Annotated in this window: 55 protein-coding genes and 1 pseudogene (2 of these 56 running past the window's edge); 38 read left to right on the forward strand and 18 right to left on the reverse strand. The window is 66.0% G+C overall.

Annotation, left to right across the window (positions count from 1 at the left end):
• The 4 genes from ACQCSX_RS02600 to ACQCSX_RS02615 all read left to right on the forward strand — a co-directional run.
• Positions 1-626, forward strand: the 3' portion of a protein-coding gene (locus ACQCSX_RS02600) for a M20 metallopeptidase family protein (RefSeq protein WP_427017525.1). The gene continues 568 nt to the left of window position 1, outside the view; the window shows 626 of its 1,194 coding nt (coding positions 569-1,194); its start codon lies beyond the left edge, outside the window; the stop codon is at positions 624-626.
• Positions 627-635: 9 nt separating this feature from the next.
• The gene (locus ACQCSX_RS02605; protein ID WP_427017526.1) at positions 636-1,553 is read left to right on the forward strand and encodes an amidase; all 918 of its coding nucleotides are present in this window, start codon (positions 636-638) and stop codon (positions 1,551-1,553) included.
• A gap of 87 nt (positions 1,554-1,640) precedes the next feature.
• The gene (locus tag ACQCSX_RS02610) at positions 1,641-2,180 is read left to right on the forward strand and encodes an amidase family protein (protein WP_427018953.1); all 540 of its coding nucleotides are present in this window, start codon (positions 1,641-1,643) and stop codon (positions 2,178-2,180) included.
• Between the two features lie 160 nt (positions 2,181-2,340).
• Positions 2,341-2,610, forward strand: a complete 270-nt coding sequence (locus ACQCSX_RS02615; RefSeq protein ID WP_427017527.1) for a hypothetical protein — start codon at positions 2,341-2,343, stop codon at positions 2,608-2,610.
• A 186-nt stretch (positions 2,611-2,796) separates the two neighbouring features.
• Here ACQCSX_RS02615 and ACQCSX_RS02620 read toward each other — a convergent pair whose 3' ends face one another.
• Genes ACQCSX_RS02620 through ACQCSX_RS02630 form a run of 3 tightly spaced genes read right to left on the reverse strand, consistent with a single transcriptional unit; the run spans position 2,797 to position 6,140 of the window.
• Complete coding sequence (locus ACQCSX_RS02620) at positions 2,797-4,221, reverse strand: dihydroorotase (protein ID WP_427017528.1); 1,425 nt, start codon at positions 4,219-4,221, stop codon at positions 2,797-2,799.
• On the reverse strand, positions 4,221-5,144 hold the full coding sequence (locus ACQCSX_RS02625; RefSeq protein WP_427017529.1) for an acetamidase/formamidase family protein: 924 nt from the start codon (positions 5,142-5,144) through the stop codon (positions 4,221-4,223). The genes ACQCSX_RS02620 and ACQCSX_RS02625 overlap by 1 nt, the downstream gene beginning before the upstream one ends.
• A gap of 18 nt (positions 5,145-5,162) precedes the next feature.
• Entirely contained in the window at positions 5,163-6,140 is a 978-nt protein-coding gene (locus tag ACQCSX_RS02630; protein ID WP_427017530.1) for a branched-chain amino acid transaminase, read from the reverse strand.
• Between the two features lie 578 nt (positions 6,141-6,718).
• On the opposite strand from ACQCSX_RS02630, the gene ACQCSX_RS02635 reads away from it, so the two are divergent.
• The 15 genes from ACQCSX_RS02635 to ACQCSX_RS02705 all read left to right on the forward strand — a co-directional run bounded on the left by ACQCSX_RS02635 (position 6,719) and on the right by ACQCSX_RS02705 (position 19,821).
• Complete coding sequence (locus ACQCSX_RS02635; protein ID WP_427017531.1) at positions 6,719-7,459, forward strand: ABC transporter permease; 741 nt, start codon at positions 6,719-6,721, stop codon at positions 7,457-7,459.
• Positions 7,456-8,337, forward strand: coding sequence for an ABC transporter ATP-binding protein (locus ACQCSX_RS02640; RefSeq protein ID WP_427017532.1), 882 nt, complete (start codon positions 7,456-7,458; stop codon positions 8,335-8,337). The genes ACQCSX_RS02635 and ACQCSX_RS02640 overlap by 4 nt, the downstream gene beginning before the upstream one ends.
• 2 nt (positions 8,338-8,339) lie before the next feature.
• The gene (locus tag ACQCSX_RS02645; RefSeq protein ID WP_427017533.1) at positions 8,340-9,182 is read left to right on the forward strand and encodes an ATP-binding cassette domain-containing protein; all 843 of its coding nucleotides are present in this window, start codon (positions 8,340-8,342) and stop codon (positions 9,180-9,182) included.
• Positions 9,179-10,240 (forward strand): ABC transporter permease, encoded by a 1,062-nt coding sequence (locus ACQCSX_RS02650; RefSeq protein WP_427017534.1) that lies wholly within the window; start codon positions 9,179-9,181, stop codon positions 10,238-10,240. Before ACQCSX_RS02645 ends, ACQCSX_RS02650 begins: the two co-directional genes overlap by 4 nt.
• Before the next feature lie 42 nt (positions 10,241-10,282).
• Complete coding sequence (locus ACQCSX_RS02655) at positions 10,283-11,107, forward strand: hypothetical protein (RefSeq protein ID WP_427017535.1); 825 nt, start codon at positions 10,283-10,285, stop codon at positions 11,105-11,107.
• 10 nt (positions 11,108-11,117) lie between these two features.
• The gene (locus ACQCSX_RS02660; protein WP_427017536.1) at positions 11,118-11,933 is read left to right on the forward strand and encodes an MBL fold metallo-hydrolase; all 816 of its coding nucleotides are present in this window, start codon (positions 11,118-11,120) and stop codon (positions 11,931-11,933) included.
• A 195-nt stretch (positions 11,934-12,128) separates the two neighbouring features.
• Positions 12,129-13,613 (forward strand): ABC transporter substrate-binding protein, encoded by a 1,485-nt coding sequence (locus tag ACQCSX_RS02665; protein ID WP_427017537.1) that lies wholly within the window; start codon positions 12,129-12,131, stop codon positions 13,611-13,613.
• A 75-nt stretch (positions 13,614-13,688) separates the two neighbouring features.
• Positions 13,689-14,363, forward strand: coding sequence for a cysteine hydrolase family protein (locus tag ACQCSX_RS02670; protein ID WP_427017538.1), 675 nt, complete (start codon positions 13,689-13,691; stop codon positions 14,361-14,363).
• A 46-nt stretch (positions 14,364-14,409) separates the two neighbouring features.
• A complete protein-coding gene (locus ACQCSX_RS02675; protein WP_427017539.1) occupies positions 14,410-15,165 on the forward strand; it encodes a hypothetical protein in 756 nt (251 codons plus the stop codon).
• Positions 15,166-15,212: 47 nt separating this feature from the next.
• Positions 15,213-15,974, forward strand: a complete 762-nt coding sequence (locus ACQCSX_RS02680) for an MBL fold metallo-hydrolase (RefSeq protein WP_427017540.1) — start codon at positions 15,213-15,215, stop codon at positions 15,972-15,974.
• 214 nt (positions 15,975-16,188) lie between these two features.
• Positions 16,189-17,037, forward strand: coding sequence for a polysaccharide deacetylase family protein (locus ACQCSX_RS02685; protein ID WP_427017541.1), 849 nt, complete (start codon positions 16,189-16,191; stop codon positions 17,035-17,037).
• Between the two features lie 53 nt (positions 17,038-17,090).
• Positions 17,091-17,468: a cupin domain-containing protein gene (locus ACQCSX_RS02690; RefSeq protein WP_427018954.1), complete on the forward strand. Its 378-nt coding sequence runs from the start codon at positions 17,091-17,093 to the stop codon at positions 17,466-17,468.
• 99 nt (positions 17,469-17,567) lie between these two features.
• Entirely contained in the window at positions 17,568-18,311 is a 744-nt protein-coding gene (locus ACQCSX_RS02695; RefSeq protein WP_427017542.1) for an aldolase/citrate lyase family protein, read from the forward strand.
• 188 nt (positions 18,312-18,499) lie between these two features.
• A complete protein-coding gene (locus tag ACQCSX_RS02700; RefSeq protein ID WP_427017543.1) occupies positions 18,500-19,099 on the forward strand; it encodes a helix-turn-helix domain-containing protein in 600 nt (199 codons plus the stop codon).
• 41 nt (positions 19,100-19,140) lie between these two features.
• Positions 19,141-19,821: a maleate cis-trans isomerase family protein gene (locus ACQCSX_RS02705; protein WP_427017544.1), complete on the forward strand. Its 681-nt coding sequence runs from the start codon at positions 19,141-19,143 to the stop codon at positions 19,819-19,821.
• Between the two features lie 162 nt (positions 19,822-19,983).
• Here the strand turns inward: ACQCSX_RS02705 and ACQCSX_RS02710 are convergent, their stop codons facing one another.
• Positions 19,984-20,886 (reverse strand): polysaccharide deacetylase family protein, encoded by a 903-nt coding sequence (locus tag ACQCSX_RS02710; RefSeq protein WP_427017545.1) that lies wholly within the window; start codon positions 20,884-20,886, stop codon positions 19,984-19,986.
• A gap of 85 nt (positions 20,887-20,971) precedes the next feature.
• Here ACQCSX_RS02710 and ACQCSX_RS02715 point away from each other — a divergent pair, with 85 nt between their 5' ends.
• Genes ACQCSX_RS02715 through ACQCSX_RS02725 form a run of 3 tightly spaced genes read left to right on the forward strand, consistent with a single transcriptional unit; the run spans position 20,972 to position 23,935 of the window.
• Positions 20,972-22,345 carry an amidohydrolase family protein gene (locus ACQCSX_RS02715; RefSeq protein ID WP_427017546.1) on the forward strand — a complete coding sequence of 458 codons (1,374 nt, stop codon included), beginning with the start codon at positions 20,972-20,974 and terminating at the stop codon, positions 22,343-22,345.
• A complete protein-coding gene (locus ACQCSX_RS02720) occupies positions 22,342-22,530 on the forward strand; it encodes a hypothetical protein (RefSeq protein ID WP_427017547.1) in 189 nt (62 codons plus the stop codon). The genes ACQCSX_RS02715 and ACQCSX_RS02720 overlap by 4 nt, the downstream gene beginning before the upstream one ends.
• Positions 22,523-23,935, forward strand: a complete 1,413-nt coding sequence (locus ACQCSX_RS02725; RefSeq protein ID WP_427017548.1) for an amidase — start codon at positions 22,523-22,525, stop codon at positions 23,933-23,935. Before ACQCSX_RS02720 ends, ACQCSX_RS02725 begins: the two co-directional genes overlap by 8 nt.
• A gap of 83 nt (positions 23,936-24,018) precedes the next feature.
• Here ACQCSX_RS02725 and ACQCSX_RS02730 read toward each other — a convergent pair whose 3' ends face one another.
• A complete protein-coding gene (locus ACQCSX_RS02730) occupies positions 24,019-25,311 on the reverse strand; it encodes an alkaline phosphatase family protein (RefSeq protein ID WP_427017549.1) in 1,293 nt (430 codons plus the stop codon).
• A 117-nt stretch (positions 25,312-25,428) separates the two neighbouring features.
• On the opposite strand from ACQCSX_RS02730, the pseudogene ACQCSX_RS02735 reads away from it, so the two are divergent.
• Positions 25,429-26,266, forward strand: a pseudogene (locus tag ACQCSX_RS02735) (IS5 family transposase); the annotation flags it as partial.
• Here the strand turns inward: ACQCSX_RS02735 and ACQCSX_RS02740 are convergent.
• A complete protein-coding gene (locus ACQCSX_RS02740) occupies positions 26,213-27,088 on the reverse strand; it encodes an alkaline phosphatase family protein (RefSeq protein WP_427017550.1) in 876 nt (291 codons plus the stop codon). The pseudogene ACQCSX_RS02735 and the gene ACQCSX_RS02740 overlap by 54 nt on opposite strands.
• Positions 27,089-27,286: 198 nt before the next feature.
• Between ACQCSX_RS02740 and ACQCSX_RS02745 the strand changes: the two genes are divergently transcribed.
• The gene (locus ACQCSX_RS02745; RefSeq protein WP_427017551.1) at positions 27,287-28,036 is read left to right on the forward strand and encodes an HAD family hydrolase; all 750 of its coding nucleotides are present in this window, start codon (positions 27,287-27,289) and stop codon (positions 28,034-28,036) included.
• A 14-nt stretch (positions 28,037-28,050) separates the two neighbouring features.
• On the opposite strand, the gene ACQCSX_RS02750 is transcribed toward ACQCSX_RS02745, so the two are convergent.
• Positions 28,051-28,755, reverse strand: a complete 705-nt coding sequence (locus ACQCSX_RS02750; RefSeq protein ID WP_427017552.1) for a GntR family transcriptional regulator — start codon at positions 28,753-28,755, stop codon at positions 28,051-28,053.
• Between the two features lie 616 nt (positions 28,756-29,371).
• On the opposite strand from ACQCSX_RS02750, the gene ACQCSX_RS02755 reads away from it, so the two are divergent.
• The 6 genes from ACQCSX_RS02755 to ACQCSX_RS02780 all read left to right on the forward strand — a co-directional run bounded on the left by ACQCSX_RS02755 (position 29,372) and on the right by ACQCSX_RS02780 (position 35,360).
• On the forward strand, positions 29,372-30,721 hold the full coding sequence (locus tag ACQCSX_RS02755) for an MFS transporter (protein WP_427017553.1): 1,350 nt from the start codon (positions 29,372-29,374) through the stop codon (positions 30,719-30,721).
• A 77-nt stretch (positions 30,722-30,798) separates the two neighbouring features.
• A complete protein-coding gene (locus ACQCSX_RS02760; RefSeq protein WP_427017554.1) occupies positions 30,799-31,476 on the forward strand; it encodes a GntR family transcriptional regulator in 678 nt (225 codons plus the stop codon).
• A gap of 11 nt (positions 31,477-31,487) precedes the next feature.
• Positions 31,488-32,276, forward strand: coding sequence for an aspartate/glutamate racemase family protein (locus ACQCSX_RS02765; RefSeq protein ID WP_427017555.1), 789 nt, complete (start codon positions 31,488-31,490; stop codon positions 32,274-32,276).
• 7 nt (positions 32,277-32,283) lie between these two features.
• On the forward strand, positions 32,284-33,711 hold the full coding sequence (locus ACQCSX_RS02770) for an amidohydrolase family protein (RefSeq protein WP_427017556.1): 1,428 nt from the start codon (positions 32,284-32,286) through the stop codon (positions 33,709-33,711).
• Between the two features lie 8 nt (positions 33,712-33,719).
• Entirely contained in the window at positions 33,720-34,451 is a 732-nt protein-coding gene (locus ACQCSX_RS02775; RefSeq protein WP_427017557.1) for a maleate cis-trans isomerase family protein, read from the forward strand.
• Between the two features lie 42 nt (positions 34,452-34,493).
• Positions 34,494-35,360 carry a fumarylacetoacetate hydrolase family protein gene (locus ACQCSX_RS02780; RefSeq protein ID WP_427017558.1) on the forward strand — a complete coding sequence of 289 codons (867 nt, stop codon included), beginning with the start codon at positions 34,494-34,496 and terminating at the stop codon, positions 35,358-35,360.
• Positions 35,361-35,438: 78 nt separating this feature from the next.
• Here the strand turns inward: ACQCSX_RS02780 and ACQCSX_RS02785 are convergent, their stop codons facing one another.
• The 8 genes from ACQCSX_RS02785 to nboR form a co-directional block, all read right to left on the reverse strand.
• Complete coding sequence (locus tag ACQCSX_RS02785; protein WP_427017559.1) at positions 35,439-36,158, reverse strand: SRPBCC family protein; 720 nt, start codon at positions 36,156-36,158, stop codon at positions 35,439-35,441.
• 21 nt (positions 36,159-36,179) lie between these two features.
• The gene (locus tag ACQCSX_RS02790; protein ID WP_427017560.1) at positions 36,180-37,034 is read right to left on the reverse strand and encodes an FAD binding domain-containing protein; all 855 of its coding nucleotides are present in this window, start codon (positions 37,032-37,034) and stop codon (positions 36,180-36,182) included.
• Positions 37,031-39,400 carry a xanthine dehydrogenase family protein molybdopterin-binding subunit gene (locus ACQCSX_RS02795; RefSeq protein WP_427017561.1) on the reverse strand — a complete coding sequence of 790 codons (2,370 nt, stop codon included), beginning with the start codon at positions 39,398-39,400 and terminating at the stop codon, positions 37,031-37,033. Before ACQCSX_RS02795 ends, ACQCSX_RS02790 begins: the two co-directional genes overlap by 4 nt.
• On the reverse strand, positions 39,397-39,927 hold the full coding sequence (locus ACQCSX_RS02800; protein ID WP_427017562.1) for a (2Fe-2S)-binding protein: 531 nt from the start codon (positions 39,925-39,927) through the stop codon (positions 39,397-39,399). The genes ACQCSX_RS02795 and ACQCSX_RS02800 overlap by 4 nt, the downstream gene beginning before the upstream one ends.
• 146 nt (positions 39,928-40,073) lie before the next feature.
• Complete coding sequence (locus ACQCSX_RS02805) at positions 40,074-41,240, reverse strand: XdhC family protein (RefSeq protein WP_427017563.1); 1,167 nt, start codon at positions 41,238-41,240, stop codon at positions 40,074-40,076.
• Positions 41,233-42,372 (reverse strand): vWA domain-containing protein, encoded by a 1,140-nt coding sequence (locus ACQCSX_RS02810; protein WP_427017564.1) that lies wholly within the window; start codon positions 42,370-42,372, stop codon positions 41,233-41,235. Before ACQCSX_RS02810 ends, ACQCSX_RS02805 begins: the two co-directional genes overlap by 8 nt.
• A gap of 3 nt (positions 42,373-42,375) precedes the next feature.
• Complete coding sequence (locus ACQCSX_RS02815; protein WP_427017565.1) at positions 42,376-43,260, reverse strand: AAA family ATPase; 885 nt, start codon at positions 43,258-43,260, stop codon at positions 42,376-42,378.
• Positions 43,261-43,314: 54 nt separating this feature from the next.
• The gene (nboR, locus tag ACQCSX_RS02820; protein ID WP_427017566.1) at positions 43,315-43,938 is read right to left on the reverse strand and encodes a nicotine blue oxidoreductase; all 624 of its coding nucleotides are present in this window, start codon (positions 43,936-43,938) and stop codon (positions 43,315-43,317) included.
• 602 nt (positions 43,939-44,540) lie between these two features.
• On the opposite strand from nboR, the gene ACQCSX_RS02825 reads away from it, so the two are divergent.
• The 4 genes from ACQCSX_RS02825 to ACQCSX_RS02840 all read left to right on the forward strand — a co-directional run bounded on the left by ACQCSX_RS02825 (position 44,541) and on the right by ACQCSX_RS02840 (position 49,591).
• Positions 44,541-44,789, forward strand: a complete 249-nt coding sequence (locus tag ACQCSX_RS02825; RefSeq protein WP_427017567.1) for a YegP family protein — start codon at positions 44,541-44,543, stop codon at positions 44,787-44,789.
• 178 nt (positions 44,790-44,967) lie between these two features.
• Complete coding sequence (locus ACQCSX_RS02830; protein WP_427017568.1) at positions 44,968-45,174, forward strand: hypothetical protein; 207 nt, start codon at positions 44,968-44,970, stop codon at positions 45,172-45,174.
• 291 nt (positions 45,175-45,465) lie between these two features.
• Positions 45,466-47,049 (forward strand): MDR family MFS transporter, encoded by a 1,584-nt coding sequence (locus tag ACQCSX_RS02835; RefSeq protein WP_427017569.1) that lies wholly within the window; start codon positions 45,466-45,468, stop codon positions 47,047-47,049.
• The gene (locus ACQCSX_RS02840; RefSeq protein WP_427017570.1) at positions 47,042-49,591 is read left to right on the forward strand and encodes a PEP/pyruvate-binding domain-containing protein; all 2,550 of its coding nucleotides are present in this window, start codon (positions 47,042-47,044) and stop codon (positions 49,589-49,591) included. The genes ACQCSX_RS02835 and ACQCSX_RS02840 overlap by 8 nt, the downstream gene beginning before the upstream one ends.
• Here the strand turns inward: ACQCSX_RS02840 and ACQCSX_RS02845 are convergent.
• The 3 genes from ACQCSX_RS02845 to ACQCSX_RS02855 all read right to left on the reverse strand — a co-directional run bounded on the left by ACQCSX_RS02845 (position 49,569) and on the right by ACQCSX_RS02855 (position 51,377).
• Positions 49,569-49,832, reverse strand: coding sequence for a GlsB/YeaQ/YmgE family stress response membrane protein (locus tag ACQCSX_RS02845; protein WP_427017571.1), 264 nt, complete (start codon positions 49,830-49,832; stop codon positions 49,569-49,571). The genes ACQCSX_RS02840 and ACQCSX_RS02845 overlap by 23 nt on opposite strands.
• Positions 49,833-49,979: 147 nt before the next feature.
• Entirely contained in the window at positions 49,980-50,123 is a 144-nt protein-coding gene (locus ACQCSX_RS02850; protein WP_427017572.1) for a hypothetical protein, read from the reverse strand.
• Positions 50,124-50,153: 30 nt separating this feature from the next.
• The gene (locus ACQCSX_RS02855) at positions 50,154-51,377 is read right to left on the reverse strand and encodes a glutamate--cysteine ligase (protein WP_427017573.1); all 1,224 of its coding nucleotides are present in this window, start codon (positions 51,375-51,377) and stop codon (positions 50,154-50,156) included.
• Between the two features lie 252 nt (positions 51,378-51,629).
• Between ACQCSX_RS02855 and ACQCSX_RS02860 the strand changes: the two genes are divergently transcribed.
• From ACQCSX_RS02860 to ACQCSX_RS02875, 4 genes are all read left to right on the forward strand, one after another.
• Complete coding sequence (locus ACQCSX_RS02860) at positions 51,630-52,364, forward strand: ANTAR domain-containing protein (protein WP_427017574.1); 735 nt, start codon at positions 51,630-51,632, stop codon at positions 52,362-52,364.
• A 171-nt stretch (positions 52,365-52,535) separates the two neighbouring features.
• Positions 52,536-53,564 (forward strand): LacI family DNA-binding transcriptional regulator, encoded by a 1,029-nt coding sequence (locus ACQCSX_RS02865; RefSeq protein ID WP_427017575.1) that lies wholly within the window; start codon positions 52,536-52,538, stop codon positions 53,562-53,564.
• Positions 53,565-53,578: 14 nt separating this feature from the next.
• Positions 53,579-54,304, forward strand: coding sequence for an HAD family hydrolase (locus ACQCSX_RS02870; protein WP_427017576.1), 726 nt, complete (start codon positions 53,579-53,581; stop codon positions 54,302-54,304).
• Between the two features lie 29 nt (positions 54,305-54,333).
• Positions 54,334-56,376, forward strand: the 5' portion of a protein-coding gene (locus ACQCSX_RS02875) for a glycoside hydrolase family 65 protein (RefSeq protein ID WP_427017577.1). It continues 351 nt past the right edge of the window; only the first 2,043 of its 2,394 coding nucleotides appear in the window; its start codon is at positions 54,334-54,336; its stop codon lies beyond the right edge, outside the window.

The raw sequence follows: 56,376 nt of genomic DNA on the forward strand, positions 1-56,376 counted from the left end.
GGGTCATCGCCGAGGCCGGCCACGGTTCTCAGCCGCACACGGCCAAGGATCCGGTGCCCGCGCTGGCCGAGATCGTTGGCGCCCTGCAGACCCTGGCCAGCCGCCGGTTCAGCGTGTTTGACCCCATCGTGCTCACGGTCACGCAGCTGGAGGCCGGCGAGGCCATCAATGTCATCCCGGAATCCGCCCGGCTCGGTGCCACCGTCCGGGCACTCTCGCAGGAATCGGTGGACAAGCTGGCCAAAGAGACCGCTTTGCTCGCCTCCGGCATCGCCTCCGCCCACGGGTGCGCGGCGGAGGTCACCTTCAACGTGCTCTATCCGGTGACGGTCAACGACGACGCCGAGACTCTCCGTTCCCTGGCCGTCTTGCGGGAGCAGTTCGGCCAGGAGCGGGTCAAGGAATCTCCCGCCCCGGCCATGGGGTCGGAGGATTTCTCCTATGTGCTCAACGAGGTGCCGGGCACGTTCCTGATGCTCGGTGCGACACCGCCAGGGGTGGATCCTGACACGGCCGCGTTCAACCACTCGCCGAAGGTCGTGTTCGACGATGCCGTGCTCGGGGACCAGGCCGCCGCCTTGGTCCAGCTCGCCTTCAACAAACTCGCCATTCGGCCGGTGGGCTAGGTGGGGACCATGGAGAGATCGTCCATTGGCGTGGTCGACACCGCGGACGCCATACGTTCCGGAGCCCTGAGCAGTGTCGCCCTGGTCCAGGAGTGCCTCAGCCGCGCGGACGCCCTGGACCCGCTGCTGGGCACCTACGTCACCCGCTTTGACGCGCAAGCCCTGGCTGGCGCCCACGCGGTGGATGACGCCGTGGCCCGCGGTGAAGAAATTGGACCGCTGGCCGGTGTGCCGGTGGGGGTGAAGGACTTCATCGCTACACGGGAAGGGCCAACAACGGGCCAAAGCCGTGTCCATGACCGGTCCTGGCATTCATGCCGGGACGCCACGGTCATTGCCCGTTTGCGCGCTGCCGGTGCCATCATCATGGGCAAGACGACCATGACCGAGCACGCCATGGGCCGGCCCGATCCAACCCAGCCCTACCCCATTCCGCGCAATCCGTGGGACCTGGACCGATGGACGGGCGGGTCCAGCACCGGGACGGGCAACGGCATCGCCGCTGGGCTGTTCCCGGCCGGGCTGGGGACAGACACCCCCGGCAGTGTCCGGATCCCCGCCGCCATGTGCGGGGTCACCGGGCTGAAGACAACGCATGGGCTGGTGCCCATGGACGGATGCCTGCCGGCGGCGCCCGCGCTGGATGTGATCGGACCGATGGCGCGCAGCGCCCGTGACTGCGCGATGCTGCTTGAGGTGATGGCCCCCGAGTCCGGTTCGGCATCCTGGCGGCAGGATCTGCACGGCATCCGGCTCGGCGTGCCGTGGTCGCTGGTGGAGGATCCGGCATGGGGGGTGGATCCCTGCACCCTGGAAGCCTTTCGTACCGCCACCGAGGTTCTCGAGGCCAGCGGCGCCACAGTGCAGGACATTGCCTGGCCGGAATTCAATGCGATGTTTGCCGCCACCGTGGTCATCATGCTGTAGGAAGCCTATACGGCGCACCTGGACGGGCTCCGCACGCGGTGGAACGACTATGGCAGCTCCTTCCGCCGGCTCGGGGGACTGGGCGCCCTGCTTCCCGACGGAGCCTATGAAGCAGCCCTGAAATCGGGGGCAAAGGCCGCCCGGTCCATGCTGGCGCGGATGTCGGGGCTGGACGCCCTGGCCACGCCTACCTGGCCCTGCGGAGCGGCGGCCTACCAGAGCGGAGGCGGCATGCCGGCGGAGCAGCTGAACCTCACGGGTGTCTGGAACGCCACGGGGTTCCCGGCTGTGGCGCTGCCCATGGGCTTTGATGGCAACGCAATGCCTCTGTCCCTGCAGCTGGTTGGACGCCCGAACGCCGATGGCCGCCTGCTGGAATTGGCGGACGTATTCCAGCAGGCCACGGACTGGCACCTGCTCAAGCCTCTCGTCGACCCCGAGGCGAGACCGGCCCCCGTACCCGACCTGGACGGGGAGCCGGATGCGGAATCCGCACTCGAAGCTCCCTTCGGTAGCACCAGGGACAACCTTTCACGGTTGGGCCTGCACGCTACGGATGCCGATCTGGCTGTCATGACCCGGACGATCGGAGGGTTGAAAGCGGCTGTGGACCAGCTCACCGGATAACCACGGATCTTCGGTGGGCATTTTCAGATCGAACCGCCGATGAGCCACCCATGGACCCGAAGCATCCCGCCCTCTGGTGGTTCCCATCCGCGGTGCCGGGCATATGGAACGGGAGAAGTTAAGGAAGACTGGAGGTTCCCGATCACGAAGGCGGAACCCCATGATTAATCTCCAGCAGGATGCCGACGGCAATATCCGCATGAGCAGGCATTTTCCGGCCAACACGCCGATTTCGATCACTTTCACGGATGGGTCGCAGGAAGTGCTCCTGGGCCATCGAATGAATGAGATCTATGACGCGGCCCTGGCCGTGTACCGTGAGCGGAACCACCTGGACGCCAAGGGCTACACCCGTAATCCAGTGAAAACCGGCCACCAAAGGAACGCCATCGAATTCGTGCCGGTCCATCCCGGGATGGCCAAGGAGTAGGAACCTCCAGACCCACCGGGCGGGCCGCTGGTGCAAAACGCGGTTCAGTGTTTCGCACACCAACAGAAACACCCCGGTCTCCGGACCGGGGTGTTTCTGTTGGTGTGCAGTTCCTGCTCTGTTGGACGGTTTAGCCTTCCCCCGCGATGAGGTTCGGGCCGGATCCTGTTGAGTGGCACACGATTGTCAGCATGCCGGCCGGTTGCGAACGTCGCTGGAAACGCGCTGCTTGAGCAACGTGCCCCCCGGGCCCGCTTTCAATTCGCCGTCCTCCACCATGACTTGCCCACGCAGCACAGTCATGCTCGGCCAGGCTGCCACCTGGTAACCGTCCCAGGGCGTGTAGTCGGCCTCGTGCAGGTCCGAAGCATGGATCGTGCGCTTCACGGTGGTGTCGAGGACAGCCAGATCGGCATCGCTGCCGACGGCGATGACGCCCTTCTGTGGGTAGAGTCCGAGGATCTTTGCAGCATTGGCCGAGGTGATGTCGACAAACCGGGTGAGTTCCAGGCCTCGCTTCGCCACCCCTTCGGTGTAGGCAACGGCCATGCGCATCTCGACGCCGGCATGGCCGCCAGTGGTATCAAGAATGGTCTTGCCACGGGTCTTGACCTCAAGGTCGGTGCAGACGCCGTCGGTAGCCAGCGTGCTCAGGGAACCATCGAGCAGCGACTCCCACATGGAATCGCGGTCGGTTTCCGACTTGAGTGAGGGATAGGTGTGGTAAATGGCGCCGTTCTTCTGTTTGTAGTCCTCGGCGGTGAAGTATGCGTAGTGCGGCAGGATCTCACCGTAGACCGCCTGGCCCCGGCCTCGAGCCTCGCGGATGGCATCGACACCTTCACGCGCGCTCACATGCATGAGGTAGATGGGGGCGCCCACGTGTTCGGCGAGCGTGATCACCCGCTGGAACGACAACTTCTCGGAGAGGTTGTTGTGGGCGTGGTGCATGTATTCGAGCCCGATTTTGCCTTCGTGCTGGAGCCTCTTGTAGGCATACATGACGATGTCGTCGTCCTCCGCGTGGACTGCAAGCATTGCGCCGGCCTGGGCAGTCTGTTGCATGAGCCCCCACATGTTGCCGAGGTCCGTCTTTTGCTTGGGACGTGTCGGGGTGGTGTTGGTCATCCACACCTTGTAGCTGCCGTGGCCGGCCGCTACCGCATCGGGAATCTGCTCGAGCACTTCGAACGGAATTTCCGGCTCCTTGAACGTGCCGTGCAGGGCATAGTCGGTGTAGGTTGACCCCGCCCACTCCGCCGACTTCCGGGCAAATGAATCGGACAGGTCGTCACCGGGCTGCCAATGGGCGAAGTCCACCAGAGTGGTGGTTCCGCCATAGATGGCGCCTTCGCTGACCCGGTCCGGACCAAAGCACATGATTCCGCTTTCGGCCGCCGTCGGCAGCACCGAGTTGGTGTGCACGTGGGGGTCCACCCCGCCGGGAACCACCAACTGGCCACGCAAGTCGATCTGGCGAACGGCCTGGTCTGGAACGCCGTGGCCCGTCTCGCGGAGCGAGACAACCTTTCCCTTGGCAATGCCGATGTCCAGGGTCTTGGCGCCGGAGGGGGTTACGACCAGACCGTTGGTCAGAAGGAGGTCAAGCATCAGTGGGCCTCGCCTTTCAGGGTGTTTGCGGAATCGATGGAGAACGGAGGGGAGTTGAAGTAGCGGGCGGCGAGGGAGACCTTCACCGAGGCGCGGGCGTTCACAAGTTGGGAAACGGAGACGTCGGCGGCTGCGCTCATCAGCATTGCCGTTTTCTCCCGTGTCCATTGCCGGTCGCGTTGAAGCAGCTCGAGCATGTCGTCCAGGGCCAGCCGAGCTGCCTCGTCCAGATCGTCGCCGTCGCCGATCGTGATCACGGAACCGCCGGACAACACCACTGGGCGCTTCAGCGCGACTCCGGGGAGGACCCGGCAGGAGAGCACAACACTGCCCTCAACCTCGACGGCGGTCAATGAGCACTCGCCGTCGCCTTGGACCGCATGCAGGTCGCCGGCATACAGCAGGGCCCGTTCTGCATGGACGGGCAGGATGAGCGCCGATCCGGCCGTGACATCCTTGCAGTCCATGTTCCCGCCGTGGGCACCAACAGTGCTCGAATTGGGGCTTTCGCCGGCCGGGGCGACACCGATCTTGCCGATCATCGGCCGGATGGGAATGCGGATGTCCTTGTCGAACTGGACATTGCCGTCGACGATGGTGACGACGCGGCCAGCGCGTCCCAACCCACCGGTGAAGCCTCCCCGTCCCGGGAGGGTAACCATGGCGCCCCGGTCGGCGATCCGGATTTCATGGACGTCGATGCGCAGCGCATCCCCTCGTTTGGCGCCGCGGATTGCGACAGGTCCCGTGACCGGGATCGAGAGTTTCTCGTACTCACCCGTCCGCTCGAACAGGCCACCGGTCAGCAGGCTCCTTGCGCCAAGCGAGAATCGCTCGCCTTGGGCCACTGCCATCACCGGTTCGGCGTTCGGGTCGAATGCTCCGGAGGCCGCTTCGAAGCCAATATGGGGCATCTTGTACATGGTGCTCCTTGGGGTCGGCTAGGCGGTGGGGTAGATGGGAAGGGCCCATTGCTGGTCCTGTGCGGCCCGGCCGATCACGGCCTGCTGGTACAGGTATTGCAGCTGGCGGGTGATTTCGCCGGCGCCGCCGTCGCCTATCGGCGCGCGGTCAACCGAGGCAACGTGGTTGACTTCCGCAGCGCTGCCGCACACGAAGACTTCATCGGCCGAGTAAAGTTCCGTGCGGTCGATCGGACGGATATCGACGTCAATGCCAAGAACAGTGCGTGCCAGGTGGATGACGCTGTCCCGGGTGATTCCCTCCAGGATGCTGTCGGTTGCCGGCGGCGTGCACAGCCGTCCCTGGCGGAGCATGAAGACGTTGTAGCCGGCTCCTTCGGCAACGTGTCCGGCCTCGGTGAGCAGAAGAGCGGCGTCGTATCCATTGCGCCGAGCCTCCAACACGGCAAGGCGGCCGTTCTGGTAGTTGGCGATCGACTTTACGCGTGGCGGCATCGACCGGTCGGACAGTCTTGCCCAACTGCTGATCTGGACATGCAGGCCCGTGGCGCCGAAGTAGTTGCCCATGGGGATGGCCGCCATGAACACGCTCACGGGACCGGTGTCCTCCGGCTTTCCGTCACTGGAATCGACGAACACCTGGACACGCATGTGAAGGTTCCCGCGCAGGTTGTTGGCCCGTACGAGACCCAACAATTGTTCCGACAGGACGTCGATGTCGCGTGGTCCATCGATTTCGACGACGCGCATTGAGTCAACCAGCCGGCGCATGTGGTCGCCCACCCGGAAGGCGTACAGCTGGCCGTCGTCCTCGCTCCAATAGGCCCGGAATCCTTCGAATACACCGACGCCATACTTCAAGGATGTGCTCAGCACATGCAGGCGGGCATCGGCATACTCCACCAGTTCGCCATCCCGCAGGAGGTAGCGGACGCTTGGCTCGGCCGTGGTGTTCCCGCGGTCCTTCACTGTGGTGGATTCTTGCAGATTAGTCATTGCTGTCTCCCAGGTCGTCGCTCGTTCGCCGGTGGTGATTGCAGTGCCTGGCAGAGTGCCAAGAAGACCTCGATCTTCACTTTACTGCTGGCTATGTCACCATAATGAAGAATGTTGGATGGTCTGTCAACGCTTCGGCTGCCACTCGGAGTGGCGGAGGGCTGGGCCTGGGCACTCCGAGTGGCCGGACGGCGGGGGAGCGGCATTGCGCGCCGTCGTGGAGTGCCATGCGGCGTCGGGTGCCAACCATTGACACTGGCGAAGCCACTTCAATAAAGTGATGATACTTCGATATGTGATTCACGACATAGATGTCGACTACTGGGAGCCTACATGCGACAGACACACCGGACTACCAGCAAATTCAGTGATGATGCGCCGTGGACTCCACCGGCCCACCGGAACGGTAGCGCCACATGAGCAACTGGACAACAACCAAGCCCCGGACTCCTCGCACGGCCCTGGGTGCCATCGAGCCGGGCACGGCCAGGCGTGGAGTGGCCCGAGCACGCCAGCGGTCTGCGCTGGTGCTCACTGCCCTTGCCGCCACCATCGTTGCCGGCCTCCCGCTTGCCGCAATGCTTCTGCCCTTCCCGCACAACCCCCTCCAACCGGATGTAAATTCCATTGCTCTGGCACCGGGCGCCGTCCACTGGTTTGGCACCGACAACAATGGCATGGATGTGTTTTCGAGGACGATTGAAGCGGCGCGGCTGGACCTGCCCATTTCCTTGGCGGCGACGGCCATCGCGCTGGCTATCGGCGTTCCCCTGGGGCTCTTCGCCACAACCGGCAGGGCTGGTGAGGCGATCATGAGGGTCATCGACGCTTTTGCCGCACTGCCCATCATCGTGCTCGCCGTTGTATCGATCCAGCTCATGGGAGGGGGCGCAACAAACGTCATTATCGCCATTGCGTTGGTTGGCGCCCCCCGGTTTGTTCGCCTGTCCCGGGCGGCTGCCATCTCCTTGCGGTCTTCCCGTTATGTCGAGGCGGCGGTTGCCATTGGCTGTTCACCGGCCCGGGTGGCCTTCAACCATATCTTCAGAAACGCCTACGGTGTCGTCCTGGTGCAGGCGACGCTGACTACGGCCGGTGCCTTGAGCACGATCGCCGCCTTGAACTTTCTGGGCGTCGGCGTCAGGCCGCCCCAGCCAACGTGGGGCGCGATGATCGAGGACGGATTCAGCATGCTTATCCGGGGCCAGTGGTGGGCCGCGGCCTTTCCCGCCCTGACCATCCTGGTGGTCATCGGATCGCTCAACATCATTGCTGGTGCCATTGAGAACAAGATTGAACGAGTGGAGCGGGCCCGATGAATAGATCACTGCAAGTCAGGGAACTCGTGACCGAGTTCAACACCTCCGGGGGAGTGGTCCGCGCCCTGGACGGCATTTCATTCGACGTACGGGACAACGAAGCCGTGGGAATAGTTGGCGAGTCGGGTTCGGGCAAATCGACTGTCGTGCGATCCATCACCAAGCTCCTGATGCCGCCGGGCCGGGTCACGGCAGGGACGGCGACGTTCGCCGGCCACAGCCTGCTGGATTTGGCCGAACGGGAGATCCGCCGCATCCGAGGCAAGGACATCGGATTCATTGCCCAGAATCCGTTCAGTGCGCTAAACCCTGTGACGCGCATCGAAAAGCAGTTCGCCAATATTGCCAAGGCGCACGGGGAAAAGCCGGACGCTTCGACTCGTGACCGTGCCCTGCAGCTCCTGGATTCGACCGGCGTCAACGATCCCGAGCGGGTGATGCGCGGCTACGCGCATGAACTCAGCGGCGGCATGGCGCAACGAGTGGTCATCGCCATGGCCCTCTACCTTAATCCCCAGCTGGTGATAGCCGACGAACCGACGACGGCGCTGGACCTGACCGTCCAGCGCCAGGTGCTTGACACCCTTCGCCGGCTCACCGTTGAAAGTGGCCGATCGATGCTCATCGTGACCCATGACCTTGGCGTCGTCGCGAAATACTGCGACCGGGTGATCGTCATGTTTCGCGGAAACATCGTCGAACAGGGCGACGTCAGTGACGTCTTCGTCCGCCCGCAACACCCCTACACAATTTCACTCCTCAATTCCGTGATCCGGCCGAAGAACGAGGCCTCGAATGTGCGTCCCGGCACAAGTGCATCCGGCAGTTCGGCACCTGGCCTACCGTCTGCCCAATTAACTGAAGCCCGGAGGTTTTGAGAATGCCGATCCTCGAACTTGTCGATCTCATCAAGACATTCGACACTCCGCATGGACTGATGCGTGCTGTCGATGGCATCAGCCTGGCGGTTGACGCCGGCGAAACCATTGGCATCATCGGCGAGAGCGGTTCCGGAAAATCAACGCTCGGCCGCCTGATCCTGAGATTGCATGAGCCGGACTCCGGGTCCATCATCATCGAGGGCCAGGATGTGCTGGCACTTAGTCCGGGGCAGCTGCGCAAGCAGCGCCGCCATTGGCAGATCGTCTTCCAGGAACCGTTCGCGTCCCTCAACCCCCGGCTGACAGTGCGCCAGATCGTCGAGGAACCGCTCATTGTGGCCAGGGCCGGGAGCCGGGCCGAGCGTCTTGCCCTCGTGGCCAAGACGCTGGAAGAGGTCGGCCTTTCGGCGGACTTCCTGGGCCGCCGCCCGGCGAATCTGAGCGGTGGCCAGCAACAGCGCGTGGGGATTGCCCGCGCCCTCGTGACAAACCCCAGCCTGGTGGTGCTGGATGAACCAACCTCATCCCTGGACCTGACGATTAGGGCATCAATCTTGCGCATGTTGGCAAATCTGCGGGAGTCGAGGGAGCTGACGTATGTCTTTATCTCGCATGACATCGAAACGGTGCGCCACTTCTGCTCCCGCGTGGCGGTCATGCATCGCGGCCGGTTCGTCGAGGTGGGTCCGACACGTGATGTCTTGACCTCCCCCCAGCATCCCTATACGAGGGCGCTCATTTCGGCGGCCCTGCCGGTGGTGCCCTATGCCGCCGTCGTTGGCGACAACATTCCACCGGAAGGCCTTCACGCCGTCCTTGAGACCCAGGGGCAGAATTCATGATTCGCTACATCAGTTCCAGGCTTGGCATCGCAGTCCTGCTGTTGCTGGGTCTCATCTCCCTCAGTTTCGGGTTGGTCTCCCTGCTGCCCGGCGATCCGGCTGTTGCCCTGCTGGGTGAATATGCAACGCCTGAAGACATCGCGCGGATCCACGCGCAATTGGGGCTGGACCTCCCATTCGGGGAACGCTATCTCAACTACATGGCCAGAACGTTGGGCGGTGACCTTGGCAACTCGTTCTTTACCGGAAGTTCGGTGTCGGGCGAGATCCTCTCCCGCCTTCCCAATACGCTGATCTATTTGGTCCCTGGACTGGCCCTGGCGCTCCTCATTGGAATGGCCGGCGGGACATTTGCCGCGTACAGGTATGGGCGCTTTGCCGACAAGTCATTTACCTTCTGGATTTCCATCCTCATGGCCATGCCTGAATTTGTCCTGGCCCTGCTGTTGCTGTTCGTTTTCTATCAGCAGTTGCGCATTGCGCCAGCACCTCTGGGCATGCTCTCCAGCACCCAGATTGCACCGCCATCGGTGACCGGATCGATTCCCCTGGACGCGGTGCTTGCCGGCCAGTGGGGGACTGTCTTCTCAATCCTCAACCGCGCCGTTCTCCCCATAGTCACCATGGGCCTGTTCTTCGCGGCGCCCTTCGGCAAGACGGTGCGCTCCGGTTTGGTGCAGGTGCTCCAGTCGCCACAGATCGAGTTTGCCAGAGCCTGCGGCCTGCGGCCCGGGCAGGTGTTCCGCTATGCGCTCAGCGATATCCGCGGCTCCATGATGACCTATCTGGTGCTGCTTTTCGCCGCGTCATTGAGTGGAGCAGCGATCATCGAGAGCGTCTTTTCCTGGCCGGGAATTGGCAGCTGGGCGCTCGACGGCGTACTCAAAGGCGACGTGCCCGTCATCCAGGGATTCGTTCTCATCATGGGCGCCGCAAGCCTGTTCGGCTATGTGCTCCTGGATGCGCTCATGACCCTTCTCGACCCGCGCACACGCCAGAATGCCGTGTCCAAGGTGCGCCGGCAGACCGCGCGGAAAACAGCCCTAATTCCTTCCTGACGGCTATTGACAGCCGCCCACCGACTTCAATAGATTGAAGATATGTTCACTACATTGTATGAAGACAAAGTTGTTGCACTGGGCGGAACCTATGCCCTCGACGGCCGGGTGAGCTGGGTGCCCGCCGGAGCAATCGGCTACCAGCCGTCGAATTGCTACCTACTGCTTGAGGGCTCGGAAAGGCTTCTTGTCGATTCGGGCCTCGCGGTCCACAGCCAGGAGATCATGGATGATCTCGTCGAACTCCTTGAGGAGGACGGCCGGCTCTCCATGTTCTTCACGCGGAGCGAAATGGACTGCGTGTCGAATCTGGAGCCGATTGCGGGGAAGTTCGACATCGAACGCCTCTTCACCGGCGGTGCCATCAACCCCTTCGATGCCTTTGACGATCTCAGCCGGCTGGCCCTGCGCGGCCGCCGCCACCAGATCGACCAGAAGGGCGAGGGCGGGGACTCGATGTCACGCACTCCCGAGATTGAAGTGGCGCCGGGGCGCCTGCTGACCGTCGAGTCGCCGTTGCTGCGGCTCCTGCCAACCTTTTGGGGATGGGATGCTAGCACCGGAACGATCTTCACCTCCGACACCTTCACCCACGGCACCATGGACAATCCTGACGGCCCCCGCGTGATCGACTCCCTTGCCACAGACACCACCACGGCCGAACAGGTTGCACAGCACCTCTACGCAAAGTACGAGTGGATCCCTCGCGCCACCACTGAGCCCCTTCGGGAATGGCTTGCGGACAAGTTCGAGACGCTCGCCCCCGAAACCATCGCGCCGTCCCGCGGCTGCGTCATCCAGGGGCGTGCGGTTGTGCGCCGGCACCTGGATTACATGCTTTCCGCACTCGCACAGCAACAGGCTTAGGAGCATTGCCATGGAAGAACTAGTTGAAACTATGAGCCGCGACCTTCCGCGCGCAATTGCCGACGGCGTCACGTGGATGAGTTCGTGCCTGCCGTTCCATCTCCAGGACCGCGTCATCCACGGCCACACCTCGACGTACCTCGCACAAGGTGGTGACGCCTCGATCCTGATTGACACAGGCAACCCGTCCAGCTGGAACATCATTTCGGAAACCCTTGATGGCCTGCTCGGGGACCAGCCGTTGACCTACGTTTTCCCCACGCACCCGGAACTGCCGCACACCGGCAACCTTCCGCGCCTGGTTGAAAAGTATCCCGACATCAAGATTGTCGGCGACATTCGGGACTACCACCTGTTTTATCCGCAAATCGTGCCGAACCTCCATGCACGGGTTCCGGGCGACCGGATCGATCTCGGCGGTGGATATGAATTCGTGGTCGTCGAAGCGATGATCCGCGATCTGCCAAACACCCAATGGGGTTTTGTGCCGAGCGCCGGGGTGCTCTTCACCGCTGACGGCTTTTGCTACATGCACCGTCCCGAGCTCGACGACGAAGACCCGGTGCACCTTCCGGGTGAATGTGGGCTGACGACCGACGAGCTTTCGGCACCCATCGCCGTGGAAAACGCGGCCTTCTTCACGGGCAGCGCCCTGTATTGGGCCCGGTTCGCCGACGATGCCGACCAGGTCTACGACCGGGTGGGAGCCCTGATTGATGATCTCGGGGTCACGGTCGTTGCCCCGACGCACGGAAACGTGATCACGAACATTCCGGCTGTTGAACCCATCATCCGAACGGGCCACAAGCACGCCTACCGCTACTGACGGATACCCCGTCTGCAGTGCACCACTCACAGCACATCCCTCTCCCTCCTTAGAGAATTTGGAACCAGGCATATGAAGCATTCGCGTTGGCTCGCCGGCTGTATGTCAGCCGCTGTTGTTGTATCGCTCGCCGGCTGTGGAGCGGGGTCGCCGTCCGCGGCGCCGTTGACTCAGGCTGCCAAGCAGCCTGAGTCGGTGGTCGTCGCTGTCGGTGCACTGCCCGACAGCCTCACCGCCTCTCCTTGGGGTGGCAGCGCATCCCATGTGGTCCTCAGTGGCCTCGGTTCCCAGCTGCTCCAGTACAAGGCGGGCGCAACGGACGACGAGTCCTGTGCGGCACCGTCCACCGACGTCACCGGCCGCCTGGCCGAGAGCGCCACACCCAATGCGGATGGCACCGGCGTCATCGTCAAGCTCCGAAAGCTCACCAGCCAGTTCGGCAATACACTTTCGGCCGAGGATGTGAAGTGGAGCCTGGAAACCGGCATGGTGCGCCAGCCCGTGATGAAGGGCACGCTCAAGAGCAGTGGATTCAACGTGGACAATGTCGCCACGGTCATTGATGACCACACGGTGCAGCTCAATACCACCACCATGACATCGTTCACCGTTGAGTCGCTGCAGAACAATCTGTTCGCCATCTACGACAGCAAGGAAGCGAAGCTCCACGCCACGACGGATGACCCCATTGCCAACAATTGGCTCTCCAAGAACCTGGCCGACTACAGCGGGTGGAAGCTCGAGGAATTTACGCCGGGCACGTCGTTGACATTGACAGCCGATCCGGCCTGGGAAGGGGCCCGCGGCGCTGTGAAGCGCGTTGTTGTCAAAGCCGTCCCGAACACCTCAACACGCAGCCAGTTGGTGGAGACAGGAGAGGCGCAGGTCGCCAACGCGTTCGAATACGAACAGTATGGATCCCTCGCCAGTGCCAGTGGAGTCAACGTTCTCAAGTGCACCAGCCAGACCCGGGACACGATGATGTTCAATACCAAGACGGGCCCGCTGGCCGATGAGAAGGTGCGCCAGGCAATTTCGATGGCCATCGACCGCGGCGCTCTGGCCAAGGGCGCCTATGCAGGCTTTGCCGACCCCGCCGTCGCAACCTTCCCCAATGCCACGGCGTCGCCCACCTACAGGTTTGACCCGGAAGCCGCGAAGAAGCTTCTGGCACAGACCCAGTACCCCGATGGATTCCCGCTCACGCTGAGCTACAGCGTCAGCCGTCCGGGTCCGGTGGCCAAACAGTCGGCAGTCCTCATCCAATCCATGCTGGGCAAGATCGGCATCAAGGTTGAACTGATGAACGTGGCCAGCCCGACGGACTTTTCCTCGGCGCTGATTGGCGGCCGCTTCCAGGCGGTGTTGTACTCGGAGCCGATCGTCATTGCCGACCCGGCCTTTTACACCTACGCGTTCTATGGAACCGGGGCCCCGAGCAACAGCACCGGTTGGTCCAATCCCGACTTCGACGCAGCCCGCACCCAGTTGGCCGCCACTCCGCGCACCAATGCTGACGAAAGGACGGCCCTGCTGAACAAGATGGCGGGGCTGGCGGACCAGGGGGCAGCCATTCTCTCCCTCGTCCAGGTCAGGAACCTGGTCGCCAAGCAGGACGGCCTCAGCGGGGTCGTGCCGCTCACCAACGGCCAGGTCTACTTCGCCGGTTTGGGCAAATAGCCAAATCCAGTTCGGCCATTGCTGCTGGCCGCCGGCAGTTGCCGCCGGCCAGCAGCTTGATGAAAGAAGGACACCATGATTGAAATTTGCGGAAAGCCCGTCCGTGACACCTTGACTGAACTGCTTGATCCGGCAACCACGGCCCTGGTCGTGATCGACATGCAGGTCGGGGCGGTTTCCCACGGGGGTGCCATTGGCGATTCCGGACATGACCTGAGCATGATGCCCGCCGTGGTCGAGCGTTGCGGGCGGGCGATCACTGCCGCCCGTGCGAATGGCGTGCCGGTCTTCCACATTCGGGTTGAGAATCTCCCGGACGGCCTAAGTTCACCGCCGGCGTGGCTGCGTGCCCTGTACACGGCCGCCAATGGTCGGCCCATTGATCTGGGCCGGCTGAGCACCAAGGGCGATCCGGCCACCAACTTTTGCGAGCCATGCATGCCGCTGGACGGGGAGGCTGTCATCACCAAACGGCGCCCCAGTGCGTTTGTTGCCACCGAGCTGGCGTTGCTGCTTCGCAGCCAGGGGATTGAGTCGGTGGCCCTTGTCGGCGTCTCAACCGGCGGCTGCGTCGAGGCGACGTTGCGCGATGCGGTGCACAACGATTTCTATGCCGTCTTGCTTGAGGACGCCGTCGGCGCCTACGACACAGTGGTCCACGACGCGTCGCTCACGGTCATGCGGGCGCGGCACGACGTGTGCACTCTGGAGGAAGCGATCGCGGTGTGGGAGACCGCGGATGCCGCCTGAAACATCGGAATATGGAGAGGGGCGGCCGCACATGGTGCGACAACGTATGCAGGAGGACACCATCCAGCCGGCGGTCGGCCGTGCTCTGGTCGATGGCCGGGTCTACCGGCTTGGCGGAGACATTGACCTCGATGACCGGGTGAGCTGGTGCCCGCCTGGTGTGCAACGGCGCCAGGCGGTGAATTGCTACCTGATCAAGGGAGCCACGGGGTCCGTGCTTGTCGACACCGGGGTCCGGCTTCACGAGGCGGACATCCTGGCGCAGCTTGGGCAGCTGATGGTGCCCGGTGAACCGCTGTCCATCGTCTTGACCAGAACCGAGATGGAATGCTGCCTGAACATTCCCGCGATTGAGGCCCGTTTCAGGGTCGACGCCGTGTGGTACACGGGTGGAATCACCGTGCCACGGTCGACGGCGGCACCCCGGCGGATCACCGTGGATCCGGGAACGTCGATGCAGGTGGAGGTTGTCGACGGCGTAGTCCTCGAGTTCGTGTCTCCGCTCCTTCGGCTTCTCCCGACCTTGTGGGTGTTCGATCCGGAGTCCGGCGCCTTGCTGACCTCTGACGCGTTCACGCACGGATCCGCAGAGGGATTCGATCCGCATGACGGGCTGCAAAAATTCCGCTGGTTCACCAGGGCCGACACCGGTCCCATTGCACGGAACATCCTGGACATTTTCGGAGAACGCCGGGTGCGCGCCATTGGACCGGGCTACGGGGCCCCGATTATCGGAGCGGGCAAGAGTCTCGATCAAGCAGAAGGATTGGCGATGGCCATCTCGGAAATGGGGCTCCAGTGAGTGCCCGGGAACCCGCGGCCAGAAGAGTCGCGGACGGAGCATATTGGTTGGGCGGCTGCCTTTCGGCAAACGCCGAGGGCCAGGAAGTCCACTACCACGTCTCGTCGTATCTGGTTGTCGGGTCGGAGCGGTCCCTGCTCGTTGACACGGGAGATCCAGCACACCTGGCGATCATTCTCGCCCAGCTGGATGCCGTTCTCGGGGATCGCCCCCTGGACTATGTGTTTCCCACCCACCCGGAGATCCCGCACGCAGGAAACCTGCCAGCCCTTCTCGCCAAGCATCCGGGAGCACAGGTCGTAGGCGACGTGCGTGACTACCAGCTGCACTTCCCGGAATATGCCGGGCGGTTCCGGGCACAGCCCGCGGGAAGCAGCATCGACCTCGGCGACCGGCTGTTCCGGTTTCTTCCCGCGTTCATTCGGGACCTCGAAAACACGCTGTGGGGCCACGACAGTGGTGCCGGAATGATGTTCGTCTCCGATGGTTTCTCCTACATCCACGATGTCCCCGCGCCGGACAGCGACGACGAACCTGTCCACCTACCCGGCCAATGCCGGTTGTCGTCCGGTGAAATGCCGGCACCGCCAACGGTGGACCAGGCGGCGTACGGGACGGGTAGGGCTCTCTATTGGACAAAATTTGTCGATGTCAGCTCGTCGTTTGCGGCGATCGAGGCTGTCTTGGACGAGCTTCCCACCCGCCTGATTGGTCCCGCCCACGGCAATGTCATTGACGATGTGGGCGGAATGCTCAGGACCTCGTTGGAGGCGCACAGGAAGGTCTTTACCGGGCCTCTTGTTGCGTAGTGAATGTATATTCAATATAGTGAAGTTCATGGAATTGGCTTGCCAGCAAGCCAGGGTTCGTAGGACCAAAGCTGGATAACCAGGGGCTCGTGCAATGCGATGCTTCGATTGATTTCGATGAACGGCAAGGAGTAGGTCAATGCGAGACCTCATTGGATACGGGGAGAACCCTCCGATTGTCACTTGGCCCGGCGGCGCCAAGGTGGCCGTCTCAATGGTCATCAACTACGAAGAGGGGGCGGAGAGTTCAATCGAGGCCGGCGATGACAAGGACGAGGACGTCACGATATTTGGTGGCTGGTCATCCGATCCGAATCGTCGAAACCTGATGAAGGAATCGTTCTTTGAGTACGGGAGCAGGGTCGGCATCTGGCGATACCTGGGGATGCTCCGTGAGTACAACGTGCCCGCAACCTTCATGGCCTGCGGTGTTGCGCTGGAGCGGAACCCGGCGGCAGCACGGGCGATCGTCCGCGATGGACACGAAATCTGCGCCCACGGCTACAAGTGGCGGGGAACCGTGGGCATGACGCCGGCCGAGGAAGTCGCCGAGATCCGTTCGTGCGTGGATGCGATCGAGGCGACGTCGGGCGTTCGGCCTGTGGGCTGGTATGTCCGTGAAGGCATCACGGACAACACGCGGGCAATCCTCTCGGCCGAGGGGTTTCTCTACGATTCGAACTCGTATGCCGATGACCTGCCCTATTTCGTTCCGGCCGGAGGTTCGGACCATCTGGTGATTCCATATTCCGGCGACACTAACGACGCCCGGTTCTGGGGCCCCGGCAGTCTCGGGACGGGGGAAGAGTTCTTCAACGTGTTGAAGGACAGTCTCGATTGCCTCCTCATTGAGGGGCGGACGGTGCCCAAGATGATGTCAGTCGGCGTCCATCTGCGCATCGGTGGCCGTCCCAGCGTCGCGTTGGGCGTCCGCCGGTTCCTCGAATACGCGCTGGCCCAGGACGGCGTTTGGTTCGCGACCCGTTCGGACATCGCGCGCTGGTGGCTGGACAATCCGCCGGTGGCGGGACGGCTCGAGGCAGCCTACGAGGGCATCGCATGACAACGCCGGCGACCGGACGGACGGTGCCGGCGGGGACGGACCTTGCGCGCTTGGTGCACAACGTCCACGAGCAGGGATTTGCCGAGCTGGCCAAGATTGGATTGCGCGGACAGCGCGACCAGGGACTCGTATCGACCCTCATCTCCGGCGACCTGAGCGGATCGGACGATTTGTGCGTGAGCTGGGGCAGGATCCTGCCTGGGCAACACCATCTTTGCCACCACCATCCCGACGCATCCGAGTTCTACGTCGTTATCTCCGGGGCGCCGCTGGTTCACTTGGGCGACGCCGAATACCGGGCCCGGCCGGGAGATGGCATTTACATACCCAGGGGCACAACCCACGGCATCACCAATGACGGCGATGAGGATGTCAACCTGGTTGTCGGTGTCAGCAAACCCGCCGACTGGCAATTCATCGCGGACGAGTGAGGGCTCCATGGCTATCCGTTCCGCAACCACCAGAATGGCCCGGCGCCTGGCATGGCGGGCCACCATCCACGTGCAGTCATGCGGTCCAAGGAGGTTTTCGTGCCCGATCCGGTAAGTGCCCCGGCCGGCAGCCGGCAGGTTGGGCTCATCACGGCCGACCCAACTCCCACCTTGTTGTCACTGGTTTCCCACTGGAACATCGACTTCGTGGTTCTTGATGCGGAACAGACAACCCTGACGCTGCAACAGTGTGCCGACGCCGCCCAGAGGCTGGCGGGAACACGGGTCCAGGTCGCCGTCCGAGTGCCTGACCTGGCCGAGATGACCTTGGTGGCGTTTGCCAACACGGGCGTCGACGAGCTTGTCCTTCCCAGGGTGCGGCACCCGGGGGAACTCGAACGGGCCCGCCGTGCCACCACATTTGGTCCGGGGGGCTCGCGTCCGAGGCAGGTATCGTTCGCATCCGCCTTTGGCGCGGACTACTCGCGCCGGCCGCGCCTGTCGGTGCTCTTTGAGACAGTGGAAGCGCTCGACAACGTGGCGGACTTTGTCGCGTCCGAGTTCTTCGAAGGTGGCTGGGTTGGCCCCACCGACCTTGCGGATGACCTGCGGGTCCACGGCAGGACCGGAGCGGACGCTCTTGATGCTGCTGTCCAGCGCGTGGTCGACACGATCGCCAGTGCCGGCCACAGCGCAGGCCTGCCCGCGTCCAATCTCGCGAGCACATCCGCTGTGCACGCGCGAGGTGCCGACCGTGCCGCTGTCTATTGGGAACGGGAGGTCGCCTCGATGATTGCACAATTGGCCACCTCCCACCTGGGCCTCCGCGTGGATGCGGCATGATTGCCCGGCAACGGTGGCAGGGTCCTTCAGATCTGCCACCGTTGCTGGCATGCTGTGACGATGCAAGGGTTCTCAACGCGGGAAAGCCGAAAAACCTGCCAGGTATCTTCGGTTCATTGATGGATCTTCGATATACTGACGACAGAATGCGGCAATAGTGAGGAACTGTCTTGGGAAACATGGAAGCTGTGAAAGCCGATGATGGCGACATCCTGCAGCGCGACCAGTGGATAACGCATCTGGGCGCAATGCTCAAGGAGCACCGGTCCGGCCGGTTCACCGTGGAAGAACTGGCGGAACGGGCCGGTGTCAGTGCGGGCCTGATCAGCCAGATCGAGCGCGGCATCGGCAACCCGTCGTTCGCGACGCTTCTGCGCCTGACCAATTCACTTGGCGTTCCGTTGGCGAGCATGTTCGCAGACCCCAGCGGGACGCAGAACCAAATGCTCGTGCGGCGCGCAGACCGCCGCCGGATTGAAATCCCGTCGCAGGGCATCACCATGGAACTGATCGTGCCCGACGCCGACCGCAAGCTCGGTGTTGTCAGCATGACCATTCCGGCACATTTCGATGGAGCCGATGTTCCGCATTCCCACGAGGGTGAGGAATGCGTGGTGCTTCAGTCCGGATCCCTTGTGGCAACCGTCGGCGGGCAGGAGTTCACCCTGGAAGTGGGCGACAGCCTGACCTATGAAGCCACACGTCCGCATTGGTGGAGCAACCAAACCGGCACGGCCGCAGTGATGATCGCGATCTCGACGCCGCCATCGCTGGGCCGGTCCCATTGACCGGGGCCTGGCCGGGCCCAACGTCCCGTCTGGGGATGCTCGTGCCGTCGTCGAACTCCAATGCGGAGTCATTGACCGCGGCCATTCTTGCCGGCGAGCCGGCGGTGGGTGTCCATTACAGCCGCTTCCGGCTGCCGGCAGCGCTCGATGACTCGATTGACGCGGGTGTGCTCGGCGATGCCCCCAGGCTGCTCGGCGACGCCGAGCTGGATGCCATCGCCTTCCACGGCACCTCGGGTTCCTGGACCGGGCTTGCCGGCGACAGGGCCCTGTGCGGATCCCTGACCGCCGCAACGGGGGCACCGGCGACCACGGCGTCACTGGCCCTTGTGGCAGGTCTGGAAGCGCTCCGTCTCGGCCGAATCGCTGTGGTCTTTCCCGGCCCGGCATCGATCATGGTCGGCATCGCACGCGAGTATGCCGCCCACGGGATTGACGTCGTGCGGTCCGCGGTCCCCACGGCGCCGATGTCCAATCCGGAGATTTCGCGGATGGACCGCCAGGCCATCGATGCATTGATGCGGCCCGCCTTCGGTGCCGGCGCCGACGCCGTCGTGTGCATTGGCACAAACCTCCGCTCGGCCTATCTGGTGGCCGAATTGGAGGAGGAGTTTGGTGTACCCGTTGTAGACAGCGCCACCGCAACGCTCTGGCACCTGCTTCGGATAGCCGGAGCTGCCCGCCCGATTGCCGGGTGGGGCATGCTCATGGCCGCGGCCTAGGAGCGTGGGTCAGTAATGGAGACTCGTTGATGAATGCTCCAAACCTGAGGCCATTTTGCGCCAAATAAGCCGCATTTCTTGTGGGTTCTCAACACAAAAAATCGGCAAAATCGACTACTGACCCACGCTCCTAGGAATCGGCCGCGGCCATGCGGACCGCGTTCACCTCTGGGCCGTGTTCAGCCGCCAGGCATGGATGATCTCGGCCCGCGTGGCAATCCAGGCCGGGTTGCCGGCTGCGTGGGACAAGAACCGGTCAAGGGCGAGCGCATATGCCGGACGGCCAATGAGCCGCGGGTGGAGCCCGACGCTCATCACGGACGGTCCGGAACGGCTGTCGGTGAGCATCATGTCCAGGGTGCCGCACAGCTGGTTGGCGAACGCGGTGGCCGTGGGGAACTGCTTGAACAGGCCCGAATCGTTGGTATCGCCCGCGTAGGGGAGCACCGGCAGCGCGCTGCCATCATGCCCGTTCCCCAGGTGGGGCAGGTCGTCATTGAAGCTGTTGGACTCGTAGCCGAACCCTGTGGCAGCGAGAGCCGCGCGGGTGCCCAGGTTGAGTCCGTCCCGGGAATACCAGCTAGTCGGCGCCACCCCTGTACTCGCGGCGATCGAATCCCGGGACGCCTCGATCAACGCCCGCTCGGCCTCGGGATCGAGCCCCGCATGGGTGTCCCATTGGTGGCCATGGTCGGCAATTTCGTGGCCATCCCTGACCAGTGCCGCCGCGACATGCGGGTTCTGCTCCAGTGCGACGGCGCAGCAGAAGGCGGTTGCCTTGGCGCCGTGGCGGCGCAAGATGCGCAGCAGGCGCCAGATTCCCGCCCGCGAGCCGTATTCAAAGGCCGACTCCAGGGTGAGGTTGCGAGCGCTCGGGTGCGCCGCATGCCCGATCCAATGGGCGCCGAGATCATCGGCGGCGTCGCCGCGGGCCACGCTGCGTTCGGCTCCCTCTTCAACGTTGACCACCAGGGACACCGCGACGCGGGCATCCGAGGGCCAGAGGAATTTCGGGGGATGCTCGCCGTAGCCAACGAAGTCGCGCGTAGTGGGGACGCTTGGCATGGCAGGTTCTCCTTGCGGTTTGGACCGAATATATGGTTATAGTGAAGACGCTTCGATATGATGAACCTAATCGATAGGGAGACAAATGTCCACGCTGATTCACGGCGGCACGGTAGTGCCGGGCACAGGCAGTACCGTCCTCGAATCAGGCGCGGTTGTCCTGCGCAATGGCCGCGTTGGTGATGTTTTGGGACGCTGGGACAGCGGGCAGGCCTTCCAGGGCGAGGCCATCGACGCGAGCGGGTGTGTGGTGATGCCCGGCCTCATCAACAGCCATGCCCACGGCGTGGCACCGGGTGCCCTGCTGCCCAGTGGCGCACCGGCGTTGCCCGACGAGCAATGGATGGGCAACCTGGATCGGCATCTCCTCGCGGGCACCACGACAGTGCTCAACCTCTGCGGGTTTTGCACCATGGATGAGGTGCGGGAGGCCGACCAGCGCCATGCGGTCCATGTTCGCGGAGCCACATCGCATCTGCCCGACGCGTACCGTGCGGCACGCATGGCAGATGGCCGGGGGCTGTCCGCGCAGCACGGCCGGATGACGGTCGATAAGATGCTCGAGGACGGTGCGGTGGCCATCGGAGAGCTTGGCGGCGGCCAGACGCTGGGCGGTGGGGGACAGGATCTGACGTATATCCCCAACGCCATCGAGAAGAGGACGGGCGTGCGCGTGTCCTCGGCCCAGGCGCGACGAATGAAGGAGGCCGCTCTCGGCCGGTTCATCGACGTGGACGCCTGTGACACGGCCGAGCTGGGCAGCTCGGCCGCAGCCGCGGGCCTCACCGGACATATCAGCCTGGCCGAACTCCGCACAGTGATCGCGACGTCGGTTATGCCGTCCTTCGAGCCGGCGATCAACGGCATCCGGGAGGGTGTGCGGGCCGCCCGGCGCTTCGGCGTACCGGCGATGGTGCACAGTGCCGCGGCAACGGCACGTGTCATGCGGGAACTTATGGACGAAACCCACGGAGACACCGTGCGCGTTATAGCGTCCCATGCCAACCATCCCTCGCACACGCCGGCTGAAGCCGTGGCCCTGGCCACCCTCGGCAGGGAGCACGGCTGGCCCGCGGAGGCCTCCGTCTTCGACCTCCTGCACCGCAAGCGCACCGTGACTACCCGCGAACATTGGGACGCACTTCTGGAAGATCCCGGCCTGGTCTCGGTTCTTGCCACCGACTATGGGCACGAAGGCCACCACGATGAACTGATTTCCGCCGTCCAGGATGTTGCAGACCGCGGCTACCGCACGGTGGCGGGCGCCGTTGCCATGGCCACCTCGGCGGTGGCGGAGTTGATTCCCGGCATCGCGCCCAACGGCGGCCGGCTTGAGGTGGGCAGGGATGGAGACCTCGTCGTGGCCAATGCGGAAGATTTCAGGGACGTGAAATTCGTGTTCATCGGCGGGGTGTGCGTGGTGCGCAACGGGCGCCTGACGTCACAGGCGCGCCGGTGAGCCGGCCGCTGACCGCAGCCCAGCATGCCCTGTTGGCCGGGCTGGTGGGGGAAACGGCTCTCCGTGAGGACGCGGCCGCCGTCGAGCGCTCCTTTGGCGACCTTTGCGACGGAATGGACGCCTTGAGGAGCGAATTCGACCGCCTGCGTGGCGATGCTGCCGAGGGGAGCAACGCAGATGGCTGATGCTTGGGAGCTGGGCATCACCGCCGCGGCCACGCTGCTGCGCCGCCGTGAACTCTCTGCCGTGGAGCTTCTGGATTCAGTGCTGGAGCGTCTGGAAGCGATGGAAGAAGGCGCCCGGGCCTGGGCATTCGTTGACGCGGACGGCGCCTATGCAGCGGCGCGCGCCGCCGACGACGGCGCCCGCCGCGGGGAGTTCCTCGGGCCGCTCCACGGCATCCCCCTTGGGGTCAAAGACGTCATCGATGTGCGGGGGATGCCGACCGAGGGAGGATCGCTGGCGCTCCGGGGCCATGTGGCGTCCGAGGATGCCGGTGTCGTTGGCCACCTCCGGCGCGGCGGAGCCGTGCTGATGGGGAAGACTGAGACGCACGAGTTCGCCTTTGGGCAGGGGACTCCGCCGTCAAGGAATCCGTGGGATGCGGACCGGTACGCGGGTGGTTCCAGCGTCGGGTCGGGCGTTGCCGTCGCCGTCGGAAGCGTTCCCGGTGCGCTGGGCACGGACACCGGTGGCTCGGTGCGGAATCCGGCGGCCGTCAATGGCCTCGTCGGGCTCAAACCGACGGCCGGGCTGGTCGACGGCACGGGTGTACTCAACATCAGCCACACCTTGGACCATGTCGGCCCCATCGCTCGAAGCGTTGCCGATTGCGCGGCGATGCTCCAGGCAATGCTCAGCCCCGCGGCTGCGCATTCCTTGGACGGTGGCATGCTGTGTTCCGGGACGGTGGCCCCTGAAACCAGGGTGGCCGTGGATCGTGCGGCCTGGCTGGAATGGGGGGTTGCACCGGCGGTCACTGCCGTTCTTGAGCGGGCCGTCGCGGTGCTGGAAGGCCTGGGGGTTGAGGTCGTGGAGCTGCCACTGCCCGAGTTGGGGATGGCGTTGCCCGCAAGCCTGGCGATCTCGCTGTCCGAGGCGGCCGGCCACCATCGTGAGCGGTTGGGCCGGAGGGCGGAGAGGTATCTTCCAGGCACCAGGGTCATGATCGAGACGGGTGCCCTCGTGTCCAGCGAGGATGTCCGGTTGGCACGCGACGTGCGGACCTATCTCCGGTCATCCATCGCGGCTGCGTTGGCCAGCGCCGGTGTCCAGGCCCTAGTCTCGCCAACGCTCCCATCCATTGCCCCCTTTGCGGCTGAGATGTCCCACGAGTTGACAGGCCGCACGGGGAAGAACTCGTTGTCGAGTGCGCTCCTGATGCTCTCGCCGGCCAACCTCACCGGAATGCCTGGGCTGAGCGTTCCATGCGGGCTCGTTGAGGGGCAGCCGGTCGGCATCCACTTCATGGGACCGGAATTCTCGGATGCAAAACTTCTGCGCCTCGCACACGCCTATGAACGTGCGACCCCGTGGCATGGACATGTGCCGGTTCGGGCGATGGCCTTCAAACGGACCCAGGCTTTGTAAGCGGCGTTGGGTGAGGACGGGTGTTCCAAGGCGCCCGGACCGGCTGGCGTAGCCGGGCCCGGGCGCCATCTCCGGCCGAGTTTCTAGGAACGGTTGAGCGGACCGCCTGCAGCCGGGTCGCTGTAGCTGGGACCGCCGTTTTCGTGGTGGCCGGCAAACCGGCGCAGGTAGGCCGGGGCGTCGTCGTCGGCCACGCTCACGTCGTACCAGCCGTGGCTGCCTTCAAGGTCGATTTCCCGGGTAACCGTCTTCCTGGGCGGGACTGTCACCTTGCGCGCTTTGCCATTGTCGTAGGCGTTGGAAATCTTGACCTTCCGGGGACGGTTTCCGGAATTGGCCAGCACCAGCTCCACGGTACCGCCATTGCCGCCGTCGTCGATCCTGGCCTGCAGCTCGTCCGGATCCGAGAGTGTGCCCTTGAATTCGGCGAGGTAGCCGTTGGCACCCCACACGCCCAAATCGTAGGACGCGTCGTTGGTCCACGAATCGCTGACCGTGTCAGCCTGGGCCACCTGGTAGCGGCGCGGCGCATCAAGCGGAGCGCGTCCATTGCGGACCAGGAAGTGTGCGCCGGCCCGGCCCCGGTTGGCAAAGTCCAAACGCAACTCGGTGCCGCTGAGGCGAGCGAGCTCGACGCCGAACTGGTACGGCAGCGGGCGGGCGGGCCGGACTCCGGGATCCTGCTGCGGCATGGCCTGCGGATCCTGGACCGAGAACGGCTGGCCCAGCCCATGGATGGGAGCCGGCGGGGCCATGGCCGTGAAACCGGTCTGCGCCCGAGAGAAGTCAAAGGCCGATGTCAGGTCCCCGCAGACCGAACGGCGCCAGTCGCTGATGTTGGGCTCGGGCACGCGGAAACGCTTTTCCAGGAACCGGATCACGGAGGTGTGGTCGAACACCTCCGAGCAGACCCAACCACCCTTGCTCCAGGGCGAGACAACCACCAGCGGGACCCTGGGCCCGAGGCCGATGGGCTGCTTTCCGAGTGGATCGGCACCGGGCACCAGGGGGTGGGCTTCGCCGGGGTGCAGGTCAAGGTCGAGGATTTCATCGGCCAGGCTTGCCGACAGCGATGCGGACACCAATCCGTCCGTTCCGGGGCGGTTCTTCACGGGAGGCATTGGCGGCACCACGTGGTCGAAGAACCCGTCGTTCTCGTCGTAGTTGAGGATCAGTGCGGTCTTGGCCCACACCTTGGGATCCGCGGTGAGCGCGTCGAGCACTGTGTCGATGTAGTAGGCGCCATCCGTGGGCGACGCCGAGGGGTGCTCGCTGTACTTGTAGGGCGAGACGATCCACGAGACGGCGGGCAGCGTTCCGTCGAGCACGTGCTGCTTCAATTCCGCAAGGGTGTGTGTGGACGCGCCGTTGTCCACCAGCGGCCCGCTAGGGTGTGTCTCCTAATCAGTGGTTTTGCGGTTTGGCATGATTGATGGGTGCCTTCTCGCTATTCCGTGTTGTCCGATGCCCAGTGGGAGTCCATTGCCCCGTTGATGCCCGATTCGTCGGGGAAACCGGGCCGACCCTTCAACGACCACCGGCTGATGACCGAGGGCATCATCTACCGCTACCGGGCAGGGATCCCATGGCGTGATCTCCCTGCCTATTTCGGGTCGTGGAAGACCGTGTGGAAGCACCACCGCCGCAACGCCGCCAACGGGACCTGGGACAAGGTCCTGGCGGCGTTGCTGACCCGCGCGGACACGGCCGGGCTGATCAACTGGGAGGTCTCGATCGACTCCACGGTCAACCGTGCCCACCAGCACGGCACGAACCTGCCCCGCCACACAGGGGGACCTGTCGAATTACAGGAATCTGCTCGACGAGCCTGAGGACCATGCCATCGGCCGGTCCCGCGGCGGGCTGACCACCAAGATCCACGCCCTGGTGGATGGCAACATGCGTCCCCTGGTCCTGCTGCTGGGGCCGGGCCAGGGCGGGGACTCGCCGATGTTTGAGAACCTCATGGAGGCCCTGAAGGTAGAAAGGCCCGGTCCCGGCCGGGCCCGCACCCGCCCGGACCGGGCCATGGCCGACAAGGCCTATTCCTCCAAAGCAATCCGGGCGTACCTGCGCGGGCGGGGCATCGAGTGCGTTATCCCGGAAAAGGACGACCAGAAGGCCAACCGGAAACGCAAGGGCTCCGCCGGGGGACGCCCCGTCAGATACGACAGGGACGCCTACAAACGGCGCAATGTGGTCGAGCGCAGCTTCAACACCCTCAAGCAATGGCGGTCCCTGGCCACCCGCTACGACAAACTGGCCCTCACCTACCGCTCAGCGGCCGTCCTGCACGCCGTCGTCATCTGGAGCGCCGCATTGGGAGACACGCCTAGCACCCTGGGCCGTTTGGAAGTTGGCGAAGAATTCGAGGGAGTTGTCGGTGTAGTTGTCCGTCGGCTGGCCGGGAACGCCGGTGCCGCCTTGGTAGACACGCCAGTTGATGCCCTGCTGCTGCAGCCGCTCGGCATAGGTGGTCCAGGTGTAGCCGTTGGTGACGTTGCGCTCTCCCAACCCCGGACCGTTCTTGGCCGAACCCATCCGGTTTTGCGGGTCGATGGTGCCCGTCCACAAGGCGATGCGGTTCGGCGCGGTATCTGCGTGGACCGACGCAAAATATGCGTCGCACACGGTGAATGATTCCGCCAGGGCGCGGTGGAAGCTGTTTTCCTTCTCGGACAGGTAGGCCATCGTCAGGACATCCTGCTTTTGGTTCACCCACTGGTCCCAGCGGCCCTCGTTCCATGCCAGATGGCCGCTGCTCCAACCATGGTCGGTGCCGGCGATGTTCTCGGACGTCCGGGCCGAATCAAGGTAGAACGGCAGGACGTGCTTTGCATCGGCGGGCAACCCGCGGGCGTGGTACCGGGAGGTCTGCGTGGTGGCGGGCGGCTGGTGCCACACGTCGTCGCCGTTGGGCAGGATCCACGGACGCGGATCGCCGAAGCCGCGGACACCACGCATCGTGCCGAAATAGTGGTCGAACGACCGGTTCTCCTGCATCAGAATGACCACATGGTCCACATCATCGATGGTTCCGGTGCGGACGTCCGGTTCTGCGGCAAGGGCGTTGCCGATTGAAGCGGGCAGCATCATTGAGGCAGCGGCAGCTGCCACTCCTCCGAGCAATTGCCGGCGGTTCACTGTAACCATGAAATATTCCTAGCTTCCTTATGATGGCAGATCTATGGTGCCCCCCACCTGTTCAGCGTGCGGGTCCCCGGTTGACTGGCGGGGTACTAATCATGAACGCAGCATGAATAAAGGTCTAGACCATTAAAAAGTTGGCGAAAGTGCCCCTGGCCAGGTGCATGCTTTTAAGCAAGCAGCCCAGCTATCGAAGGAAATTTCATGACATCCGTACCGGCAACGACTGCTGGAATAAACGCAGAGTTTGGCCACCTGATCTCAGCAGTTGGCACACTGCCGGAAGCCAGCGGTGTGCTGTTCGACTTTAACGGGACCTTGTCCGATGACGAAGGGATTCTCGAGCAGCTCTTCATCGAATTGGCAGCCGGAGAATGTGGGCTGACGTTGACCAAGGAACAATATCGATCGGAGCTGCACGGACGCAGCGACCTGGAAATCAGTGAAGCAATCATGGCCTTGGCGGGGAGCTTGGCAGTGCCGGTGAAAGGATTCCTGCGTCTGCTGGATGCGCGCTACAACGAGGAAATTTCCCGGCACAGCCCGATCTCTTCGGACACCCGCGATCTGATATTTGCACTCCATCATGAAGGCCTCCGCCTCGGCATCGTCACCGGCGCAGGCCGGGCCACCGTCCTGCCTGCCTTGGAGCGGTCCGGGTTGCTTGCGATGTTTGGCGTCGTCATCTCACAGGAAGACGTCACGGCCGGCAAACCTGATCCCGAAGGGCTCCTCAAGGGAGCACGCGCACTGGGGCTGGCCGATACCAACCGCGTGGTGGTTTTCGAAGACTCAATACCGGGCCTGCACGCTGTATCCGCCGCTGGCATGGTGCCCGTGGCTGTCAATGGGCTGGTGGCGCGAGAGAGCATTTTGCCGCTTGCGGCAGTGGTGGTGGACCGGCTTGCGCCCGGGTGCATGTCCATGCCGCTCCGGCCGGGTGCGGCCCTGTGATCGCGGTTCGAGGGCTATGCCCCTGATCGATGCCGTTCCGGCGACAAGGTCCCCGAGACGACAATGCGCATCCGGTCGGTGCGGAACACATCTTCTGAATATTCGACGGCGGCCCCGTCCCCGCATCTGGCTGTGCGGATGATGCCGAGTACCGGTGTCTCCGGCCGGATGCCGAGGTAGATTGCGTCCTCCGCCGCCACCAACGACGGACGAAGTTCCTCTTCCGCGCTGCTGGGCGCTTTTCCGTACCCGCTGTCCATGGCCTGGTACAGGGACCCGGCCAGGTCGTGCTCCAGGAAGCTGGGGAAGAGGTCGCGGGGAAAGAATGAGTTTTCGAGCACTACAGGCACTCCGTCAGCGAAGCGGATGCGCTGGATCCGGTGCACGTGGGCGCCGGATCCAAGCTCCAAAGCCGCCGCCACGCGCTCGGGCGCAACCAGAGTCTCGGCTGCCAGCACCTCGGACGTTGCCGAACCGGCCGTCTTCAGCAGTTGCCGGCTGAGCCCCACCAAATTGGAGATGTCCACTGTTGGCCTTTGATGGGTCACAAAGGACCCGCCGGCGCGGCCAACCACCCGCTCAATGTAACCGGACGACTGCACGCCATCGATGGCCTGGCGAAACGTCATGCGGCTGACACCCAGGGCCTCGCTGAACACGCGCTCGGAGGGGAGCCTGGTCCCCTTGGGCAAGATGCCCCCAACGATCAAGTCCGACAACCAGCTCCTGATCACGCTATGGGCGGTTTGATGGGCCGGAAAGGACAGTTCGCGAGCGCGCCGCACCATCTCATCCTGAAGTGATTCCGCGCCAGGCGTTTCCGCGCTCCCCGCCACTGCGCCCGGGCGCAGGTCCGCCGGATGGCTCGGAGGGGAGGGGTGGGGCTTTTCTGCGGCGTCGATGACGGGGATCCTCAGTTGGACAACAGGTCTTCCTTGATCCTAGGCGTACTTTCGGGCCGGGCAATAAATACGTGTGGTGCGGACCGACATTCAGCGGCCGCTGCATCCCTGCGGGGAAATGTCCTAGACGGCCCTAGCCTCGGTTTCGTCCGGCCGGTGGCCCTCGTCCGCACCCGAAAGTTGGTTGTTTGTATACCAAACACGGACCGTTGGGCTCTAGTTTCAGCCCAACCACACCATTGACTGTGGCGCGGAACACTCCTAAATTGGATTTTGGGATCCCAACGTGGGATCCCAAACCAAACTTTTTGACCCTCCTGCTGCAAGACCATCCGCACCACCCCGGCCAGCCGTCCAAAGGGCCCAGATTTCGACGGCTGTGGTTCCTGGCAGTCCACACCCCAGCCCCCACCCTCCATGTAAAGGAGCAGCTATGTCTCTCCCAAGTACTGAATCGGTTGCACCCGCAAGCACCATCCAAGACGCCAAGCCCGGCAAGGACGGAGTGCAACGTCGCACCAACGTCCGCTGGAAACTCTTCGTTCTGCTCTTGATCCTCGTCGCCGTCAACTACATTGACCGTGGCTCCATCTCTGTGGCGCTGCCCATCATCCAAAAGGATTTCAACCTGCCGCCGGAGCTCGTCGGGCTCCTGCTGTCGGCCTTCTTCTGGACCTACGCCCTGATGCAGATTCCCCTCGGCCTGCTGATCGACAAGTTCGGCCCCCGGAAGATCATCACGGCGTCGTGCTTCGGTTGGGGCGCCGCGACAGCTGTCTCCGGCCTGGCCGGAGGCTTCCTGACCATGTTCATCGCCCGCCTGGGCATCGGCGTTACCGAGGCCGGCGTCATGCCCGCCGGCGGCAAGCTCAACGCCATTTGGATGCACAAGAAGGAACGTGGCCGCGGTGCCACCATCCTCGACGCCGGCGCCCCGTTGGGTGCGGGAATCGGCGGCATCCTGATCACTTGGCTCATCGCCACCACCGGCAGCTGGAGGTACTCGTTCATCATCGCCGGAGCAGCCACGGTCCTCATGGGCCTGGCCGTCTGGTGGTATGTCCGCGACAACCCCCGCCAGCACCGTGCCGTCAATGACGCCGAGGCGGAGTACATCGAAGCCTCCCACGCCGAGGAAGACGCGGCCGCCGAACGGGCCGGCAGCAAGGGCAAGCGTGCCCTCCTCCCGTACCTCAAGTTCCGCTCCTTCTGGGCCATGTGCCTCGGGTGGCTCGGCTTCAACGGCGTGTTCTACGGCCTGCTGACCTGGGGCCCGCTGTACCTGGCTCAGGCGAAGCATTTCAACCTGAATACGATCGGCTGGTCCACCTTCGTGATCTTCGGTGCCGGCTTCGTGGGCGAAATCCTTGGCGGCACCATCGCCGACAAATGGCGCGAGTCAGGCGCATCGGCCAACCGGGTGATGCGCACCCTGCTGGGCCTTTCCAGTGCAGTGGTGGTTGCCGGCCTGGTGGGCGTCACCATCGTGGCGGACTCGACGACGGCCGTGGTCCTGCTGTCCGTGGTCATGTTCTTCCTCCGCTGGGTGGGCCTCTTCTGGAGCATCCCGTCGATCCTCGGCGGCCGGACTAACGCCGGCGTCCTGGGCGGTGCCATGAACCTCAGCGGCAACATCTCCGGCTTTGTCACCCCGATCGTTGTGGGACTGATCGTTGGTGCTACGGGTTCCTACACGTGGGCCCTGCTGTATTTCGTCGGCGCCGCAGTCATCATGGGCGTCTCGGTGCTGGTCCTGGACTACAACAAGCGACTGCCCGTTTAGCCACCTGTAACCCAATGGTGCCATCCCGAACCATCCCGGGAGCATCGACCGCCACCAAGAATCCGAATGGAGCAATCATGCGCAATCCAGACGCAACCCACGACAAGGACCGCCCCCTGCGCGAAACTGTCCGCGACACCATCCGTGGAAGGATTTTTGAGGGCCACTATGCTCCCGGGACCAGGTTGGTGGAGCGCGACCTCGCCGCCGAATTCCATGTCTCCCGGCTTCCCGTTCGCGAAGCCTTGCGGATGTTGCGCCAGGAAGGAATCATCAGCGACCGCGGCGGCAGGGGCGCGGAGGTCAGCGCGCTCAGCGCCAAGGACGTTGCTGACCTCTTCGACGTCCGCAACTCACTGGAGGTCCTGGCCTGCCGCCTGGCCGCGGCCCGGGCGAGCGCGGAGGACCTGGCGATGCTTGAAGACCTGCTGGGGGCCGCGGACGTGTTCCTCGCCAAAGGGTCACTGCTGGAGGCACATCGGGCCAACAGCGAGTTCCATGACGCGATCACCCGGATCGCGGACAACGACTTTCTGCGCTCGGCCCTGGAACCTCTGCAGGGGCGGATGCACTGGCTGTTCCGGCATGCCAACGATTTGCCCGAACTGCTGCAGGAACACCGTGCCCTCTACCTGGCTATCGCCAGCGGCGATCCCGAACGGGCGGCCGCCCAATCCGCCTCCCACATCGACAAATACCGTGAACAGTTCCCGACGGACATTGCGCCGTCGGAACTGTCCCAGCTTGCCTTGTAACGGAAGAAACCATGAAACTGCTTGTCATCAACCCCAACATCAGCGAGGACGTCACTGCCCTCATCGAGGCCGAAGCCCGGCGTTCGGCCGCCCCTGGCACCGAGCTTGTGGTCAGGACGGCCGGACACGGCGTCGAATACATCGAGACCCGGTTCGAGTCCCTGATTGCCGCCGGGGCGGTGGCCGAGATCATCGCCGAGCACTGTGGCGGTCCGTCGTCCAGACGGGTGGACGGCGTTGTGGTGGCCGCCTTCGGCGATCCCGGCATGCCGGCGCTCAAGGAGCTGGCGGACATCCCCGTCATCGGGATCACCGAAGCCGCCCTGTGCGCCGCGGCCCTGCAAGGCCAGCGCTTCGCCATTATCGCCATCTCGGACCGCATCAAGGCGTGGTACCAGGACTGCGTGGACAGGTTCGGCCTCGCCGGCCGGCTGGTCTCCATCCGGTCCATCAACGAGGCCCTCAATGGCATCGGCTCGGTGCAATCGGATTTCAAGGACACCCTGCTGGCGCTGAGCCGGCAGGCAGTGGCGGAGGACGGCGCCGACGTCGTCATTCTCGCCGGTGCGCCGCTGGCGGGGCTTGCCCGGGATCTGGCGGGGCAAATCCCCGTTCCCGTCGTGGACGGCATCTCGGCCGGCATCCGCATGACCGAGGCGGTGGTGGCGCTGGCGTCCGGCCCGCACCGGGCCGGCTCGTTTGCGCCGCCGCCCCTCAAGGGCCGCAAGGGCCTCTCTCCATCCCTCGATGCAGCCCTGGCCGACATGCAGTCGGCGCAGGCAGCTGCCGCAGCACGTTAGGAACAAAATGTCCAACAAACCAGAGCTCGTGATCGCGAACGGGACCATTGTCAACGCTGCGGGCCGGCGCCAGGCGCACATTGTCGTGCGCTCGGGAAAGATCGAGGCGCTGGTGGATGCAGCGCAGCCCATCCCGGATGCGTTGCGCACCATTGACGCCACGGGGCGGCTGGTCATTCCCGGCGGCGTGGATGGGCACTGCCACGTCGCCCAGGTCACCGGCCGGTACGCCACCGTGGATGACTACGCAACGACGTCGACGGCAGCCCTGTGGGGCGGCACCACCACCATTCTTGACTTCGGCATTCCGCGCGATGCCACCGAAACCCCGCTCGAGGCCGTCCGCAACAAGAAGGAACTCGCCACGGCGTCCCGCTGCGACGTGGCCCTGCACGGCTCTGTGGTTGCCTGGGACGAAACCGTTCCGTGGCAGCTGGAGCAGCTGGCCGCCGAGGGTGTGCGCTCGGTGAAGATGTACACCACCAACCGCGGCAGTACCATGGCGGACGGCGACACCCTCCTGAAGGTCATGCGCGAGATGGTGCGCCTGGACGGGTTGACCTACATCCATGCCGAACACGATCCGATCATCGTCGACTGCACCGAACAGCACGCCGCGGCGGGCACCATCGGCATCGAACACCTGCACCGGACCCGCCCCGAACTGGCCGAGGAAATCTCCGTCAAGGAAGTGCTGGCAATGGCCGAGTACACCGGCGCACCGGTCTATTTTGTCCACCAAACGACGCCGGGCGCCGTCGATCTTGTCACTGATGCGCGCCACCGTGGACTTGAGGCGTTCTCCGAGACCTGCCCGCACTACGTCACCCTGGACGAGGGTGTGTATGGTTCCCGCTTCCCCGAGTGGTTCGCCTGCTGCCCGCCGATGCGCAGTGCCCGCACGGTTGCCGCCCTGCGGGACCGCCTGGTCGCCGGTGCCATCCACACCGTTGCCTCGGACCACTCCTGCTACGACCTGTCGCAGAAACTCGAGCGCACGGACGATGTCCGCGCCATGCCGCACGGCCTCCCGGGCGTGGAAACACGGATGCCCGTCACCTTCACGGCCATGATGGAGCGGCCCGGCAGCCGGGTGGAGGACTTCGTGGAGGTCTTCGCCGCCGGCCCCGCCAGGATCAACGCCGTTCCCGGCAAGGGCGTCATTGCCGAAGGCTACGACGCGGACCTGGTGGTCTTTGATCCGGCAGAGGAACGCACCGTGGCCGGCGAACGCCTGCATATGGGGACCGACTTCTCACCGTTCGATGGGCACACACTGTCCGGGTGGCCGGCCGTGGTGGTTTCCGCCGGCCGTGTGGTGGTCAGCAATGGGGACTTCCACGACCCCGGCCCCGTTGGACGCTTTGTTGCCCGCCATGGCTTCCACAGCCACCAAGACACTCTCGAAGACAGTGCCGTCTTCTCCCACGCTTAGGAGCACACATGCCCGCCGCACTCCGCACCACCCGCATCGGCATGATTGTGCCGTCCTCCAACACCTGCCTCGAGCCGCAAAGCTACCGCATCCTCGGTGACCGCGAGGATGTCACCATCCACTTCACCCGCATCCCCGTCACCAGGATTGCCCTCGACGACTCCTCGGACAAACAGTTCGACGCCGAGGTGATGCGCGACGCTGCCCGCCTGTTGGCCACCTCCGGCGTCGACGTCATTGCCTGGAACGGGACGTCGGGCTCCTGGCTCGGTGTGGAGCATGACCGCGAGTTGGTGGCCCAGATCCATGGCGCCACCGGAATTCCGGCCACCACCTCGACACTGGCCTACCTGGATGCCTTCGCCTCCTTCGGCACCGAACGCATCGGCCTGTTCACCCCCTACACGGCGGACGTGAACCGGGCGATCATTGACGCTTACGCCAGCCATGGCATCACCACCGTTGATGATCTGGCCCTGGGCCTGAGCGACAACGAATCCTTCGCCCGCGTGGCATGCGATGACATGCGGCCGGGTTCCCTGGAGCTGGCGGCGGCCAGGCCCGACGCCGTCGTCTACCTCTGCACCAACCTGTACGGCGCCAATATGGCCGCCGAAATCGAGGAGCGGACGGATGTTCCGGTGCTGGATTCGGTGGCCGTCACACTGTGGCACTGCCTGAAGCTTGCCGGCGCACCCTTGCTTTCCCCCACATGGGGCCGGCTCCTTGTGGAGGCCTAGCGTGCCGTCTTCCGCAGCAAGGGCACTGGCGGGGGTGGCTCGATGCGGTTGATGCGTGTGGGCCCGGCGGGCGCCGAGGTTCCGGTGTTGGTGGACGACGGCGGGACCGGTTACGACCTGCGGCCGGTCACCGCCGACGTCGATGGGGCCTTCCTGGACAGCTGGGCCCAACGGCTCGGTGACCTGCCGCTGGCCGGCCTTGAACGCTATGACCTGGCGGGGAAACGGATTGGTCCACCCATCGCCCGGCCCGGGGCGGTGATCGGTGTGGGGCTCAACTATGCGGCACACGCCGCCGAATCGGGCAGCCCGCTCCCGGAGCGGCCCATCATCTTCTTCAAACACCCGAACACTGTGGTGGGGCCCAACGACGACGTCGTTCTCCCGCCCGGCGCGCGGAAGGTGGACTGGGAAGTGGAGCTTGGCGTGGTCATGGCCAAACGGTGCAGCTACTTGCGGTCCCCACAGGAGGCCGGTGCATATATTGCCGGCTATGTGCTGTGCAACGACGTCTCCGAACGGGATTTCCAACTGGAGCATTCGGGCACGCAGTGGACCCTGGGGAAATCCTGCGAGACATTCAACCCGGTGGGGCCGTGGCTGGTTCCGGCCGCTGCCCTCCCCGATCCGGGAAACGTGCGGCTGCAGTCCTGGGTGAACGGCGCAGCGAGGCAGGACAGTTCCACCGCGGACATGGTCTTTGGTGTCGCGGAGCTGATCTACCGGCTCTCGCAGTACATGGTGCTGGAGCCGGGAGACCTCATCAACACGGGCACCCCGCACGGCGTCGCACTGTCCGGGCGCTTCCCGTACCTGTTGGCCGGAGACTCGCTGGAGCTGTCCGGCGGCGTCCTGGGCCGGCAGCAACAGACGCTGGTTGCCTCCGGCGCGCATGCCGCAATGCTCTGAGTCCGCCGCCCCTGTCCGGTGCGTCGGCCAGGGGCGGCTCGGATCCGGTCGCAATCAGCACCACGGCGGCAGCCGGGCCTAGCGCCGCCGGCGGGTGAGCCAGACGAGAAGGGCAAGCACCGAGATGGCGCCGAGCACGGCGGGGCCAAAGCGGCGCAGCAGCACCGGCCATACGGCCGATCCCAGGTCCAATTCGGCCGCCGGTGCGGTTGGTGTAGTGGGCACGGGCGCCGCCGAGGCGGGTGCGGCGGGTTCACCCGGTTCGGGCCCCTCCGGATCGGTGGCGCCGGACCCGGCGGGGTCTGCCACGGCAGCTCCGGCGGGCGCTGCCGTGGTTGCGTCGGGCTCCGCCGCCCCGCCGCCAACCTTTCCGATCACGCACTGGACGAATTGGGCCAGCAGCTTGTCCGAGATGTCCTGGATGACGCCCCGGCCGAATTGGGCCGGCTTGCCGGTGACGTTCATGTCCGTGGTCACGTCCACGGCGGTGCTGTCGCCGTCGGGCGCCAGCACCGCCGTGACAGTGGCACCGGCGGTGCCGTTGCCGCGGTTGTCCTTCCCGTTGGCCGAGATGACCACGGTGTGCGAGTCCTCGTTGCGTTCCAGGAATTCACCGGTGCCGGTGTACATCATGGCGATGGGACCGAGTTTGACCTTTACGGTTCCGGTGAACCGGTCGCCGTCCACGGATGTCAGTGTTGCGCCCGGGAAGCAGGGGGCGATGTCCTCCAATTGGTTGAAGGCATGCCACGTGTCTTCCAGCGAACTGGGAACCACGAAGTGATGTTTGAGTTCCACGTCTTCCCCTCGCCGCGTCCGCTAGATCCCGGCGGCCGCGATGACCGCCCGTTTGGCCAGCACCACTGCCAGGTGGCGCCGGTAGGCCGCGTCTCCATTGAGGTCGCTGGCAGGATCGGTCCCCTCGGCAGCGTGGACGCAGGCGGCGGCGATCGCCTCCCGGGTCAGCGGGGCACCCGCGAGTGCCTGCTCGACGGCGGTGGCACGCAGGGGTGTGCTGGCCATGTTGGTCAGCCCGATCCGGGCCTCGGTGATGGTGCCACCCTCCACCTTGACCATCGCCGCCACCCCGACGATGGACCATTGCTGGGACACCCGGGTGAACTTCTCGTAGTGGGCACCCCAACCGGTGTACTTTGGCACACGGATGTGGGTGAGGATCTCGCCCTCGGCGACGGCGGTGGTGAAGTAGCCCTGGAAGAAGTCCGCGGCCGCCACACGGCGTTCCCCGCCCGGTCCGGCCAGAATGAACGTCGCGTCCGCCGCCAGCACCGGCGCGGGCAGGTCGCCCGCCGGGTCGGCATGGACGAGGGCGCCGCCGAAGGTGCCGCGGTGCCGGACCTGGGGGTCGGCCACCGTTGCCGTGGCCAGGGCCAGCAGCGGCACATGCGCGGAAACCAGCGGGTCGGTGGCGATCCGGTGGTGCGGCGTCATGGCGCCGATCAGCAGGGCATCGCCGTCGTCGACCACCCCCGACAGCTCGCCGATCCGGCCCAGGTCGATCACCATCGCCGGGTCGGCCAAGCGCAGTTTCATCACCGGGATCAGGCTTTGCCCCCCGGCAAGGAGTTTCACGTCGTCGCCGGCCGCGGCCAGCAGGCCCAGCGCCTCGGCCACGGTCGCCGGCGCCGCATAGTCGAATGCGCTCGGAATCATTGCACACCTCCGGTCGTCTTGGCTTCTTCAAGGGCGGCCCACACGCGCGCGGGTGTACAGGGCATCCTGATGTCCTTCACGCCCAGGTGCCGCACCGCGTCCAGCACGCCGTTGACTATGGCGGGCGTCGAGGCGATGGTACCCGCCTCACCGACCCCCTTGGCCCCGAGCTGGTTGGTGGTCGATGGCGTCTCGGTTCGCGCCGTGGTGTAGTGCGGCAGATCCGGCGCGCTGGGCACCAGGTAGTCCACGAACGAGCCCGTGACGAGCGTGCCGGCGTCGTCGTACACGGCCTCCTCGTAGAGGGCCTGGGCGATTCCCTGCGCCAGGCCGCCGTGGACCTGGCCCTCCACAATCAGCGGATTGACCACCACCCCGATATCGTCCACGCAGACGTACTTGCGGATGGTGACCTGCCCGGTCTCGGTGTCCACCTCGATGGCGGCCAGATGGGTGCCGTGCGGGAAGGAGAAGTTCGCCGGGTCGAAGGTGGCATCCGAATCCAGGCTGGGCTCAAATCCGTCCGGCAGGTTGTGCGCGGAGAAGGTGGCGAAGGCGATCTCACCGAGCGCCGTGGACTGGTCGGTGCCCTTGACGGTGAATTTGCCGTCGGCGAACTCGATGTCGGCTTCGCTGGCCTCCATCATGTGCGCGGCCACCACCTTGGCCTTCTCGATCACCTTGTCGGCCGCGGCGAGCACCGCCATGCCGCCGACGGTCAGCGACCGGGAGCCGTAGGTGTCCATACCGCGCTGGGAAATCTGGGTGTCCCCATGGAGCACCTCGACATTTTCGAACGGGACGCCCAGCCTGTCCGCGACGAGCTGGCTCCACGCGGTTTCGTGGCCCTGGCCGTGGGCGGAGGAGCCGGTGACCACCTCGATGTTTCCGGTGGGCAGCACCCGCACCTGGGCGTGCTCCCAGCCGCCGGCGGCGTATTTGAGCGCGCCCAGCACCCGGGACGGGGCCAGGCCGCACATTTCGGTGAAGGTGGAGATGCCGATGCCCAGCTGGACCGGATCGTTGGATTCACGGCGCCGCAGCTGCTCGGCCCGGAGCGCGTCGTAGCCAAAGAGCTCCACGGCCTTGGCCGTGGCCGCCTCGTAGTTGCCGCTGTCGTATTCGAGCCCGGCGACGGTGGTGAAGGGGAATTCCTCGTGCTTGATCCAGTTCTTTTCCCGCAGCTGAAGCGGGTCCATGCCCAGTTCGACGGCGAGCTCGTCCATCATCCGCTCGATGGCAAAGGTGGCCTCCGGGCGTCCCGCACCGCGGTAGGCGTCGGTCCACGCCTTGTTGGTGAACACATTGGTGCACTCGAACCGGTACGCCGGGAACTTGTAGATCGAGTTGTACATGAAGGCGCCCAGGATCGGGATGCCGGAGCTGACCAGGCCCAGGTAGGCGCCCATGTCTGCCAGCAGGTGCACGTCCAGCCCGGTGACGATGCCGTCCCGGGTGGCGGTGAGCTTCAGCTTCTGCACCTGGGCCCGGCCGTGGTGGGCCGCCATCAGGGATTCGCTGCGGGTCTCGGTGTACTTGCACGGCTTGCCGGTGTGCCGGGCGGCCAGCACGGTGATGGCCTCCTCGGGGGTCACCTGCAGCTTTCCGCCGAAGCCGCCGCCGACGTCGGGGGCGATCACGCGCAGCTTGCTTTCCGGAATGCCCAGCGTCAGCGCCAGCATGAGCCGCAGGATGTGGGGCACCTGGGTGGCCGACCATACGGTCAGCTGCTCACCGGTAGGGTCCACCACTGTGGAGCGGGGCTCCATAAAGGCCGGGATGAGCCGTTGCTGGTAGAACGTGCGTTCAATGAGGATCTCGGCGCCCGCCAGCGCCTCGGCGATCGGCGTGCCGGTGCCCGCCTCTCCCGAGTCGAAGACCCAGGTGGCCGACTTGTTGGTGCCCAGGACCGGGTGGGCGAGCACAAGATCCTTCGCCGCCTCCTCCAGATCCAGGACGACAGGCAGTTCCTCATAGCTGACGTCCACCAGTTCGACGGCGTCGCGGGCGGCGGCGGCGCTGCGGGCGATGATGCAGGCCACCACCTCGCCGGCAAAGGCCACCTCGTCCACGGCGATGGCAGGATGCGCGGGGGCCTTCTGGTCCGCCGTGACCGGCCAGACATTGGGCAGGCTGCCCTGTTCCGCGGCCACATCGGCCCCGGTGAGGACCGCGACGACGCCGGGGGAGGCCTTCGCCGTGGCGGCGTCGATGGCAGTGATCTTCGCGTGGGCGAAGGGGCTGCGCACCATGGCCAGGTGCAGCATGCCGGAGAGCGTGATGTTGTCGGTGAATCTGGAGCGCCCGGTGACCAGGTGGGCATCTTCCTTGCGGAGCCGGGCCCGCCCGACCTCGGCGGTGGTCATGACACACCCGCCGTTTCGGGTTCGCCGCTGCCGGCGGACACTGTGGCCTCCGGGGACAGCGTGCCCTCCGCAGCGGCTTGGACCGCTGCCACAATGTTCTGGTAGCCGGTGCACCGGCAGAGGTTGCCCTCCAGCCCGTCCCTGATTTCCTGCTCGGATGGATGCGGGTTTTCCGCCAGCAGGGAGGCGGACTGCATGATCATGCCCGGGGTGCAGAAGCCGCATTGGAGTGCATGGCATTCGTGGAAGGTGCGCTGCAGCGGGGCGAGTTTGCCGTCCCGGGCCAGTCCCTCGATGGTGGTGACGCGGTGGCCGTCGGCCTGGACGGCGAACATGGTGCAGGATTTCACGCTGACGCCGTCCAGATGGACGGTGCAGGCGCCGCAATTGGTGGTGTCGCAGCCAATCAATGTTCCGGTTTTGCCCAGCCGTTCGCGCAGGTATTGGACCAGCAGCAGCCGCGGCTCGACGTCGTCGGTATAGCTCACATCATCGACTTCGACGGTGATCGTTTTGGAACTCGCCATTGAGATCTCCTCTCGCCTTGGAGGACGGGCACGACTGCCCGGCTCCCAGTCCAGCGGCCGAGGGGCCCCGCCCAAGCGAAGAGCGGGTGGGGAGGTCGATGGACGCTTGATGTGTCACACGTTACCCCACGGTGGAGGGTTGCGGGTCAGGGGGATCGAAGTTCGTATCCGGCATCCTCATGGCCGGCGTCGGTCATCGGTTCGTGGTGGATCCGGGCGTCCATGCCGCTCAACCGTCCGCCATCCCCACCCCAGTGCAGCGCGATGATTTCGGCGGCGATCGAGACGGCAGTCTCCTCGGGCGTCCGCGAGCCGAGGTCCAGGCCGATGGGGCTGGAGAGCCTGGCCAGCTCGGCCTCGGTCAAACCCGTCTCGCGCAGCCGCTCCAGCCGGTCGTGGTGGGTCTGCCGGGATCCCATTGCCCCCACATAGGCCACATCATGGCGCAGCGCCACCTCAAGCAGCGGGACGTCGAATTTTGGATCATGGGTGAGCACGCAGATGACAGTGCGGCCATCCACCAGGCCGGCGTCGATCTGTTCCCGCAGGTAGCGGTGCGGCCATTGCGCCACCACCTCCGCCGCCCGCGGGAAACGTGCGGTGGTGGCGAAGACGGGGCGCGCATCGCAGACCGTGACCCGGTAGCCCAGAAAACTGCCCTGCTGGGCGAGGGCGGCGGCAAAGTCGATCGCGCCGAACACCAGCATCCGCGGCTGCGGGGCGAAACTGACGGTGAACACGCGCATCCCTTCGCCGCGCCGCTGCCCGTCCGGGCCGTAGCCGAGGGTGGCGTTGCGGCCGGCGGCCAGCAGGCCCTGGACGTCGTCGCAGACCGCATGGTTGGCGTGGTCGCTGCCCAGCGAGCCGGCGAAACCGTCGGGGCGGACCACCAGGTGGCGGCCCAGCCAGGCCGGATCCGGGTGTTCAATCACGGTAACGACCGCGACCGGCCGTCCGGCGGCGACGTCCGCGGCCACGGCGGGCAGCTGCGGGAAGGTCCCGGTGGAGACCGGCTCGACAAAGATGTCCAGGATCCCGCCACAGCTCAGCCCCACCTCGTACGCGGCGTCATCGCTGATGCCGTACCGCTTGAGCACCGGCCGGCCGTCCTGGACCACTTCGGTGGCCAGCTCGTAGAGCGCGCCTTCCACACAGCCACCGGAGACCGAGCCGACCACGCGGCCGTCGGTGTCCACCATCATGGCCGCCCCGGCAGGCCGCGGTGCGGACCGGAAGGTGCGCACCACCGTTCCCAGCCCCACCGTGCGGCCGGCCGTGATGGCGGCGGCCAGTTCATCCAAGACCTCACGCATTGGCAACCACGTCCAACAACTCCTCGAAGCTTTGCATTGAGTGCCCCCCTATAAAGAAGTCAACGTGCGGCAGTACTGCCTTGATTCCCTGCTGGCTGGGCTCGTAGCCCGGCTTGCCCCGGTGCGGGTTGGCCCAGATGACGCGCCGGGCCAGATGGTGCAGGCGTTCGGTTTGGCGGCCCAGCAGCGCCGGGTCGCCCCGCTCCCAGCCGTCGCTGGCAATGACCACGACGGCGCCGCGGGCCACCACACGCTGGCCCCAGCGGTCGTTGAACGCCCGCAACACTTCGCCGAGCCGGGTTCCACCGGACCAATCGGGGACGGTGCGGCCGGCCAGTGCCAGGGCGTTTTCGGTGTCCGGCAGCCCCAGGGCCGCTGTCACCCGGGTCAACCGCGTGCCCAGGGTGAAGACCTCCACCTCGTGCGGGGCGGCGGCCACCACCCGGTGCGCCAGACGCAGCAGGGAGTCCGCATAGGGTGCCATGGAGCCCGAGACATCGATAAGCCAGAGCACCCGGCGGCGTTTGCGCGGTGCCCGGGCACGGCGCAGCGGCCCCGGTTCGCCGCCGCGGCGCAGCTGGTCGCGCAAGGTCCGCACCCGGTCGACGTCGCCATGCCGGTCCTGGCGCCTGCGCCGGCTTGCCCGGGTGGGCAGGCGCACGGGCAGCTCCTCGAACATCCGCGCCAGCAGCGCACGCTCGGCGTCATCCAGGGTGGCCACGTCCCGGTGCCGCAACCGCTCCCTGCGGCTGGCGAGCGCGCGGAGTTGGTTCCGGGCGCCGTCCGGGCCGCCGCCGTCGTCGTCCAGGGCGGCCGCGCTGACGGCGGTTGCGGACGCCTCCAAGGGTGTGGCGGCGGAGTGCTTCGCCGCGAACCAGGCCTCAAAGGTCCGCTGGTACGTGGGCAAATCCTCCGGCGCGGCGCACAGCGTGCCCCGCCCGGCCCAGAACACATCCGTGCGGCGGTCCAGGGCCAGCCTGGAGACGGCGTCGACAAAGCTGCGCGCCCGGTCGGCTGTCACCTTCACCCCGGCCGCGCGCACCGCAGCGGCAAAGGCCAGGAGGATCTCCTCGGCGCTGTGCTCCGTCTGGGGTTCGGCGGTGTGTGCTGCCGTGTCCTGGGCCTGCGGCACAGTTCAGCCGAGCATCCGGGACAGCGCCGCCGAGACCCGTTGGGTGTCTTCGCGGTATTTGCACAGCGCGCCGATGCTGGCCGCGGCCGAGGCCAGGTCCAGCTCGGTGCGGCCGAGCTGGTGCAGCGCCCGGGCCCAGTCCAGGGTTTCGGCGACGCCGGGAGGCTTGAGCACGTCTTCGGTGGCCCGGATCTGCTGGACCACACGCACCACCTGTTCGGCCAGCAGGGCCGGCACCTGGGGCAGCCGGGTGCGCACGATTTCCACCTCGCGGGCCAATCCGGGGTGGTCTATCCAGTGGTAGAGGCACCGCCGCTTGAGCGCATCGTGCAGGTCGCGGGTCCGGTTGGAGGTGAGCACCACAATCGGCGGCGTATCCGCCTTGACCGTGCCGAACTCCGGGATGGAGACCTGGTAGGTGGAGAGCACCTCCAGCAGGAATGCCTCGAATTCGTCATCGGCGCGGTCGATTTCGTCGATCAACAGCACGGCGGGGCTCTGCTGCAGCGCCTTGAGGATGGGCCGGGCCAGCAGGAACCGCTTGTCGTAGAGCGAGCGCTCCAGCTCGTCCACGCTCAGCCCCGCGCCGCCGCCGGCCTCCACGCTGCGCAGATGCAGGATCTGGGCGGTGAAGTCCCAGTCGTACAGGGCCTGGGTGGCATCGATTCCCTCGTAGCACTGCAACCTGATCAGCGGCAGGCCGAACACCTGTGCCAGGGACTCGGCGAGGGACGTCTTGCCGGTGCCGGGTTCCCCCTCCAGCAGCAGCGGCCGTTCCATGCTCAGGGCAAGGTAGCCGATGGTGGCCAGGCCCTCGTCGGCGAGGTAGCCGGTGGAGGCCAGCAATTCGGCCAGCGCCGCGGCTGAGCTGATCGACGTCTGCGTCATGGCACCAGCATAGGGCCACCGGCCGGTCCGACCGCGGTGCTCGGCACCCGGACCTTAGTCCAGCCGATGCAGCTGCCCAGGGGTGTCGACGTCGGCGCCGTCGGAGAGGTCCGTGCAGTCCACCAGATCAATCAGCTCCGGATGGCTGCGCAGGAAGGGGCGCGCACCGGCGTCGCCCGAGGCCGCCGCCGCGGCCAGGCCGGCCAGCCGGGCGTCAAACAGCACGGGATGGCCGCGCACCATGCCTTCGGATCCGGGAACTCCGTGACCCGGAACTCCGTCCCCGGCGCGGAAGCCGGCCGCCGTGATCCGGCCCGGGCGGTGCGCGGCAAGAAGCCGTGCCACCAGGTCCGCACCCAGCCCGGGCTGGTCCACCAGGGCCACCAGCACGTTGTCAGAGGCCGCGGCGCTGGCCACGCCCAGGGCGAACGAGGTGCCCATGCCCTCCGCCCAGCGCGGATTGTCCACGGACCGGCACCCGGACGGGAGCCCGGCCGAACGGACGGCGCCAGCCCCGGCCCCGAGCACCACCACCACCTCGCGGCAACCGCCGAGCAGCAGCTGCCCGGCCAAATGGGCCACCAGCGTTGTCCCACGGTGCGGCAGAAGGGCCTTGGGTCCGCGGCCCAGCCGGGTGCCGGCACCCGCGGCCAGCAGTACCGCCGTCGTTGTTGTCATGCCGTCCACTCTAGCCATGCGGAAAACCGGACTGCCGGTACGCGCGGGTGCGGTTTCGGCGGGTATCGTGCGGCCACCCATTGCCTCTTGTCAATACAACTGGAAGGCCCATTGCCCTTCCGGGGGAGCGCGGGTAGGGTGATGGACACCATACGATCCCCGCGCCCATATCCACAGCGGCCGTCGATCGAGGTTGGCCCTTTTCTGTGGGCCGAAAGTCATGATGCTCGCACATGCCGACCCAATCCAGGGCCGGGCAGCAGTATGGCGGCGTCTGGTTCTTCCCTGAAGTGCACCGGTCTCGGCCTCAGAAGAAGGAGTGGTTCCTGTATGGCCATCACAAGCACAGAACGATCGAAGCAGTCCACAACCCACCTCATCCCCGCCCCGCCGCCGCGGGCCCCGGGATGTGATCGCTGCGGCACAGATGCATTCTTGGTGTTTGACGCCTATGTACCGGCCACCTATGTTCCGGATGGCGATGGCTTGCGGTCAGCCTCCGTGGCCTACACTTGCAGCAATTGCGGTGGTTCCAGCGCCCACGACGTTGCCGATACCTGGGTTCCGCCCGGTTGGCACTGGTACGCCTGAGAAGACCGCCGATGGACGGACGGTTTGAAGTATTCACCGACAACGACGGCAGCATCAGGTTCCGCCTCACCGATGTTGATGGGGCGGGGTTTGTCGTGTCCGGTGGCTTCCAGTGCACTCGGGACGCAGCCTTGGGTGTTGCCATCGTGCGGGAGATTGCCGGGACGGGACTGATAGTGGACCGGACCAACGAAGCAGCCAGGTCCGTGGACCCCCCTGCCCCTGCCGCGCAGCATGCCCCGGAGCTGGTCCGGGCCTGACCGCGGGCCCCGGTCCGCAAATCCTCGAAGCCGATCCAACTGCGGCCCGGGGCCGCGATCAATCCATGCTGCACATCCGCGCCACCCTCGCGGCGATCCCGTGCGCCTTTATCCATTGCGGTGAACCCACCATGGAGACGAACATTGAATCGGGCAGCATCCAGGAGCGAGGAAGAATATGCGCGTCAGATCCATCATCACCCTCATCGTCGTCCTGTGGCTGGCCATCGGGGCCGTTGCCGCGGCGCAGCGCGGCTATTTTGGCAGCGTCCCGGGTTCGTGCAACCAGGCCGGAACCATTGCCGCGACTATCGCGGTTGGGCCGCTCAACTACACCGGCCTCAACCCCAAGATTGCCTGCGAAGTGCCCCAGCCATCCCCGTAGGAACGTCCGGCGGACGTCCCACCGCAGTGGTGGATGCCACGCCGGGCCAAATTCGACAGCAAGGACAAGGCCATGACCATTCCGCCCGTGCCCGGACCGACGCCCGTGCCCGGACCGACGCCGGTGCCCCCGGGCCCACCCTCGCCACCCATCCCCGACCCGATCCCCGAACCACCCATTCCCGACCCCAACCTTCCACATCCGCGCGCACCGGAGCCGAACCCCGCACCGCCGCCCCTGCCGTTCGCCCGCTGAACCCCGGCGGAACGGGCGCGATGTGGCCAGTAGGTGATGGACGGCAAACAGCACAGAACACCGGCAGTCCCGTCGGCAATCCGCGCGGCGCTGCCGGGCATTCTGCTCGTGATGTTTTTGGCAGCCTTGGACCAGACGGTCATGGCCGCCGCGCTGCCCACCGTGGCCGGTGAACTGCATGGCCTGGACCAGATGTCAGCCATCATCACCGGCTATCTGGTCGCGGCCACGGCTGCCATGCCCCTGACCGGAAAGCTGGGGGACGCTTTCGGCCGCAAGCGCATCCTGCAGGCCTCGCTGATCGTATTTATCATCGGTGCGGCACTGTGCTCACAGGCCCAGTCCGTGCCCGGGCTCATCGCCTTCCGGGCCGTGCAGGGGATTGGCGGCGGCGGACTGATGGTCGGGGCCCAGGCCGTCATTGGAGAGCTGGTCAGCCCGCGGGAGCGCGGGAGATTCCTCAGCGTCATCGGCGTTGCCTACATCGTGGCCGCGGTCGCGGGCCCGCTGGCCGGTGGTGCCGTGGTGGACAGGCTCTCGTGGCGGTGGATCTTCTATGCCTACGTGCCGTTGGGGCTCGCAGCCCTCGCAGTGGTTTCCCTGACCCTGCGCCTGCCGGCTCCACCGCGGGGCCGGCGGATCGACTACGGCGGGGCGGCCCTGCTGAGCCTGGCCATTGTCGCGGTCATCCTGCTGTGCAGCGGGGGTAGCCCTGGCGGCCCCGCGTGGCAGGTTCCGGTGCTCGCCGTCGTCACCGCGGGGTCGCTGGCCGGTTGGCTGCTGACCGCGCGCCGGGCCGTGGACCCGATCATTCCCCTGGCGCTGTTCCGCGATCCGGCGTTTGCCATTCCAAGCGCGATCAGCTTCCTCCTTGGCTTTGCCATGTTTGCGGCCATCAGTTATCTGCCCGCCTTCCTGCAGGTGGCGATGGGTCTGTCCGCCACGGCCTCCGGGGGCGTGCTGATCGCCCTGGTGGTGGGGGTGTTGCTCACGACGGCGGTCTCCGGGGTGCTGATCACCCGCACCGGACGTTACAAGCCGTATCCGGCGGCGGGAACTCTGCTGGCGCTGCCCGGCGTTTGGCTGTTCAGCACCCTTGATTCGGCCAGCAGCCCGCTGCTGGTCCTGATGTCCATGCTGCCGTTGGGCCTGGGGATCGGCCTGGTCATGCAGGTCATGGTGCTGGTGGTGCAGAATTCCGTGGAACGCCGGGACCTGGGCGCCGCTACGTCCACCGTCACCTTCCTGCGCCAGGTGGGCAGCTCCGTCGGGGTGGCCGTGCTGGGAACCCTGATCGCCACTCGCTTCGCCGCCTTGGTCCCTGCCGGACTGGCTGCGGGGCTGGGCGAGCGGATGAACTCCCTGACACCGCAGGTGCTGGCCGGGCTGGGTGCCACCGACCGCGCCGCCGTTGCGGACGCCTTCGGCCGGGCACTGCCCCCGGTGTTTGGCATCGCCGCACTAGTGCTCGCGGTGGCCTTTGTCCTGACCCTGTTCCTCCCGGAGCGCGAACTCCGCACGAGCGCGCACGCCCAAACCGGTCCGGACCCGGGCGCCGGCGGGGCGGCGGGACGCCCGTCCGCCAGGCGCCACACCAACGGAGGAGGTCCAGATGGCTGACGCGGCAATCGGCACACTGGCCGAGTTCGGCGCCGGCGACCTGGCATCGGCCGGCGGCAAGGGCGCCAACCTGGGCGAACTGGTGCGCCACGGCTTCCCGGTGCCGGCGGGCTTTGTTGTCACCACGGCCGCCTACGCCGCACTGCTGGCGGAAACCGGACTCGGCGCCCGGCTGGCCCGGCTGCTGGACGACGGGATGGACGGAGCCCGGATCCGGGAGCTGTTCGCCCACGCGCCGGTGCCGGAGCATATCCGTGCGGCCATCGTCGCGGCGTACGCAGCCCTGGGCGGCGGGCCGGTGGCGGTGCGTTCCAGCGCCACCGCCGAGGACCTGCCGGGGGCGGCATTTGCCGGGCAGCAGGACACCTACCTGAACATTGTGGGCGAGCAACCGGTGGTGGCGGCCGTGGCGCAGTGCTGGGCCTCGCTGTGGACCGACCGTGCCATCGACTACCGGCGGCGGCAGGGGATCGACCCGCGCCAGGTGGCCATCGCCGTCGTCGTCCAGGAGATGGTGCCGGCGGACACCGCCGGAGTCATGTTCAGCGCCAACCCGGTGACAGGGGAACGCGGCGAAATTGTGGTTGATGCCAGCCCCGGCCTGGGCGAGGCGGTGGTTTCCGGGCGGGTCACGCCGGAGCACTATGTGTTGGACCGCGCCGGCCGGTTGCGGGCGTTCATTCCGGGCGGCCAGGAGGTGGTCATCCGGCCAGCGGCAGGCGGTGGCACCCACGAGAGCGGCACCCCGGGCGGTACCGGGGCGTCGCTGGACCCGCAACAACTGGCGGAACTGGCGCGGCTGGCACGGCGGGCGCAGGAGCATTTCGGCCGGCCCCAGGACATGGAGTGGGCGCTCGCCGGCGGGTGCCTGCACCTGCTGCAGGCGCGGCCGATGACGGCCCTGCCGCCCCAGCCGCTGCGGCTCAACCGGTACCAGCGGATGGTGGGCCCGTTCTTCGTGGAGATGTTCGCGCGGCGGCCCTACCCGCTGGATGTCTCAGGCTGGATGCAGCATGGAATCCTGGCGATGGTGGGCCGCATGGCCGGCAGCGTCGGCGTCGTCTTCCCGCCGATGGAGCAGCTGCTGCCGGAGGAAGACGGCGTGGTGCTCCGGTTGGTGCCGCCGGTCCCGCGCCCCACGCTGCGCACCCTCGGCGCGCCGGTCTCCGTGGCGCGCCGGGCACGACGGTTCAAGCCGGCCCGGTGGTCCCAGGACGGAAGGTTCGCCACGTTTCTGGACAACGTCCAGCGGCTCGCCGGGCAGGATCCGCGGTCCCTGTCGTGGCAGGGGGTCGTCGGCCTCGCCGAGGACGCCTTCGCCACGATGCACGGGATCACCGAGCTGCGGATCTCCTACCTGCCGGGGCTCCTTGTGGCCCAGCTGAAGCTGCGCCTTCACCTCCTGCTGCTGGGCAAACGGCACCTTGGCCCGGCACTCGTCGCGGGCGCGGAAACCCGGACCAGCCAGGCAAACCGGGCGCTGGAGGAGCTGGCCGGCCGGGTGCGGTCCGATCCGGAGCTGGCGCGGGCATTCGCCGGGCTGGCCCCTGGAGAGCTGTTGGGCCGGTTGGGGCAGGACCCCGGATTCGCGGCGTTCCACGCCGGATTCCGGGCCTTCCTGGCCGAATACGGGCACCGCGAAACGGTGAGCGTGGTGCTGAGCAGTGCGCCAACATGGTCCGATGCCCCCGAAGTGGTCCTTGGGTTGATTACCTCACTGCTGGGCGAGCGGCCCCGGGCCGTTGACCAGACCGGCGAGGCCCTGGCGGAGCTGGTGCGCCATCCTCTCCTGCGCATCCCGGCCGGGCGCCGGCACGTGCTCTCCCTCCTCGAGGCCGCCAAAGCCGCCATGGCCTTCCGCGAAGACAGCCATTTCTACGCCACCATGGTGCTGCCGCCGTTGCGCCGGGCGCTGTTGGAGCTGGGCCGGCGGCTGCACGAGGCGGGCGTACTGGTGGACCCGGCGGACGTCAACCACCTGCGTTTTGAGGAACTTGCCGCAATGGCCGACGGCGGCGCGCTGCCGGCCGCGGAGCGCGAACGCTACCGGCGCCTGGTGGTGGCCAGGGCGGCCAAACGCCGGGAGTTGGAGGGGATTGCGCTGCTGGATCCGGCCGTGTTGTTTTCCCATCTGCGCCGGGCCCCGGGGGCGCTGCTCTCCGGCATGCCGTCCAGCCGCGGCCGGGTGGCGGGAGTGGTGCGGATCATCCGCGGGCCGGACGAATTCGGGTTGCTGCGCAGCGGCGAGATCCTGGTCTGCCCCTACACCAACCCGTCCTGGACGCCCCTGTTCCAACGGGCAGCGGCGGTTGTGGTGGACACCGGGGGAATGGGCTCCCACGCCGCCATCATTGCCCGGGAATACGGGATCCCGGCCGTCATGGGCACCGGATCCGGCACCAAAGTGCTGCTGGACGGGCAAAGCGTGGTGGTGGACGGAACCCTGGGGCGGGTCACCGCCGCGGGGCCGGCCGGGATTGGTTCCCCGGCCGGCCCGCCGGTGCCACCCCATCGGGGCCCTATGCGTGGCTTCGGCCCTTGATGGCCCCGAAGATTCCGGCGACAACCGCGCTGCCCAACAGGGCCAGCAGCCACGTGCGCAGATCGAAGAAATCGCCCAAGCCGGTGTTGAACACCAGAGAGCCTATCCACCCGCCGACGATGGCGCCAACGACACCCAGGACGAGGCTGGTGCCCCAACCGCCACCGACCCGTCCGGGCAGGATGGCCTTGATGATGGCCCCGACGATGAGGCCCAGAATGATGAAGCCGAGAATTCCCATGTGATCCTCCTGTTGGCGATGAATGTGCCATCTGTAGGTGCCGGTGCCCGCAGCAAGTGCGTCCAGCGGCGGGATGTTGCTGGTCCCGTGCGTCGGGTCCGGTGCCCCGCACGGCCGTGGATCCGCCGGATCCATGGCCACGAGCGGCTACGGGGAGCCGGTGTCTGTGCCGGTGCCGTCGGGACCGGCGTCGGCACCGGCCCCCTCCCGGGGGACTTCGTCCTCCGGCTCGGGCACCCCGTAGCCGCCCTCGGGGATCCCCGCGTTGAAGTGGGGCATTTCTGTGGTCATGGTTGCTCCTTTGCTGTGGTTTCTGTGCGGCTATACGAAAGCGGCGGCGACAGCGTCGGAAAGGCGTCCATGGCGGTCTCGGGCCGATCGCTGGCATCGTTCGCCGGTGCCGCGGATGAGAATCTTTGCCAGTCCGGACTCAACGTAGGCCCGCTCGGCCGGTCCGTCAAAGGATCGTTCGACGTGGTCAAAGAGTGCGGCAACCACTTCGGCGGCGGGCCTGGGCAGCAGATCGGTCGGGTGGAGGAGTTCGCCACTGGTTCCGAACCGGCTGCCCAACCAGTTGCCCAGCCGGAGGACTGCCGTCGGGGCGGGGCGGGTGATGGTGCGGAGCTGCCAGTCCTGCGCCGACGTGGCGACGAGTGCCCGGACCAGGGCCGCGATGACGGCGGCATCGTCGGCCTCGAGGCAGACATCGGCGATGCGGACCTCAATGGTGGGGTGCCTGCGTGAGAGCCTGGCATCGAAATAGACCATGCCTTCATCCAGCAGAACCCCCGCCGCGGTGATGGCGGCCATGAAGCTCCGGTAGGCCCGCATGGACGTGAAATGGGACGTGGGCCCCGTTGCAGGCCACCTGTTCCACACCTGGGTCCTGTAGCTGGCAAAGCCCGAGTCCTGGCCGTTCCAGTAAGGTGAATTGGCGCTTAATGCCAGGAGTGTGGGAAGCCAGGGCCGCAGTCCATTGAGCACTGCGACACCCTCGGCCGGGGAATCTATTGAGACATGGACGTGGCAGCCGCAGGTGATCTGTTCGGCTGCAATGAGCCCGAACCTCTCCTCCATGGCCGCATAGCGCGAGTCGGGTGCGGCATGGGTGGGCCCATGCACCGGGGGAGTACCCACAGCTGCGAGCCGTGCCCCGACGGACCGGGCACCCGCATCGGCCAGCTCCCGACCCGCACGGATGCCGTCCAGAAGCTCGACGGCGGTCCGGCACGGCGCCGTGGCCACCTCAATCTGTTCCAACTTGAACTCATGGGTGATGTCTCCGGCGCGCCCCATCTGGGCTCCATGCGCCCCGGCTGCCACTTCTGCCAGGATCTGCCCGGCCAGTGGCAGGGGAATGCCGGAGGATGGATCGACAACCAGAAGCTCTTCCTCCACGCCGAAGGTGCGCATGGATGTCCTTCCGGGGATGTCCGGCGGCGGACCGTGGACACCGTGTGCCGGGACCACGGTGGTCGTTGGATCCGGGGCGCAGCCCGTGGCGGCGGAAGATTCCAAGATTTTGGCCAGCCCATTGATCGTCACCACAGACTCCATCCACGGCGGAGCTTTGATGGGCTGCTGCTAACCCAAACCAACCGTAGATCACATCCACGGGCCCGGCAAGAGTCGCGCGATGGTGGGCAGCCCAGTGGCCCACCATCGGCTAAACCCGGGGGCTGGCGCTCTGGGTTCGGCCCCCCTTTCACTTGTACGATGGCGCTACGGCCGTGGACTGCCCTTCCCCGATCTTCCTTCCATAGGGGGCACTGCCCCAAACGCTAGAGCGAGGTCACCATGGATGAGGAAAATAAAGCTTCCATCGCAGGGCAATTGCAGGACCTGGTGCTCGACAGCGCAGATGTGGCCGATTTCCTGGCTGAACTTGCCGAATTTTCCGCCACCTCTGCACCCGGTGCCGGCCAATTGCCGATCCATTGCGCGATCACGCTGTACCGCCGGCGGAAGGCGTTGACGGGTGCCGGCAGCACCGCCAAGGCCCGTCTGCTTGACGAAATCCAGCAACGCTACAAGGAAGGCCCGTGTCTGCACGCGATGGCCTCCGGGACCACCGTGGTGGTCCGTGACGTGGCCGATGATCCACGCTGGCGGGACTACCAGCAAGAACTGCTGTCCGAGGGCATTCGAAGCGTTCTCGCCGTTCCGCTGGAATTGGACGAGGGTGCCAAGGCGGCAATGAACTTCTTTGCCACTGTGCCGGACGCCTTCACCACCGAAGTCATCGAACGCGCGGAATACTATGCCGGCCAGGCCGGGAAAGCCCTGCGTTTGGCCGTCCGCATTGGGTCCTGGGAGCAACGCGCCGATGATTTGCAAGAAGCCATGAAATCCAGAACGGCGATTGACCTTGCCGTAGGTGTCATCATGGGCCAGCAGCGGTGCACGCAGGAGCAGGCCTTTGCCATCCTGGCCCGGGCTGCCTCCGGCCGCAACCAGAAGGTGCGCGACATCGCCCAGGATGTCCTCAAGGGCGTTAGCCAGGCGGTTGTGGAAACCCACTTCGACGGTTGACCGGCGGCGCCTCTTGCCCCGTGCAGCCGGCTGTGGCGCGGGCGCCGGCCGTCACGTGGATCGTTCTGGGGAATTTCTCTTGCAGGACAAAATTGTAAGCGCTTACACTCTTCTACGGTGGTGCTACAAAGCCCACGAATCCTAGAGAAGAAAGGGCTGAGGCTGTGATCCATGGTCAACGCTCACCGCACCACGATCCAGGACGTGGCAGTCCTGTCCGGACTGTCCATCTGCACTGTGTCCAGGGCCCTGAGGAATCTGCCCAATGTCTCGGAGAACGCCCAGCGCAAGGTGGCGCAGGCCGCCGGCAAGCTGGGGTACAAGGCCTCGGCGGCCGCGGCGCGGCTGGCCGGCGGCACCACCGGGGCCGTTGCCCTCGTCGCTCCCACGGCAACGGCGTGGTTCTTTGCGCAGGCAGTGGAAGCCGCGGAACAGGTTTTCGCCGACAGCGGCTATGACACGGTGCTGATCAGCCTCCGCAACGATCCCGGTGTGCAGGAGAAGTTGTTCGGGGACCTGGACGCCCTGTCCCAGCGTGTGGACGGTGTCCTGCTGCTCAACATCGGACTCAGCGATGACGAAATCGCCTCGCTGGCCGCCTCCGGCCTGGCCGTTGCGAGCGTGGGCATGCACGATGTTCCGTGGGACAACGTCGGAATCGACAACGAGCACGCGGCGTGGCAGGCCAGCTCCCACCTGCTGGACCTTGGCCACTGGGAGCTGGCCGTGCTCTCCGGCCAGGAGCGGGGCGAGCGGTCCGTGGTGACGGCATCGGAGCGGCTGGCTGGATTCCACCGCGCGCTGGCCGACCACCACCTGACCGTCCACCCGGACCTTGTGGTCAATGCCGGCTCCAGCATCGAGGGCGGACGCCAGGCCATGACGGAAATCATCGCCAACCGCAGCCGGCCCACCGCCATCTTCGCCGGCTGCGACGAAACCGCCTTCGGTGCGCTGATGGCCCTGCGCGAGCATGGCCTGTCGGCGCCCAAGGACATGTCGATCATCGGGATCGACGACCACCAGATGAGCTGGTTCCTCGGTCTGAGCACCGTGGCCCAGCCTGTCGCGGACCAGGGCGCCTTCGCCGCGGACCTGCTGGTGGAACGGCTGCAGAACCCGGATGCCCCGCACACGGTGGCCAACCACCATCTCGACACCACGCTCATTGACCGCAAATCGACCCGCCGCAAGCGCTGAACGGACCATCCACAATGACTGACCTTCGCACCATCTGGACCGGCGCGGCCGCGCTCCTCTTCGACCTCGACGGCGTCCTGACACCCACCGCCGTCGTCCATGAACAGGCCTGGCAGGAGCTCTTTGACGGCTACCTCGTTGGCGCCGGGCACCTCCAGGGTTACCAGGAGAGCGACTACTTCGACCACATCGACGGCAAGCCGCGCTTTGACGGCGTCAGGGACTTCCTGGCCTCGCGCGGCATTACGCTGCCCGAGGGGCCCGCCGACGCGGACCCCGGCCATGGCAGCGTCCAGGGCCTGGGGAACCGCAAGAACCTGATCTTCAACGGCATTGTCGAATCCCGCGGCGTGGCACCCTACGCCGGCTCCGTCCGCTTCGTCGAGACCGCCCTGGCCCGGGGGCTGAAACTCGCCGTCGTGTCCTCCTCGCAGAACGCGCCCGCCGTGCTGGCGGCAGCCGGCCTCGACGGGTACTTCCCGGTGGTGGTGGACGGCCGGGTGGCCGCAGCCACAGGGCTGCCGGGCAAGCCGGACCCCGCCACCTTCACTTACGCGGCCGAGCTCCTGGGCGTGCCCAGTGAACACTGCATCGTCGTCGAGGATGCCGTCTCCGGTGTCCGGGCCGGCGCCGCGGGCCGGTTCCGGGCGGTGATCGGCGTGGACCGCGGCGCCGGCCGCCAGACCCTGCTCGACGCCGGCGCCACGATCGTCGTCGACGATCTGTCCTACCTTCTCTGACCCGACTTTTCAAAGGAACCCATCAGTCCATGGCACTTATCAGCTCCGACCGGCTGCGTTTTCCCTGCGACCCGTGGAAGCTTGTGGAGACCCTCCACGTTCCCGGCGCCGAGGGGACACTGGAAACCCTGTTTGCCCTCGGCAACGGCCACCTTGGCATCCGCGGGGCCCATTGGGCCCCTTCCGACGCCGACCTGCCCGGCACGTTCATCAACGGATTCCATGAAATCTGGGACATCAAGCACGCGGAAAACGCCTTCGGCTTCGCCCGCACCGGCCAGCGCATCGTCTACGTCCCCGATGCCAACAACTTCACGCTCATCATCGATGGCGAGCAGCTGTCCCTGGCGGAATCGGTGGTGCTGGACTACCGGCGCAGCGTGGACTTCGCCACCGGCGTGTACGAATGCGCCATCACATGGGCCTGCCGGTCCGGTGCCACCGTCACCACCGTGGAGCGGCGTGCCGTGGGCTTCGACGCGCGCGGCACCCTGGGGATCGAGCTGCGGCTGACATCCGACCGCCGGGTCGCCGTCGACATCACCTCCACCGTCGTCAACCGCCAAGACCAGCCGGCGGGGGAACAATCGGACCACGATCCGCGCCGGTCCGGCCGCCATGCGGGGCGTGTGCTGCGTCCGCTGCACCTGCATGGCGCGGACGGGTCGTTGCGCCTGGCCTGGGAGGCTGCCGAATCCAGGCAGCGGGTTGGCCTGGCCGTGGACCATTGGACCTCCGCGGGCCAGCAGCCCTTTGAGACGGTCGTTGGACAGGACGAGTCGAGCGTGCGCTACGTGCTGGCCGTCGACGGCGGCGAGGCGTTCCGGCTGGAGAAGAGCGTGGGCTACGCCGTGCCCGGCGCTCCCTACGCTCCAGGCAGCGACGACGGCGGCGGCACCGATGACGACGGCGGCCGTGTGGGCGAGGAGCTGGCCGCGGCGGCCTCGGCCGCGCTTCGCCCGGTGGCCGCCGTCCTGGCCGACAGTGCCGCCCACTACGGCCAGTACTGGAGGGGGGCGGACATCGTGGTGGGCGGGCAGCCGGAACTGCAGCAGGCCGTGCGCTGGAACCTCTTCCAGCTGGCGCAGGCCACCGCCCGGGCGGGCGTGGCAGGCATCCCGGCCAAGGGCGTGAGCGGCTCCGGCTACGAGGGCCACTACTTCTGGGACCAGGAGATCTACCTGCTGCCGTACCTGACGTACACCAATCCGGAGGGGGCGCGGAAAGTTCTCCAGTCCCGGCACGCCATGCTGCCCGACGCCCGGATCCGGGCTAAGGAGCTCAGCGTTGACGGGGCCCTGTTCCCGTGGCGGACCATCAACGGCCTGGAGGCGAGCGCCTACTATGCGGCCGGGACGGCACAGTTCCACATCGCCGCGGCCATCGCGTTCGCCGCCCACCGCTACCAGTGGGCCAGCGGCGACGCCGGCTTCGGGCCGGAGATGGGGGCGGAGCTGCTGGTGGAGACGGCCCGGATGTGGATGTCGCTGGGCTTCTTTGGCAAGAACGGCCAGTTCCACATCCATGGCGTCACCGGCCCGGACGAGTATACGGCGGTGGTCAACGACAACCTGTACACCAACGTCATGGCCCGGTTCAACCTGCGCGCCGCGGCGGCCCTGGACCATCCCGGTGTGGGGGAGCAGGAGCGCCAGCTGTGGCAGCAGGCCGCCGGGCGCATGGCGCTGCCCTACGATGCTCACCTGCAGGTCCACAGCCAGGACAACGACTTCATGACCCTGGAGTCGTGGGACTGGTCCACGCCGCGGTCTAAGTACCCGCTGCTGCTGCACTTCCACCCGCTGGTGATCTACCGGCACCAGGTGCTCAAGCAGGCAGACACGGTGCTGGCGATGTTCCTGCAGTGGCAGGACTTCACGGCCGAGGAGAAGCAGCGCGCCTTCGACTTCTACGACCCAATCACCACCGGGGACTCGACCCTGTCCGCCTGCGTGCAGGGCATCATGGCCGCGGAAATCGGCTACGGCGACGTGGCACTGCGGCACTTCACCGAAGCCCTGTTCATCGACCTCGACGATTCGCACGGCAACACCATCGACGGCGTGCACATT

It is taken from the genome of Pseudarthrobacter sp. P1 (assembly GCF_050156935.1).
GTDB lineage: Bacteria > Actinomycetota > Actinomycetes > Actinomycetales > Micrococcaceae > Specibacter.

Coding starts and splice junctions, on each gene's coding strand:
- ACQCSX_RS02740 (WP_427017550.1), bottom strand. CDS start 27,088: ATGGTTACAGTGAACCGCCGGCAATTGCTCGGAGGAGTGGCAGCTGCC.
- ACQCSX_RS02625 (WP_427017529.1), bottom strand. CDS start 5,144: ATGTACAAGATGCCCCATATTGGCTTCGAAGCGGCCTCCGGAGCATTC.
- ACQCSX_RS02760 (WP_427017554.1), top strand. CDS start 30,799: ATGCGCAATCCAGACGCAACCCACGACAAGGACCGCCCCCTGCGCGAA.
- nboR (WP_427017566.1), bottom strand. CDS start 43,938: ATGACAACAACGACGGCGGTACTGCTGGCCGCGGGTGCCGGCACCCGG.
- ACQCSX_RS02770 (WP_427017556.1), top strand. CDS start 32,284: ATGTCCAACAAACCAGAGCTCGTGATCGCGAACGGGACCATTGTCAAC.
- ACQCSX_RS02605 (WP_427017526.1), top strand. CDS start 636: ATGGAGAGATCGTCCATTGGCGTGGTCGACACCGCGGACGCCATACGT.
- ACQCSX_RS02790 (WP_427017560.1), bottom strand. CDS start 37,034: ATGATTCCGAGCGCATTCGACTATGCGGCGCCGGCGACCGTGGCCGAG.
- ACQCSX_RS02765 (WP_427017555.1), top strand. CDS start 31,488: ATGAAACTGCTTGTCATCAACCCCAACATCAGCGAGGACGTCACTGCC.
- ACQCSX_RS02645 (WP_427017533.1), top strand. CDS start 8,340: ATGCCGATCCTCGAACTTGTCGATCTCATCAAGACATTCGACACTCCG.
- ACQCSX_RS02780 (WP_427017558.1), top strand. CDS start 34,494: ATGCGGTTGATGCGTGTGGGCCCGGCGGGCGCCGAGGTTCCGGTGTTG.
- ACQCSX_RS02870 (WP_427017576.1), top strand. CDS start 53,579: ATGACTGACCTTCGCACCATCTGGACCGGCGCGGCCGCGCTCCTCTTC.
- ACQCSX_RS02745 (WP_427017551.1), top strand. CDS start 27,287: ATGACATCCGTACCGGCAACGACTGCTGGAATAAACGCAGAGTTTGGC.
- ACQCSX_RS02755 (WP_427017553.1), top strand. CDS start 29,372: ATGTCTCTCCCAAGTACTGAATCGGTTGCACCCGCAAGCACCATCCAA.
- ACQCSX_RS02825 (WP_427017567.1), top strand. CDS start 44,541: ATGGACGGACGGTTTGAAGTATTCACCGACAACGACGGCAGCATCAGG.
- ACQCSX_RS02635 (WP_427017531.1), top strand. CDS start 6,719: ATGCTTCTGCCCTTCCCGCACAACCCCCTCCAACCGGATGTAAATTCC.
- ACQCSX_RS02675 (WP_427017539.1), top strand. CDS start 14,410: ATGCAGGAGGACACCATCCAGCCGGCGGTCGGCCGTGCTCTGGTCGAT.
- ACQCSX_RS02830 (WP_427017568.1), top strand. CDS start 44,968: ATGCGCGTCAGATCCATCATCACCCTCATCGTCGTCCTGTGGCTGGCC.
- ACQCSX_RS02835 (WP_427017569.1), top strand. CDS start 45,466: ATGGACGGCAAACAGCACAGAACACCGGCAGTCCCGTCGGCAATCCGC.
- ACQCSX_RS02685 (WP_427017541.1), top strand. CDS start 16,189: ATGGTCATCAACTACGAAGAGGGGGCGGAGAGTTCAATCGAGGCCGGC.
- ACQCSX_RS02660 (WP_427017536.1), top strand. CDS start 11,118: ATGGAAGAACTAGTTGAAACTATGAGCCGCGACCTTCCGCGCGCAATT.
- ACQCSX_RS02630 (WP_427017530.1), bottom strand. CDS start 6,140: ATGACTAATCTGCAAGAATCCACCACAGTGAAGGACCGCGGGAACACC.
- ACQCSX_RS02725 (WP_427017548.1), top strand. CDS start 22,523: ATGGCTGATGCTTGGGAGCTGGGCATCACCGCCGCGGCCACGCTGCTG.
- ACQCSX_RS02715 (WP_427017546.1), top strand. CDS start 20,972: ATGTCCACGCTGATTCACGGCGGCACGGTAGTGCCGGGCACAGGCAGT.
- ACQCSX_RS02775 (WP_427017557.1), top strand. CDS start 33,720: ATGCCCGCCGCACTCCGCACCACCCGCATCGGCATGATTGTGCCGTCC.
- ACQCSX_RS02615 (WP_427017527.1), top strand. CDS start 2,341: ATGATTAATCTCCAGCAGGATGCCGACGGCAATATCCGCATGAGCAGG.
- ACQCSX_RS02620 (WP_427017528.1), bottom strand. CDS start 4,221: ATGCTTGACCTCCTTCTGACCAACGGTCTGGTCGTAACCCCCTCCGGC.
- ACQCSX_RS02640 (WP_427017532.1), top strand. CDS start 7,456: ATGAATAGATCACTGCAAGTCAGGGAACTCGTGACCGAGTTCAACACC.
- ACQCSX_RS02795 (WP_427017561.1), bottom strand. CDS start 39,400: ATGACCACCGCCGAGGTCGGGCGGGCCCGGCTCCGCAAGGAAGATGCC.
- ACQCSX_RS02670 (WP_427017538.1), top strand. CDS start 13,689: ATGATTGAAATTTGCGGAAAGCCCGTCCGTGACACCTTGACTGAACTG.
- ACQCSX_RS02710 (WP_427017545.1), bottom strand. CDS start 20,886: ATGCCAAGCGTCCCCACTACGCGCGACTTCGTTGGCTACGGCGAGCAT.
- ACQCSX_RS02840 (WP_427017570.1), top strand. CDS start 47,042: ATGGCTGACGCGGCAATCGGCACACTGGCCGAGTTCGGCGCCGGCGAC.
- ACQCSX_RS02800 (WP_427017562.1), bottom strand. CDS start 39,927: ATGGCGAGTTCCAAAACGATCACCGTCGAAGTCGATGATGTGAGCTAT.
- ACQCSX_RS02845 (WP_427017571.1), bottom strand. CDS start 49,832: ATGGGAATTCTCGGCTTCATCATTCTGGGCCTCATCGTCGGGGCCATC.
- ACQCSX_RS02815 (WP_427017565.1), bottom strand. CDS start 43,260: ATGACGCAGACGTCGATCAGCTCAGCCGCGGCGCTGGCCGAATTGCTG.
- ACQCSX_RS02850 (WP_427017572.1), bottom strand. CDS start 50,123: ATGACCACAGAAATGCCCCACTTCAACGCGGGGATCCCCGAGGGCGGC.
- ACQCSX_RS02655 (WP_427017535.1), top strand. CDS start 10,283: ATGTTCACTACATTGTATGAAGACAAAGTTGTTGCACTGGGCGGAACC.
- ACQCSX_RS02860 (WP_427017574.1), top strand. CDS start 51,630: ATGGATGAGGAAAATAAAGCTTCCATCGCAGGGCAATTGCAGGACCTG.
- ACQCSX_RS02650 (WP_427017534.1), top strand. CDS start 9,179: ATGATTCGCTACATCAGTTCCAGGCTTGGCATCGCAGTCCTGCTGTTG.
- ACQCSX_RS02865 (WP_427017575.1), top strand. CDS start 52,536: ATGGTCAACGCTCACCGCACCACGATCCAGGACGTGGCAGTCCTGTCC.
- ACQCSX_RS02805 (WP_427017563.1), bottom strand. CDS start 41,240: ATGCGTGAGGTCTTGGATGAACTGGCCGCCGCCATCACGGCCGGCCGC.